We start from the raw sequence: 52,900 nt of genomic DNA, 5'->3' as shown, positions 1-52,900 counted from the left end.
CCCAAGTTCCGGATCGACGCGGCCAACCAGCTCATCGAGAACGTGCCGCCGCCGCGCGACACCCTGGCCCTGAACCGGCTCGCGGTGGCCCGGCTCGGCCAGCAGGTCGTCGACCTCGAGGACGCCGGGGTGAGCTTCGACGGGCGCGAGGTGCTCCGCGATGTGCAGTGGCGGATCGCGCCCGGCGAGCGCACCGCCGTCCTCGGCGCCAACGGTGCCGGCAAGTCCACGCTGCTGGCCCTGATCGCGGGCACCCTGGAGCCGACCGCCGGCCGGGTCAAACGCGGCAAGACCGTGCAGCTCGGGGTGCTCGATCAGCAGTTCAGCCAGCTCGACGAGATCGTCGGCGACCGGGTGCGTGATGTGCTCGCGAACTACCGGACCGGCTACGAGATCGACGGCAAGGAGTTCACCCCGGCCCAGCTGCTCGAGCGGCTCGGTTTTGCCCGGGAGCATCTGTCGGCCCGGGTCGGCGAACTCTCCGGCGGCCAGAAGCGGCGCCTGCAGCTGCTGCTGGTGCTGCTCTCCGAACCGAACGTGCTGATCCTCGACGAGCCGAGCAACGACGTCGACACCGACATGCTCGCCGCCATGGAGGATCTGCTCGACTCCTGGCCCGGTACCCTCATCGTCGTCTCGCACGACCGCTACCTGCTCGAGCGGATCACCGACCAGCAGTACGCGATCGTCGACGGGCGGCTGCGGCATCTGCCCGGGGGAGTGGACGAGTACCTGCGGCTGCGCAGCGAGCAGGAGCCGGCGCGCGAGAGCCGCCGGTCCGCGCCGGCGGCCGCGAGCGACGAGGCCACCGGGATGTCGGGTGCGCAGCGTCGTGCCGTACAGAAGGAAGTGGCGTCGATCGAGCGCCGGATCGAACGGCTCGGCACCGAGGTGTCGTCGCTGCACACGCAGATGGCCGAGCACGAGCAGGACGACTACGCGGGGCTCGAGAAGCTCGCGGCCCGGCTCCGGGCCGCCGAGGGGGAGACAGCCGAACTCGAAGAACGGTGGCTGGAGCTGTCCGAGCAGCTCGGCTGACGCCGCCGCGAGTCCCCGGGACCTATGCGATCGCGGCCTCGCCCCGTCCGCCGACGGCCGGCGATGCGCCCGGAGATGCGGTGTCCGGCTGGACGATCCGCCCGTCGACGATGGTGACCAGATCGTCGAAGAGGTCGCGGTGGATCAGGTCGTGGGTCACCAGCAGGGTGGCGGTGTCCCGTTCGCGTGTGAGACGGGCGATGAGCTGCATGATCTCGGCCCCGCGTTCCTGATCGAGCGCGCTGGTCGGCTCGTCGATCAACAGCACCTGCGGCTCGTGGACCAGTCCGCGGGCGATCGCGACCCGCTGGCGCTGCCCGCCGGAGAGCTGGTGCGGGCGTTTGCCGGCGTGTTCGCTCAGACCCACGGCGTCGAGCAGCTCGTCGGCCCGGGCGTCGATGCGCGCACGCCGGGCCCGGCCGGTGCCGCCGAGCCGGCCCATCACCTGCACCTGCTCACGCGCGGTGAGCGCCGGCAGCAGATTGGACTGTTGGAAGACGATGCCGATCTGCTCGCGGCGCAGCGCGGCGGCCTCGCGCTTGGTGAGCTGCGCGGCGTCGATCGCGGCGCCGCCGTCGCCGATCAGGACCCCGCCGGAGTCCGGGCGGATCAGGGTCGCGGCCACGGCGAGCAGACTCGATTTGCCCGAGCCGGACGGCCCGGTGATGCCGGTGACGGTGCCGTTGTCGCCGCGCAGCGAGACGTCGTCGACGGCGGTGATGCGGTTGTCCCCGTCGGGGAAGGTGAGGGTGACGTTCTGCAGGTGGATCATCGGTTGCTCCCCAGTGCGGTCAGCGGATCGGCTTTGGTGACGGAGCGCAGCGCGAACGCGGCCCCCGCCAGGCCCAGCACCGCCAGGGCGGCGGCCGGGGCGAGGGTGGTGAGCGGACTGACCAGGAAGGGCAGCGCCCGGCCGGCGAGCGTGCCGAAGCCGACGACGGCGACCAGACCCACACCGATCCCCGCCACCAGGACCACCAGCGCCTGCCCGAGCGAGTCCCGCACCAGCGAGGCGGTGCCGGCGCCGAGCGCCTTGAGGGTGGCGATGTCGCCGGCGCGCTGCATGGTCCACACGGTGAAGAAGGCGCCCACGACCAGCGCGGAGATGCCGAACAGCAGCACGATCATCAAACCCAGCGAACCGATCTCGGATGTGAACGCTTCCAGCGCGGTCAGGCTCCACAGCTTGGTCTGCGCCACGGTGCCGGTCCGGTGGCCCACCGCCGACCAGTCGGCGTCCCCGGAGACCGCCAGCACAGTGGCCTCGCCGGTGCCGCCGACGCGTGTGCTGGCCGCACTCCACGCGTCGAGGGTCATGGCCACGACCGGGGTGTGGCTGTACCAGAGGTCGTCGCCGATCGTGGCCACCGTGTAGGTCTGGCCGGTGATCGAGATCTGGTCGCCGACGCCGACGCCGAGGGTCTCGGCGGCACCCGACGACAGACCGACCTGCGTCGCGGTGTGCGGGGTGAGCGCGGGCAGCGGCCCGGAAGCGCCGTCCCGCGGCGGCTGCGCGGGCATTCCGAACAGGGCCACCCCGACCGGATCGCCGGTCCCGCCGGCGGCGGCGCGTGACTGGACGATCCCGATGGGGGTCACCGCATCGACGCCCTCGGCGTGCCGCCATGCCCGAACCGTGTCCTCGTTCAGCTCCGAGGTCGCATAGCTCGGGTCGCCGCCCTCGGGCTGCTGCAGGACCAGCCGGTCGCCGGGCAGCGCCAGCACGCCGGAGACGTTCTGGTTGGCCAGGCCACCGGCCAGACCGGACAGGAAGCCCACGAGCAGGGTGATCAATGCGACGACGGCCGCGATGAGCAGGAACCGGCCGCGGGCGAACCGCAGCTCTCTCCATGCGACGAACACGATGGTGCCTTTCCGTCCGTGCACGCTGCCCGGACTCCTTCGACTATCGCGCCGGCGGGCACCGTCGCACATCGCCAGAACCGTCGGATCGTGAGTCGAACTTTCGGTTGATGACCGCGGCCCGGCCGCTCGCATAGGCTCGGGGAGTCATGCCGCCCACGACCCTGGCCCCGGTGTTCACCGGCCTCCGCTACGGCCTGCACGCCCTGATCCTCGGGCTTGCCGGTTTCGCCGTCGTGCGCGCCTTTCTCGTCTCCTCATCGGTCGCGGTGTGGACGCTGATCGTCGGAATCGCCTTCGTCGCCGTGTATCTGGCCGGTGCCTGGGCGGCCCGGGTCCGCAGCGCGGTGCTCGCCCGGCGCGGCGTGGTCGTCGGCTGGGTGATCGTCCTGACCCTGCTGTGGGCCGTGCTGACCGGGCTCGGGCCCGAGGGCGCCTACCTGGTCTTCCCGCTGTTCTTCCTCTACCTCAACGTGCTGCCCGGCGCCGGCGGATACGCGGCGATCGTGGTGACCACCGTCTATGCGATCGTCGCGCTGGGCCTGCACCTCGGCTTCAGCGTGGGCGGGGTCGTCGGGCCGCTCATCGGCGCCGGCGTGGCCCTGCTTATCGGGCTGGCCTACCGGGCCCTGCTCCGGGAGGCCGACATGCGTGAGCAGTTGCTCGCCGAACTGATCCGCACCCGCCGCCAGCTCGCCGACACCGAACGCGAACAGGGCGCCCTGACCGAGCGCGCCCGGCTGGCCCGGGAGATCCACGACACTGTGGCGCAGGGGCTCTCGTCGATCCAGATGCTGCTGCGCGCCGCCGAACGCGACGTCCCCGAACCCGGTGCGGGCTACCTGCGACTGGCCTGCGAGACCGCGGCCGAAAGCCTCGCCGACACCCGGCAGATCATCGGCGAGCTCACCCCGACCCGCCTCGACGACGGCCTGGCCGCCGCCCTGCGCCGCCTGGGCTGCGAACAGTCTCAGCGCGCCGCAGTTCCGGTCGAGGTGGCCGCCGACGACCTCGACCTGCCCATGGGCACCCAGACGGCGCTGCTGCGCATCGCTCAGGGCGCCCTCTCGAACGCCGTCCGTCACGCGGACGCCACCCGGATCACGGTGGCACTGGGACGCGAGGGTGCAGCGGCCACGCTCAGCGTGCGCGACGACGGGTGCGGCTTCGACGCGGCCGCCGTCGCCGCGCACCCGCACGAGGCGGGCTCCTTCGGGCTGCAGGCCATCGGCGAACGCGTCGAACAGCTCGACGGCACACTCACCATCGACTCGGCGCCGGGGCGTGGCACCGCCGTCACCGCCCGGCTGCCGATCGCCGAGAGCGGCGGCCGCGCATGATCACGATCCTGCTGGCCGACGACCATCCGGTGGTGCGCACCGGACTGCGGGCCATGCTGGCCGGCGACCCCGACCTGACCGTGGTGGGCGAAGCGGCCACCCCGGACGAAGCCGTCGCGCTCGCCACCGCGGCGGCCCCGGACGTCGTGCTGATGGATCTGCAGTTCGGCGTGGAGCAGACCGGCGCCGACGCGACCCGCCGGATCCGCGCCCTCGATGCGCCGCCCGCGGTGCTGGTGCTCACCAACTACGACACCGACGGCGACATCCTCGGCGCCGTCGAAGCCGGAGCCAGCGGCTATCTCCTCAAAGACGCTCCGCCCGAGGAACTGATCGCCGCGATCCGCGCGGCCGCCGCCGGTGAGACGGCGCTCGCCCCGGCCATCGCCGGCCGACTGCTGGCCCGGATGCGGTCACCGCATCCGAGCCTGAGCGCCCGCGAGACTCAGGTGCTGCGTCTGGTGGCCGGCGGCGCCTCCAACAGCCACATCGCGAGCCGGCTGCACATCACCGACGCCACCGTGAAATCGCATCTGGTGCACATCTACACCAAACTCGGTGTCTCCTCGCGCACCGCGGCAGTGGCCGCCGCCCGCGAGGCCGGCATCCTCCGCTGACACCCGGCGCCCCACGGCCCTCGCGGCCCGGCCCGCGCGGCCGTCGGTCGACGCCCCGCTCAGCTGTCCGCCGGAGCCTCGCTGTGGCCGAGCTGCCAGTCGGGCAGGGCGGCATCGCGCAACCGTCGTTTGAGTTCAGCGGCATCGGGAAAACCGCCGTCGCGCTTGCGTTCCCAGATCTGCAGCGGCTCGCTCGCGCCGTCCGTCAGCACGTCGATGCGGAAGACGCCGCCGGTGCCCGGCACCAGCGTGACCGCGGCCAGATCGCTGCCGAAGGTGCTGAGCAGTTCGCCGGCGAGCCAGGAACTGCGGAGCAGCCAGTTGCATTGCGTGCAGTAGGTGATGGTGATCGACGGACCGGTCATGCCTTCGAGCGTGCCACACTCGGTGGGACGGCGAACGAGAGGCGAGTGGCGATGACCGCACCCGAGAGCGCCGGCGCCGCGAAGCGCGTCGACGTGCTGGTGATCGGTGCCGGGCAGGCCGGACTGTCGGCGGCCTATCACCTGCGCCGCCGCGGCTTCGTCCCGGCCGGCCCAGCCGGAGGCTCCGCGCCGGACGCGCCGCCGGAGTTCGTGGTGCTCGACGCCGAGCAGGCCCCCGGCGGCGCCTGGCAGCACCGCTGGGCGACCCTGCAGATGGGCACCGTCAACGGCATCTACGAGCTGCCCGGCGAGCCGGTGCCGACGGCCGATCCGGAGGCGAGCAGCCGGGAGGTGCTGCCCGCGTACTTCGCCGGCTACGAGCAGCGCTTCGGACTGAACGTGCACCGGCCGGTCACCGTCTCGGCGGTCCGCCGCGGCGACGACGACCCGCACTCGCCGCTGATCGTCGAGAGCACCGGCGGCATCTGGGCGGCGTCGTACGTCATCAACGCCACCGGCACCTGGACCCACCCGTACTGGCCCTACTATCCGGGCCGCGACCAGTTCGCCGGGCGTCAGCTGCACGTGCACGACTACGTCTCCGCCGACGAGTTCGCCGGGCAGCGGGTGGTGATCGTCGGCGCCGGAGTCTCCGCGCTGCAACTGCTCGACGAGATCTCGGCGGTCACCGACACCTTCTGGGTGACCCGGCGCGAACCGGTCTGGGAGGACGCGCCGTCGTCCCGGCACCTGGCCGATGCGGTGGCCGGGGTGGCCGAACGCACCGAACAGGGCCTGCCCGGCACCAGCGTCACCCGGGCCACCGGCATGTTCCGGTCGCCGTGGGTGCTGCGCGCGCAGGCCCGCGGCGCACTGGTGCGCCACCCGATGTTCACCCGCGTCGAGCGCGACGGCGTGCGGATGCCCGACGGCTCGCTCGAACCGGCCGACGTGATCCTGTGGGCCACCGGATTCCATCCCGCCGTGAGCCATCTGGCACCGCTGCGGCTGCGCACCCGCCAGGGCGGTATCCGGGTGCGCGACGGCCGGGCGCTCGACGAACCACGCCTGTTCCTGATCGGCTACGGCCCGTCGCAGTCCACCGTCGGCGCCAACCGCGCGGGCCGTGACGCGGCCGTGGCCATCGTGGCCGAGCGCCGCGCACCCGGCCGCCGGCGGTGACCGGGCGGGCCCGGCCGGCCCGCGCCGACGGTGCGATACCGTGACCCCATGTCCAGCATCCGCAGCACGGTGGCCAACGGGGTCGGCGAGATCGTCCTCGACCGGCCCTCAGCCCTCAACGCCCTCGACCAGTCGATGATCGACGACATGTTCCAGGTCCTGCAGGAATGGGGCGACGACGACGCCGTCGAGCTGGTGCTGGTCACCTCCAGCAGCCCGCGGGCCTTCTGCGCCGGCGGCGACATCCGGGCCATCCGCGAGCATGCGCTCGCCGGCGACGCCGAGGCCATCACCCGGTACTTCGCCGGCGAGTACCGGCTCAATCAGCTGATCGCCGAATATCCGAAACCCTATGTGGCGCTGATCGACGGCGCGGCGATGGGCGGCGGTCTGGGGATCAGCGTGCACGGCGAGATCCGGGTGGTCACCGACAAGGCGCTGATCGCCATGCCGGAGACCGCGATCGGCTTCTTCCCGGATGTGGGCGCCACCTACTTCCTGCCCCGCCTGCCCGAGGGTGTGGGGCTGTGGCTGGGGCTGACCGGCGCGCGGATCGGCGGCGCCGACGCGCTGGCCGTCGGCCTGGCCACCCACTATGTGGCCTCCGAGCAGCTCCCGGCGGTGGCCGAGCGCATCCGCTCCGGTGCTCCGCTGATCGAGGTCCTCGGCGACCTGCCGCCGGCACCCGGTTCGGAGCTGCCGCTGGACAAGATCGCCGGCTACTTCGAACTGGACTGCGCGCCGTCGACCATCATCGGCGGCCTGTCGGGCAGCGCGGACGAGTGGGCTCAGGAGATGCTCGACCTGCTCTCGGCGGCCTCGCCGACCAGTCTGGCGGTGACCGGTGAGCTGATCGCCGCCGGTGCGCACTCGTCACTGGCGCAGTGCCTGGAACGGGAACTGCATGCCGCAGAGGTGATCACCGCCGGGCACGACTTCGCCGAAGGCGTGCGCTCGGTGCTGGTGGACAAGGATCGCAACCCGGCCTTCGAGCCGGACCGGCTCGACGACGTCGACGGCGCCCTGGTGCGCCGCATCGTCGGCGACTGAGCGTCACAGCCGATCCCGGTCAGGGACGGATCTCGAACCAGCCGGACAGTGCCGCGGTGGCGGGGTGCGGGGTGTCCTGCCCCTCGTAGTCGACGTCGTCGCTCGGATCGAACGGGTTGGCCGGCGAGGCATAGGCCTGCGGACAGTCGAAGCGGCCCGCCGCCCGTGCCTTGCTCACCGCGGCGAGCGCGAGCGTGCAGTGATCGGTGTGGAAGTAGTTGCCGTGCACCGCGACTCCCACCTGCGCGGGGATCGGTGCCGACACCTGCCGATACCGCCGGACCTGGCCGTCGCCGAGCGGCGGCAGGATCGCGGGGGACAGGTCCACGGCCAGGAACTCGAGCTGGGCGCCCTGTCCGGGGCCGCCGGAGAAGGTGAAGAGCAGACTGTCCGGCGGCACCTGTGGGTCGGCCGGACCGGATTTGGTGAAGCGCAGACAGCTCGCCGCACCGTCCGCCGGCCGCAGCGAGACGGTCAGCGAACCGGTCGTGTAGCGCAGGCCGTAGCCGGTGCGCTCGATGGTGCCCCGATCCGGGGTGCGGTCGCACTCGGACGACGCCGGCGTCTGAACCGTCGCCGAGCCGGCCGAGTCCGCCGGATCCGGCTGCGGCGCAGTGTCATCGGAGCATGCGGTCAGACCCGCCGCGACCGCGATACCGGCGACCGCAGCCGAGGTCCATCGCGCGCCGATCATCAGTCCGCGGCGGCCACGAGCGGCTCCAGCGTCAGCTCGGAGTGCTCCTTCTCGATGAACTGGAGCCGCCACTTGTCGCTGAACAGCGCCAGGATCGCGCCGTCGCTGCGGTGGAAGACCTCCACGCCGCGCTGCCGGGACAGTTCGGGTGCGCTCTCCTCGTCGGTCCGGCGGGCCAGCGAATAGCCGAGCGGCTCGATCACCGTGTCGACGTTGAACTCGGCCTTGAGGCGGGCGGTGACCACCTCGAACTGCATGGGCCCCACGGCGGCCAGCACCGGGGAGGCGTCGCCGCGCAGATCGTTGCGCAGCACCTGCACCACGCCCTCGGCGTCTAGCTGGTCGATGGCCTTGCGGAACTGTTTGTACTTGTCGGCGGTGGTCACCCGCAGCGCCGAGAAGTGTTCCGGCGCAAAGGACGGGATCGGCGGATACTGCACCTTCGGCTCGATGTAGAGGGTGTCGCCGGGTGCCAGCGCCATGGCATTGACCAGACCCACCACATCGCCCGGGTAGGCGGTGTCGACGGTGGACCGGTCCCGCCCGAAGACGGCCTGCGCGTACTTGGTGGCGAAGGGTTTGCCGGTCTGCGCGTGGGTCACCACCATGCCGCGCTCGAACTCGCCGGAGACGATCCGCATGTACGCCAGCCGGTCCCGGTGGCTCGAGTCCATGCCGGCCTGCACCTTGAAGACCACCGCGCTGAACGGATCGGTCACCGCGCGTTCGGTGCCGTCGATCCCGGTGCGGCCGGCCGGCGCCGGTGCGAACTCGACGAGCGCCTCGAGGAGCTGGCGCACACCGAAGTTGAGCATCGCCGAGGTGAAGATCATCGGGGAGGTCTGACCGGCCAGGAACATCTCCTGGTCGTGGTCCTGGCCCAGTTCGGAGAGCAGCTCGCTCTCCTCGGTGGCCGCCGTCCAGGCATCGCCCTCGCGGTCGGCGGCGGCATCGGCGTCGACCAGTTCCTCCGGGGCGATCTTGGCGCCGCCGGCGGTCCGCTCGAAGTGAATGTACTCGCCGGTGCGCCGGTCGAGCAGGCCGCGGAAGTCGCCCGCGATGCCCACCGGCACGTACAGCGGGGTGGGGATGAGCCCGATCCGCTCGGTGATCTCGTCGATCAGCTCCAGCGGGGTCTGGCCGGGCCGGTCCCACTTGTTGACCACCGTGATCACCGGGATCCCGCGATGCCGGCACACCTGGAACAGTTTGAGGGTCTGCGGTTCGAGACCCTTGGCGGCGTCGATCAGCATGACCGCGGCGTCGACGGCGGTGAGCACCCGGTAGGTGTCCTCCGAGAAGTCGGCGTGACCGGGGGTGTCCACCAGATTGATCACACTCGGTTCGCCGCCGCTGTGCACCGCGTCGTAGCTGAACTGCAGGGCGGTGGAGCTGACCGAGATGCCGCGCGCCTTCTCCATCTCCATCCAGTCCGAGACTGTGGATCGGCGCCCGCCCTTGCCGTGCACGGCGCCGGCCTCGCTGATCATCCGCGCATGCAGTGCCAGCGCTTCGGTCATCGTCGACTTACCCGCATCCGGGTGGGAGATGATCGCGAAGGTCCGACGGCGCTTGACCTCCCGCGCGATTGCCTCTGAACTCACCCGTCCACGGTATCGGGTGGGCTCATCCCGGGCTAATCGCCCGCCGTCCGGCCGGGCGGCGCCTCACTCGAAGGGGATGGGCGGCATGGTGACCACCTGGGCGGCGTAGCTCAGGCCTGCGCCGTAGCCGAGCAGCAGGGCGGTGTCGCCGGGCTTGGCCGCACCGGTGGAGAGCATCTGCTCCATCGCCAGCGGAATGGACGCGGCCGAGGTGTTGCCGGTGGTCTCGATGTCGTTGGCCACCAGGGTGGTCTCCGGGAAGTGCAGGCTGCGCGCGAGCAGATCGTTGATCCGGGTGTTGGCCTGGTGGGGGACGAAGACGTCGATGTCGGAGGCGTCCACCTTGGCCACCTCCAGCGTGCGCTGAGCCACCTTGCCCATCTCGAAGGCCGCCCAGCGGAAGACCGCGGTGCCCTCGAGGCGGATGTACGGCCGGTTGCTGTGGTCGTCGCCGTTGAGGTAGCTCAGCCAGTCGATGTCCTGCCGGATGGCGTCGAACTGGGTGCCGTCGCTGCCCCACACCACCGGGCCCATCTCCAGTTCCTTGGTGGGGCCCATCACCACGGCGGCGGCGCCGTCGCCGAAGATGAAGCAGTTGGTGCGGTCGGTCATGTCCAGGGTCACCGACAGCTGCTCGGAGCCGATCACCAGCACGTGGCTGGCGCTGCCGCCGCGGATCATGTCGCTGGCCAGGGCCATCGCGTAGCCGAAGCCGGCGCAGCCGACGGTCACGTCGAACGACGGGACGCCGTTGGCGCCGAGCTCGGTGGCGATCTTGGTGGCGCCGGCCGGGGTCTGCAGCAGGTGGGTGTTGGTCGCCAGGATCACCGCGTCGATGTCGGAGCCGGAGAGCAGCGCATTGGCGATGGCCTTGCGGCCGGCGCTGATACCCATCTCGACGACGTTCTCCTCCGGGGCGGCGAACCGTCGGCTCTTGATCCCGGTGCGGGTGTAGATCCACTCGTCGGAGGAGTCGATCTGCTCGCAGATCTCGTCGTTGGTCACCACGCGTTCGGGACGGTGCGCCCCGATACTGAGGATGCCGAACGTGTCGATGCCGGAGGCCTGCGCCAGTGCGACCATGGATCTACTCCCTTGCGTGTGTCAGTAGTCACCGACAACGCTCTCATGCGAGGCCGGTTACCTGGAAGTAGTGATTGCCGGGCGCGGCGTTACAGCACAGTGCCGCCGGCGGCCGCTTTTCCGGAGCGCCGGACCACGACGACGGATCAGCCGGCCGCCGCCGACAGCTGCGCGGCCAGCGCCGACAGCTCCGCCGGATCGCCGGGGACGTCCGGCCGCCACGGCAGCCGCAACTGATCGCGGCCGGTGTCCCGGTAGCGCGGAATCACGTGCAGATGGAAGTGGAAGACGGTCTGCCAGGCCGGCGCGCCGCAGCAGTTGAGCAGGTTCACCCCGTCGGCGCCGAGTCCGCCGTCGGCGGTCGGCGCGGTGAGCACCCGGGCGATGCGCTGCGCCATCAGCGAGCAGGCCGCCAGATCGTCGGCCGGGATCTCCAGCAGGTCGCGACTGTGCGCCCGCGGGATCACCAGGACGTGCCCGGCATTGGCCGGGTTGATGTCGAGGAACGCCACCGTGGCGGCGTCCTCGGCGACCGGGTACGAGGGCGCCGTCCCGTCGACGATGCCGCAGAAGATGCAGTGGGCGGGCACGGGATCCTCCTGGTGGGGCGGGTGTCGCCTCACCGTACCGGGTCGCCGTCGGACGGCGGCGCGCGCTTACGATCCCGGTGACCGAGACCGGCGACCACCGGCACCGGTTCGCTAAGGTGAGCAGCTATGACTCAGGAATCCGACGGCCGGGACGATCCGCAGAGCCCGCAGGGGCAGGATCAGCCGGGCGCCTTCCAGCAGCCCCATCCGCAGCAGCCGTACTACGGGCAACAGCCGTCCTACGGAGAGCAGCCGTACGGACAACAGCCCTACCCGGGACAGCCGTATGGTGGCCAGCCCTACGGGGGACAGCCGCCGTACGCGGGACAGCCGTACGGTCAGCCCGGATATCCGGCGGGATACGGCTGGCCGGGCGGGCGTCCGGAGGGCACGACCGATCCCGACGATCTGACCCTGCCGCTCTACAACGCCACCATGGGGCAGGCGGTGCAACGGTTCTTCCGCAACTACGTCAACTTCTCCGGCCGGGCGTCCAAGCGGGAGTACTGGTGGGTGGCGCTGTTCAACCTCATCGTCTACATCGTGATGGGCGTGCTCGCCGGCCTCATCGCCGTCGCCGCCGGGACGTCGGACGAGGTGCCGCCGGCGATCATCGTGGTGCTGGCTCTGGTGGGCCTCTACGGGCTGGCGGTGCTCCTCCCGCAACTCGCCCTGGGGGTGCGCCGGTTGCACGATGCCAACCAGTCCGGACTCTGGCTGCTGTTCCTGCTGGTGCCGACCATCGGCAGCATCACCTGGCTGGTGGTGGGCCTGCTCTCACCCAATCCGCTGGGCGTGCAGTACGACCGCCGCTGACCGTCGCTGATCCCCGGACCGTCGCTCACCGTCGGTCCGGGGATCAGTCTCTAGTTCTCGAGGTCCTCGAAGCTGGTGACCTTGGGGGCCGGCGGCATGGTGGCGACCATCGCCGCGTAGCTCAGGCCGGCGCCGAAGCCGAGGATCAGCGAACGCTCGCCGCCCTTGGCCTTGCCGGTGGCCAGCATCTCTTCGATCGCCAGCGGGATGGACGCGGCCGAGGTGTTGCCGGTGAACTCGATGTCGTTGGCCATCGGCAGGTCGTCGCGGAAACCGAGGTTCTTCTTCATCAGCTCGTTGATGCGCGCATTGGCCTGGTGCGGAACAAAGACCTCGATGTCGTCGGCGTGCACGCCGGCCGCGTCGAGGGCGCCGGTGAGCGCCTTGGGCAGGGTGATGGCCGCCCAGCGGAACACCTGCTGGCCCTCCATGCGCAGCAGCAGCCGGCCGACCGGCTCGGTCTCGGGATCCTTGTGCTGGTACTCCTCGGCCCGGTCCATGTAGACCTTGGCGTCCATGTTCTGGCCGATGGCGTTGGCGTGCTCACCGTCCGAGCCCCACACCACCGGGGAGATGCCGTTCTGCTCGGAGGGGCCGATCACCACGGCGCCGGCGCCGTCGCCGAAGAGGAAGGCGGTGCCGCGGTCGGTGGGGTCCAGGCTCAGCGACATGGTCTCGACGCCGAGCAGCAGCACGTTGGTCGCCGCGCCGGACCGGATCAGGCTCGAGGCCACACCCACGCCGTAGCCGAAGCCGCCGCAGCCGGCGACCAGGTCGAAGGCGGGCACGCCGTTGATGCCGAGCTCGTAGGCGATGGTCGGGGCGCCGTGCGGCACGTACACCGGCCAGGTGCTGGTGGCCATGATGACCGTGTCGATCTCGCTGCGGTCGATTCCGCTGTTGACGATGGCGCGCTCCCCGGCCGTGACGGCCAGGCTCTGGGCGCTCTCGTCGCCGCTGATCCAGCGACGGGCGCGGATGCCGGAGCGTTCGACGATCCACTCGTCGGTCGAGTCGAGCGTCTGACAGAGTTCATCGTTGGTGATCAGCCGTTGCGGCCGGCATGCGCCGACGCCCAGCATGGCGATGTTCTTCTGTCCGCCCGAAGCGATTTCGGCCACGTTTCCCACTCCTCCGCACTGTGAGCCGCGACGCATGCGGCCTTCTTTCGGTGATTGTAAGCGGAGGGACTTTGTGCCCGGTGCGGCGAGTCCGTCGAAACCGGCACGGATGATCGATTCCCCGCCTCCGGAGCCGTCGATCGTTTGGGTTACAGTCGATTTACTGTGAAGTAACTTACGAAACGAGGTCGATTGTGAAGAAGACTGCATTCGGCGTGCTCGCCTCGGTGGCACTGCTCGTCGCCGGGGCCGCAGGGGTGCCCTCGGCGCAGGCCGCGCCGGATCTGGGGAAGCGGGGCGCCGCCTATGTCTCGCTCGGCGACTCCTATGTGGCTGCCGGCGACAACGTCAACGGCGTGAATGTGACGCCGGGCTGTCAGCAGGCCCCGGACAACGTGGGCCATCTGGTGGCGGCGCAGCTCAAGGTGAGCTTCGCCGACTGGTCGTGCAGCGGCGCCGACACCGACGACATCACCAAGAACACCGAGATGGGCCCGCAGGTCAACGGCCTCGGCCCGGCGACCAAGTACGTCTCCCTCTCGATCGGCGGCAACGACGAGGGCATCTTCGGCGACTATGTGGCGGCGTGCATCATCGACGCGCGCTGCACCGACGCCATGCGCCGGCAGACGCTGGCCAAGATCGACCGGCTCGGACCGAAGCTCGACTCGACCTATGCCGCGGTCCGCGCTGCCGCGCCGAACGCCGAGGTGGTGGTGATGCGCTACCTGCAGATCGTCCCGCGCGATCCCAGCGGCTGCTTCCTCGGGGTGAGCATGGGCAAGGCCGGGGCGGCGTTCGCCAACCGGGTGCAGGACTCGCTGAACGCGACGATCTCCGCCTCGGCCAAGAAGATCGGCTTCACCGTGGTCAACAGCAACCAGAAGCCGGGCCGCGACATGTGCGCGCCGGACGGGCGACGCTATGTCTCGCTGACCGGTCTGGGACCGCAGGACCACGGGACCCCGGTGCACCCGACGATCGCCGGCCGCAAGTACAGCGCGGCACTGATCGCGGCGGCCTTCCAGGACTGAACGACGACACGTCCGTCCGTATCGGTGGCGGTCCGGCCTGCGCGGCCGGGTCGCCGCCGATCTGCTTCCCGGGAGGGGCTCAGGCCGCGTTCGGCGTGGTGGGGGCCGGGGCGGGGACTCCGGTGTCGCGGGCGATGCGGGTCGCCAGCCCACCGACCAGTGACAGCGCCGACGCGGCGGCGAACAGCAGCCAGAAGTCGCCGACGGCGTACACCAGGCCGCCGCCCAGAACCGGGCCGATCAGCTGACCGAGCGCGGCGGACGTGTTCACCACGCCCAGATCCCGGCCGTGATCGGCCTGCGCGGGCAGCAGATCGGTGGCGAAGGCCAGTCCGACGGTGGAGAAGGCGCCGTAGCCCACCCCCATCACGGCGGCGGCGACCAGCGTCGCGGTGAAGTTCGGTGCGGCCAGGATGATCAGGCCGCTGACCGCCTGCACTGCCGCCGCAGCCACGGTGAGACCGCGCCGGTGCCCGCGCCGGTCGGCGACCAGTCCGGAGACGATCGACGACCCCACCACGAAGACCGTGTACACCACCACCAGCAGCAGCAGATTGTCCTCGGCGGCGGACTCCTCCTGATCCAGGCCGTACATCAGAAAGAACAGCAGCAGTGCGGTGCCCAGTGCGTTGCCGATGTTGGTGACGAGCCGGCCGGTGAGCATCCAGGCGAAGTCGCGGTCGCGCAGGGCGGCGAACGGGTCGTGCTCGGCTCCGGCCGCGCGCACCATGGCCGGCGACGGCGGATCCGGCAGCGCCAGCGCCGCCCCGCCGCCGATCACCGCGATGGCCACCGCCAGCAGGATGTAGCCGGACAGGGTGGACAGCCCCAGCAGGACCACCACGCCGACACCCACCACCACGCCGAGCGCCTGGGAGGAGCCGACGGCGGCCGAGGCCGCCCCGCGCTGATCGGGCGGGAGCTGGTCGGCGATCATCGCGGCGAATGCGGCGGAGGTGACCGCGACGCCCACCGAGACCCCGATCCAGGCGGCGGCCACCAGCAGCGGGCTGTGCGCGAAACCGGTGAGGATCAGGGTGATCGAGGTGGTGGTGACGCCGCCGAGCGCCCACACCCGGCGCCGGCCGCCCAGCCGGCGCGGCATTGCGGTGCCGTCCGTGCGGTCGGAGAGGGTGCCGGCCAGCGGTCCGGCGAGCACGCCGACCAGTCCGCCGACGCCCAGGATCAGTCCGGAGACCACCACCCCGTGCACCCATCGTTCCCCGTCGCCGGAGATCTCCGAATTCAGTTGCAGCGGCAGCAGCAGTTGCAGCGGGGTGAGCTGGACCATCCAGATGGCCAGCCAGGCCAGGGTGAAGAGCGTGAGCCAGCGACGGCCCACTCGGGGCATCAGCGGGCCTGCCCGCCGCGATGCGCCGCGATGACCCGGCGGTACCAGTCGTAGGAGGCCTTCGGCGTGCGGGTGCCGTCGGCGAAGTCCACGTGCACCAGCCCGAAACGCTGACGGTAGCCGTCGGCCCACTCGAAGTTGTCGAGCAGTGACCACACCGTGTACTCGGCCACGTCGGCGCCGCCGTCGATCGCCTCGGCGACGGCCCGCAGATGGCCGTCCAGGTAGCCGATGCGGTCCGCGTCGTCCACCGGCCCGGCCGTGTCGGGCTCGGGGAAGGACGCGCCGTTCTCGCTGATGATCAACGGCGGCAGCACATCCCGGTACCGGGCGGTGAAGTCGAGCAGCAGATCGCGCAGCGCGTCCGGCAGGATCGGCCACTCCGGACCGAAGCCGGTGACCGGCGCCCCCGGGGTGGGCAGCAGATCGAAGGGGATCGGGCTGTCGGCCGGCGGCGCACCGACCGTGGTCGGGTTGTAGAAGTTGATCGCGTAAAAGTCCGGTGCGGTGGAGATGATCTCCAGATCGTCGCCCTGCACCGGCATCTCGAGTGCCCCGAAGGGACTCAGGTCGGGGTAGGTCCCGAGCAGGACCGGGTCGGCGAAGAGCCGGTTGTGCAGCACGTCGTAGGCGTCGGCGGCGGCCCGGTCGGCCTCGGTCTGCAGGGCGGTGAGCACTCGGGTGTGGTTGTTGGCCAGCCCCACCTCGGCGGCGCCGGCGGCGCGCAGCGCCCGGGCGGCCAGGCCGTGCCCGAGGAGCTGATGGTGCACGGTGGGCAGGGCGTCGAAGAGCATCAGCCGTCCGGGCGCCAGATCGCCGATGCCGTATCCCTGCAGGGTGGTCATCGCGGGCTCGTTGACGGTGTACCAGTGGGCCACCCGATCACCCAGGTGTTCGGCGACGACGCCCGCGTACTCGGCGAAGCGGTAGGCCGTGTCCCGGGACAGCCAGCCGCCCTCCGCCTCGAAGCCCACCGGCAGATCCCAGTGGTAGAGGGTGGGGAACGGGGTCACCCCGGCCTCGAGCAGCGCGTCCACCAGCCGCGAATAGTAGTCCAGCCCAACGGGATTGACGGTGCGGCCGTCGGGCATCACGCGCACCCACGACAGGGAGAAGCGGTAGCGGTCCAGTCCCAGTCCGGCGGCCAGGGCCACGTCCTCGGCCCACCGGTGGTAGCTGTCCGGCCCGGGATCGGCGGTCGATCCGTCGATCACCTTGCCCTCGGTGTCGACCCAGTCGTCCCAGATGCAGCGGCCCCGCCCGTCGGCGTGCCGGGCTCCCTCGATCTGGAAGGCGGCGGTGGCGGCGGACCAGCGGATCGGTCTGGTCAGCATCGGCAGATCGGTGCGTTCCATGCGATCGAACGTTACCGCAGCCGGGCGGCCCGGTAGCGGTGACCTTCGACCGTGCGCACCGAGAGATGGAGTCGGCGGGCGATCTCCTGATTGCTCAGTGCCGAATGCAAGAGTGCCGTAGATCGTGACGGGGATAGCGTCACGATCTACGGCACTCTTGGAGCTACGAATCGCTACCAGGCGTGCACGACATTCTGCGCCGCCTCCAGGCCCTGCTTCACCAGCAGCTCGGTGGCGTCGACGCCGTTCGAGATGAGCAGCTCCACCTCGGCGCGGTCGGCCGACGGGAAGGGCTTGAGAACGAAGTCGGCCGGATCCTGGCGGCCGGGGGGACGGCCGATACCCAGCCGAACCCGCAGATAGTCGCGGGAGCCGATGGCCGACGAGATCGAGCGCAGCCCGTTGTGGCCGCCCTCGCCGCCGCCGCGTTTGAGGCGCACCTGACCGAAGTCGATGTCGAGCTCGTCGTGCAGCACGATCAGCTCGTCCGGTGTCACGCCGTAGTACTTGATCAGCGGGCCGATCTGGCGGCCGGTGGTGTTCATGTAGGTCCGTGCCTTGGCGACCAGCACCGGCTCGCCGCCGATCCGCACGGTCGCCACCTCGGCGCCCGAGCGCTTGTGCACGGTGTACTTCTCGCCGTACGAGAAGACCAGGCCGTCGGCGGTCATCGCGCCGATGTTGTGCCTGGTCTTCTCGTAAGCGGGACCGGGATTGCCCAGTCCGACGATCAGCGTGGGAATTACTCCGCAGCTTCCTCGGCGGCCTCGTCCTCGGCAGCCTCCTCGTCCTCGGGCTCGGCGGCGGCCTTGGCCTCGTCGACGGCCACCAGGACGGCGTCCGGGCTGGTCACCAGGGTGGCGCCGGTCGGCAGCTCCACGTCGGCGGCGGTGATGATGGTGCCGACCGGCTTGTCCTCGACCGAGACGACGATGTGCTCCGGGATGTTCAGGGCGTCGGCCTCGATCTCCACGGTGCTGGCTTCCTGGACCACCAGGCCGCCGGGGCCGGGCAGGCCCTCGATCGACAGGGTGACCTCGACGGTGACCTTCTCGCCGCGCTTGACGATCAGCAGGTCGACGTGCTGGATGAAGTCGCGGATCGGGTGCACGTCCACCTGGCGGGTCAGCGCCAGCTGGCTCTTGCCCTCGATGTCCAGGTCGATGACGGCGTTGAGGCCGTTGTAGCGCAGGATGGCGGCCAGCTCGCGGGCCGGCAGCAGCAGGTGCTGGGCGTCGTTGCCGTGGCCGTACAGCACGGCGGGCACCTGGCCCTCGCGGCGGGCGCGACGGGCGGCGCCCTTGCCGCTCTCGGTACGGACGGTGGTGGTGAGCTTGGGGGACTCGGCCATTTTCTCTCCTGATGTCGGGAACCCGGAGGCATCCGGGCTCGGCGGTGACGCATCGCAGCGAGCAGCGGAGAGAACACGAAAGAATGAATCCTCGTCGCGCCGATAACGGTGATCGCTCACCCTCGCCGAGACAACGGTCGGAAGCCTATCATGGCGCCATGACCTCGCAAAAACCCACTGACCTCGTCGAACAGTTCCTCAGCGATCTCGCCTCGGGCCGGGTCGACGCCGCACTGGCCGAGGTCGACGAGCAGATCGTCTACACCAACGTCGGTTTGCCCACCGTGCGCGGCAAGCGGCGGTTCTCCTCGGTGATGCGCGGACTGAACGGCGACTTCATCGGCTTCGACGCCCAGATGCTGGCGATCGCGGCCGACGAGGCCGGGGTGGTGCTCACCGAACGGATCGACGAACTGCGCTTCGGTCCGCTGCGGCTGCGCTTCTGGGTGTGCGGCCGGTTCGAGGTGATCGAGGGGCGGATCGCGGTGTGGCGCGACTACTTCGACGTGTTCGACTGCACCAAGGCCGCCGTGCGCGCACTGGCGGCGCTGGTGATCCCGTCGCTGCAGCGTCCGCTCGACGAGCCGCTGAGCCGCCGCGAACCGTCGCTCAGCTGACGGGGCCGGGGTTGCGGCTCAGAGGATCTCGTCGACGTTCTCGATCGGCCGGGCCAGCCGGGTGCCCTTGTCGGTGACCACGAAGGGCCGTTCGACGAGCACCGGATGCTCGACCATCGCGTCGAGGATCTCGTCGTCGGAGGCCTCCGCCAGATTCAGCTCCTTGTAGAGCGCCTCGCGTTTGCGTGCCGCCTGGCCGGGGGTGAGGCCGGCCGCGGCGAACAGCTCGGTGAGCTGCTCCTTGGTCCAGCCGGTGTCCAGGTATTTCACGACGGTCGGCTCGATCCCGGCCTCGGTGAGTTTGTCGAGCGTCTTGCGCGAGGTCGAGCAGCGGGGGTTGTGGTAGATCGTCGCGTCCATGACCTCACGGTACCGGGGCGCCCCGGCGCCGGGGCTTCACGGCGACAGTCCGGGGCCCTACGCTGGAACACTGTGCGGCCGTGGACAGTGCTGGTGGCCGTCGCCGCGGTGGTGGTGACGGCGAGCGCCTCGGTGCTGTCGGCCGGTCTGCTCACCGCCGGACCGGCCTGCGCCTGCAGCTGCGTCATGCTCGCCCCCGAGTCGCTGGTGCAACAGGCCGACGCGGTGGCCGTCGGGACCGCCACCGCCGTCGACGACGTCGACCAGGGGCGCGAGATCACGTTCCGGGTCGACCGCGGCTACATCCGGGAACTGCCCCGCGAGATCACCGTCAGCACCGGATCGTCGAGCGCCTCGTGCGGCGTGAGCGTCCGGGTGGGCGAGCCGGCGCTGCTGGTGCTGCGCGACGGACCCGACGGCTGGTCGAGCACCTCGTGCAGTTCGCTCGGGGTGACCGAGGACATCGTGGCCCGGGTCGCGGGACCGGCGCTCGAACCGGTGGGCGCGTCCTCCGGCCCCGGGGACGGCCAGGACTCGGCCGGCTCCGCGTCGACGGCCCTGGGCTGGGCGTTCGGATCGCTGGCGGTGGTCGTCGTCGCCGGCGTCGGGGTGCTCTGGTGGGTCAGTCGCCGGCGATCTCGGGATGGGCGCCCAGGAACTCGCGGGCCAGCCGGCTAGGCGCGCGGTCGAGCCAGGCGTCGGTGATCATCTCGGCGAGTTCGTCGTCGCCGATCGCGTCGAGCCGGGCCAGGACCGACGGATAGCCGTCGAAATGCGCGATGGTGAAGTAGATGTCCGGGGCGGCGGCGATCAGCTCGGCCTTGGCGGTCTCGTCGGCCACTCTCAGTCCGATGATCTCCCCGGCCGGCGGCTCCTCGCCGCGGGCCGCGAATTCGGCCAGGTCGGTCTTGCGCAGCGGCCGCTCCCACACGAAACCCTTGCCGTGCACCCGGAACATCTGGTTGCCCCAGGAGGTCTTCTCCGAAGTGTCCGGCAGGGCCAGGGCCAGCCGGCGGACGTCGTCGAGAGTCGCCATCTCTTCACGGTAGACCCGCGCGCCCGGACGGACCGGGCAACGGCGAAGCCTCCGCCTATCGGGGCTGCGGACGGGCACCGACCGGCGGAGGCTTGACTGTGGAGGCTCAGGCGTTGCCGTTGAACAGGCTGGTGACCGAGCCGTTCTCGAAGACCTCACGGATGGTCTGGGCCAGCAGCGGGGCGATCGACAGTACGGTGAGGTTCTCGAAGTGCTTCTCCGGCGGGATCGGCAGCGTATCGGTGGCGATCACCTCGCGGGCGCCGCAGGAGGCGAGCCGCTCGGCGGCCGGATCGGAGAAGACGCCGTGGGTGGTGGCGATGATGACGTCGCCGGCCCCGGCCTCCTTGAGCACGTTCACCGCGCCGGCGATGGTTCCGCCGGTGTCGATCATGTCGTCGATCAGCACGCAGGTCTTGCCGGCCACCTCACCGACCACCCGGTTGGACTTGATCTGGTTGGGCACGTCAGGGTCACGGGTCTTGTGGACGAAGGCCATCGGCGCGCCGTCGAGCGCGTCGGCCCACTTCTCGCCCACCTTCACGCGGCCGGCGTCGGGGGAGACCACGCAGATGTTGTCGGTGCCGTAGTTCTCGCGCACGTACTCGGCGAGCTGGCCCTGGGCGTGCATGTGATCCACCGGGCCGTCGAAGAAGCCCTGGATCTGGTCGGTGTGCAGATCGACGGTGACGATCCGGTCGGCGCCGGCGGTCTTGAGCAGGTCGGCGATCAGGCGGGCCGAGATCGGCTCGCGGCCGCGGTGCTTCTTGTCCTGCCGGGCGTACGGGTAGAAGGGCAGGATCGCGGTGATCCGCTTGGCCGAGCCGCGCTTGAGTGCGTCGATCATGATGAGCGTCTCCATGATCCACTGGTTCATCGGCGCCGGGCAGCTCTGCAGCACGAAGGCATCGCTGCCGCGCACGGACTCCTCGAAACGCACGAAGATCTCACCGTTGGCGAAGTCCCGGGCGGTTTGCGGGGTCACTGGAACACCCAGCTGCTCGGAGACCGCCTGCGCCAGCTCGGGGTGGGCGCGACCAGCGAACAGCATGAGGTTCTTCTGGTTGTCGATGGTCCATGTCATGGGCTGGTCTCCTGGTGCGGATCGGTCGTACGGTCGTGCTCTTGCCGGGCGGCGCGGGCTGCCTGCGCTGCCTTGCTGGTGGGCCGCTTACGCAGCACCCAGTCCTCGAGGTTGCGCTGCTCGCCGGCGGACACGGCCAGCGCGCCCTCCGGGATGTCGTGGCGCACAACAGTTCCGGCGCCGGTGTAGACGCCGTCGGCGATGGTGACCGGGGCGACGAACATGTTGTCCGAGCCGGTCCGGCAGTGGTCGCCGATCACCGTGCGGTGCTTGTTCTCGCCGTCGTAGTTGACGAAGACCGACGACGCCCCGATGTTGGAGTAGTCGCCGATCTCGGCGTCGCCCACATAGGTCAGATGGGGGACCTTGGTGCCGGTGCCGATCTGCGCGTTCTTGGTCTCGACGAAGGTGCCGATCTTGCCGGCCTCGCCGAGCCGGGTGCCCGGCCGCAGGTAGGCGAACGGGCCCACGGTGGCGCCGGCGCCGATCACCGCATCCCGGCCGTGCGTGCGGATCACCTCGGCGCCCTCGCCGACCACCACATCGCGCAGCGTGGTGTCCGGGCCGATCACCGCGTCCGGGCCCACCACGGTGTGGCCCTGCAGCTGGGTGCCGGGCTCGATGTGCGCGTCCTGGCCCAGCTGGACGTCCACGTCGATCCAGGTGGTGGCCGGGTCCACCACGGTGACCCCGGCGCGCTGATGGGCGGCCACGATCCGCCGGTTGAGTTCGGCGCCGAGCTGCGCCAGCTGCACCCGGTCGTTGCAGCCGGCCACCACGGCCGGATCGTCGACGATGTGCGAGCGCACTGTGGCACCGGCGCGCCGGGCGACGGCCACCACGTCGGTGAGCAGGAACTCGCCCTGCACGTTGTCGGTGGACAGTTCGGTCAGCGCCCGCCGCAGCAGCGCCGCGTCGAAGGCGTAGATGCCGGCGTTCACCTCGGTGATGGCGCGCTGATCCTCGTCGGCATCCTTCTGCTCGACGATGCCGCTCACGCCCGTGCCGTCGCGCACGATCCGGCCGTAGCCGGTGGGGTCGTCGGCCTCGAAGCTGGTCAGGGTGACCGCGGCGCCGCCGTCGGCGGTGTGCTCGGCGAGCAGTGCGGCCAGGGTCGGGCCGTCGATCAGGGGAGCGTCGGCGACGGTCACCAGGACGGTGCCGGAGAAGTCGGCGGGCAGTCCGGTGAGCCCGGCCCGGGCGGCATCACCGGTACCGAGCGGCTCGTCCTGCACGGCGATGTGCACCGGGGTCTCGAGCTCCTCGGCGACGGCGGTGATCTCGGCGCTCACGCGTTCGCGTTCATGGCTCACCACGGCCACCAGCGCGTCGGCGCCAATACCGTCGGCGCCGTGCAGGGCGTGGCCGACCAGTGACCGGCCGCCGATCCGGTGCAGGATCTTGGGAGTCTTGGACCGCATCCGGGTACCGGCTCCGGCGGCCAGGATCACAACGGCGAGCTGCCCATTGCCTGGTCCGCTGGGCTGTCCGGTCATCAGCGCTCCTGGGTCGAGTTCGTGCTGGGCGCGCAGGCGCCCGCAAAGGAATCACCCGCAGCCGTCGATCCTACGGCCCACATGTGCCGCGACGGTAGTTAGGGCGCGGGCGAGCCGGTACGGTCAAGCCATGACCACCCAGAAAGTTGCGATCGTCACAGGTGCTGCCCGCGGAATCGGATCGGCCGTGGCGCAGCGGTTGGCGCAGGACGGGATGAGCGTGGCCGTCCTCGACCTGAACGAGGACGCCTGCCGGCACACCGTCGACGCCATCACCGCCGCGGGCGGTCACGCGGTGGCGGTGGGGGCGGACGTCTCCGACGAGGACCAGGTGATCGCCGCCGTGGATCGGATCCTCGAGCGGCTCGGCGCGCCCACGGTGCTGGTGAACAATGCCGGCATCATCCGCGACAACCTGCTGTTCAAGATGACCGTCGACGACTGGGACACGGTGCTCGGCGTCCATCTGCGCGGGGCCTTCCTGATGAGCAAGTTCTGTCAGCGACACATGGTCGAGGCCGGCTGGGGACGGATCGTGAATCTGTCGAGCACCTCGGCGCTGGGCAATCGGGGACAGGCCAACTACTCGGCGGCCAAGGCCGGCATGCAGGGCTTCACCAAGACGCTGGCGCTGGAGCTGGGCCGGTTCGGCATCACCGCCAATGCGATCGCCCCGGGTTTCATCGCCACCGACATGACCCGGGCCACCGCCGAACGCATCGGCGTGTCCTTCGACGACTTCATCGACGCTGCGGCCCAGGAGACGGCGGTGAAGCTGGCCGGCCAGCCCGAGGACATCGCGAACGCGGTCAGCTTCTTCGCCGGCGAGGCCGCCCGCTATGTCAGCGGCCAGGTGCTGTACGTGGCCGGCGGGCCGGTCGACTGACGGTCCGGACCTGAGGGGAGACGGGCGTCGCCTCCACCGGGCACTGTGGCAGAATCGAGGCCGCATTGATCCGCCGTGGTGTAATCGGCAACACTCCTGATTTTGGTTCAGGCATTTCAGGTTCGAGTCCTGGCGGCGGAGCTCGGTAGATGTGCTGGTAACAGCGATATTGATGTCGACCGACGGCCCGGGTAGGGCTTGCGGATTCGCCTCCCGCCCGGACCGGTGGTGCTGCCGTGATGGAACGGTCGGTCGTGAGCGGAATTGAGGGCGCGCTTCCTCCGACGACGCGATCGAGTGAGCCCGACCGCCGCGTCAGACCGCGGGCGTCTCGTTGGCGGCCGCGCTGATTCCTGCTCGGCGCCCGAAGAAGCTGCCGTCGCCCAGGCTGGCGCCACTCGCGTAGCCACCGCTGCAGATTCCCGACGTGCAGCGCCCGGCAGCGAACAAGCCTGCAATCGGCTCACCGCTGACATGGAGAACCTCAGAATCGACGGTGGTCTTGACACCTCCGAGCGGGAAGCCGCTGGTCGAATTTCTCAGGTCGAACACGGCCAGCGGGCCCTCGAGCGGACGAACCCACTCCGGCTTCTTTCCGAATGCAGGGTCGCTGCCGGTGAGCGCGTGCCGGTTGTAGAAGTCGATGGTCGTGGTCAGCGCGTACGGCGGCAGCCCCATGCTGTTCTCCAGCTCTGCATGGGATTCGCTCACCCAGGTCGGTTGCGGGCGGGCCATCACCGAACGTGTGGCGACCGCGGACTCATAGCCGTTCTCGTCCATCACCAGGAATGCCGAGTTGCCCTGGCGGAACAGGACCTCCTGACCGAGAATTCCGCCGTAGGTGTCCTCGGTGGCGAAGCGCTGGCCGCTGGAATTGACCAGAATCCCGCGGGCCACCAGCTGCATATCGACATGTAGAGCTACTTCCGCGGCGTTCATATGCGTGGTTGCCGCCCCGAGCGCCTGGCACATCCGGATCGCACGGCCGTCGTGCGCTTCTATGGCAGATCCCGGCCGGCCGAGGAGATGCGGAACATGCTCTCGAACCATCTCCTCGTCGAAGGCGAAACTCCCCATCGCGAGAACTACGCCACGGCGTGCGCGGACCGCCAGCCGAGAGCCGTAACGCTTGGCAATGATGCCGGTGACTCGACCGTCACCGTCGACGACCAGACTCTCGACCCTGATGTCGTACTCTGCGCGGACGCCCAAGGATTCGGCGGTTTCCACCAGAGGCTTCATCAGCATGTAGCCACCACCGCGTTCGCCGGTCTTCTTGTTCTCCATCTGCGGTAGATGCCCGCGAGGTGCGGGAGCGACCAAATCCTTGAAGGGAGCGGCATTCTCGCCGCCGGAGTACATCAAGCCCTCGTCGCCGCGCGGTTCCCATCCCGGCTCGCCGTAGAACGCCTCGCGGAAGGGTACGCCGGCTTCCACCAGCCAGTCGTAATGCGCGACGCTTCCCTCGCAGTAGGCGTCGATCTTCTCGTCGTCGGTTCCAGGCCCGAACGCAGCCTTCATGAATGTCTTCATGTTGTCGACGGTGTCCTCGAAACCGCATGCCCGCTGAAGTGCCGTGCCGCCGCCGAGATAAATGAAACCGCCCGCCATCGCCGCAGCTCCACCCCATCCGCCGCTGCGCTCGAGGACGAGCACATCGGCTCCGGCGCGGGCCGCCTCGACCGCGGCGGAGGCGCCGGCCACGCCATAACCGGCTATCACGACGTCGGCCTGATAATCCCAAGAGATCACGTCGTCGTGGGCCGTCGGAACAACAGTTGAGTCAGACACGGTGGCTTCCATTCAGAGACTTGTATTGAGCTTCCCGAGATCACTCGATATCGGCGCACCGGCGCTCGACGGTGATCATGTCCATTGACTCACTGCGTGTCCAGATCGCCCACAGGTCTTCCCAGTGATCGGGAGGAGCCCCGGGTGCCCAGGGTGGACCGGCGGACGCCCCACCCCGCTGCTCGACAGCCTGTGGCTAAGTGTAGGCTAAGCTAATTATGATGGTTCTCGTCGGTGCTCGACGTCTCCGGGCACTGCTCCTGGTCGCTGTTCTCGGCATTGCCGCAGCTCTCTCCGCTACACCCTCGTCGACTGGCGCCGCGGGTGCGCAGCCGACCGCCGGGGTGGTGTCCCTCGAACACCTGAGAGAGAACCTGTGGCGAATGGTAGTGCGTTCTCCCGCCATGGGGCAGGACGTTCCGTTCCTGCTGCTCCGTCCCGAGGCGGCGGCGGGTGCGCCCACCCTGTACCTGCTCAACGGTGCCGGCGGCGGTGAGGACGGCGCCAACTGGCTGGCCCAGACCGACGCCATGGAGTTCTTCTCCGACAAGCGGGTAAACGTGGTGATCCCGGAGAAGGGCCGCGGGACCTACTACACCGACTGGCTGCGTTCGGACGCGGCGATCGGCAAGCCCATGTGGGAGACCTTCCTGACCCGTGAGCTCCCGCCTGTGATCGACGCGTCGCTGCAGACCGACGGCACCCAGGCGATCGCCGGACTGTCCATGTCGGGCACCTCGGTGTTCAATCTCGCGATCGCCGCCCCCGGGCTCTACCGAGCGGTGGCCTCCTACAGCGGCTGCGCCCGAACCAGCACCCCGGAGGGGCAGGCGGCCGTGCGCGGCATCGTGCGCACCGCCTCCAACGCCGACGCCTCCAACATGTGGGGACCGGCAGGATCGTCGGCCTGGGTGCGCAACGACCCGTACGTCAACGCCGCCAAACTCCGCGGCACCACCCTGTATCTGTCCAGCGGCAGCGGCCTGCCCGGCAAGTACGACTCCCCGCAGTACCAGGCGCCCGGCGCACCGCCGCTGGCCGATCAGATCCTGGTGGGCGGCGCACTCGAAGCCGCCACCCGGTACTGCACCGAGCAGATGGCCGGCCGGCTCGCGCAGCTCGGCATCCCGGCGCGCGTGCACCTGCCGGGCACCGGTACCCACTCGTGGAACTACTGGCGCGATGAACTGCATCGCTCCTGGCCGACGATCGCCGCCGGCCTGAGCAGGTGACTCCGGAACCCGTCGCGGAGGCCGTCTCACTCGCCGAACCGGCCGCCGCGACGACGCGGGAACTGTGGCTGCAGATCGCCGCCGCGCGCGGCGACGCCCCGGCTCTGATCACCCCGGACGGAAGACTGGGCTTCGCCGACGCCGGCCGCCGCTCCGCCGCCGCCGGCCGGGCGCTGGCCGCCGCCGTCCCGGAGGCCGGCCGTCCGATCGCCGTGGAGACCGAATCCGACATCGAGTCGGCGCTGGCGCTGCTTGCCGTGCTCTGCTCCGGCCATCCGGTCCTCGCCCTCGATCCGCTACTCCCGGAGGAACGGCGCCGCCACATCCTCGAACTCTCCGGCGCCGCACTGTTCACCCCGCAGCAGATCGCCGGACTGCCCACGCAGACCACGCCGGTCCCGCCGGCCGGCCCCGACGATCCGGCCGTGCTGATCTTCACCTCCGGCTCCACCGGCCGGCCCAAGGGCGTCCTGCACGGACAGCGCACCTGGGTCAATCAAGCCCGGGACGCGCGCCGGTTCTGGCAGCTCGGCCCGCACGATCGGGCCGGGGTCCTGCTGCCGCTGAGCTTCGGCGCCGGACTCGACGCCCTGCTCATGCCGCTGCTCAACGGCACCGGAGTACTGCTGTGGGATGTGCGCCGGCGCACCACTTCCGGACTGCGCGACTGGCTGGCCGAGACCGGCGCGACCACCGCGCACTGCACGCCGTCGCTGCTGCGCTCCTGGCTCGCCGACAGCTCCGGCGCCGAGCCGATCGGCAGCCTGCGGCTGCTGAGCACCTGCGGAGAACCCGTGCACGGCAGCGACTTCGTCGCCGCCCGCCGTCTACTCGCACCGCACGGCGTGTGCTGCAGCTGGTCCGGATCCTCCGAAGCCGGCAACCTCGCCTTCAATCGGTACGGTCCCGGCCGCGACCTGCCCGACGGGGTGGTGCCGGTGGGCACCCCGGCCGCCGACAAGACGGTGACCATCGTCGACGACGACGGCGCCCCGGTACCGCGCGGCACCGCCGGGCAGGTGCTCATCGAGTCCGGGCACCTGGCCCTGGGCTACCTCGGCGACCCGGAGGGCACCGCCCGCCGCTTCCGGCCGGCCGGCGACGGCCGCACCGTGCTGCACACCGGCGACCTCGGGCGGATCGACGACGACGGTCAGCTGCACCTGCTTGGCCGGCGCGACGATGCGGTCAAGGTGCGCGGCTACCTGGTCGAACCGGCCGAAGTGGAGAGCGCCCTGCGCGCCCTGCCGTGGACCGTCGACGCCGTCGTCACCGGTGATCCGGTGCAGGGCCGGCTGATCGCGCACGTGGCGGTGGCCGCCGACGGATGGACGCCGTCCCCGGCGGAGATCCGCACCGCGCTGGCAAAGACCCTGGCGCCGTGGATGATCCCGCGGGATGTGGTGGTGCTGACCGAACTGCCGCGCACCGAGCGCGGCAAGGTGGACCGGCGCGCACTCCCGGAGCCGCCCCCACGCGCCCCGGAGCCGGTGCGCGGCCCCACCGAGGCGGCCCTCATGCACACCTGGTGCGCGGTGCTCGGCCTCGAGTCGGTGGGCCGCGACGAGGACTTCCTGGCGCTCGGCGGTGATTCGCTGGCCGCGGCCCGGATGCTCGCCGAGGTTCGGGAACGCTGGCTGGTGGACATCGCCTCCGCGGACTTCGCCGCCGAACCGACCATCGCCCGCCTGGGCGCCGCGATCGATCGGGCACACCGCGAGCGGCGCCGCTCGTCGGCCAGCGGCTCGCTGAGCCGGCTGCGGGCCGGCGACGGCGTGCCGCTGTTCATCGCCGCCGGGGCGGGTTCGCCGGCCGCGAGCCTGCTTCCCCTGGTCCGAGACCTCGGCGGCGACGAACCGGTGTTCGGGCTGCAGGCGCACGGACTGGAACGACGCGGCCGCGCCGACCGCTCGGTGCGTGCCGCCGCCGAACGCGCCGTGGCCGACCTGCGGTCCGTGTCGCCGCACGGGCCCTACCGCCTGATCGGCTACTCCTACGGCGCCTTCGTCATGCTCGAAGCCGCGACCATTCTCGACGATCTGGCCGCGGACGTCGACGAGGTGATCCTGCTCGATCCGATCTTCGAACCCGAGCAGGTCCGCCGGCTCGGCGGCACCGGCCGACGCAGCACCGACCGGACCGCGCTGCCGGACCGCGACGGCACCGGCCAGAACCAGCCGGTCGCACCCACCGGACTCGCCCAGCGGCTCTCGCTCGCCTGGAACACCCTGGCGATGCGCGCACTGGTGGCCACCGCCGGCCTGTGGCGACTGCCGACCACCCTGCAGTGGACGGTCTTCTGGGATCTGGGCCGGGCGCTGCTGCGCCGCCACCGGCCCACCCGGTACGCCGGTCCGGTCACCCTGGTGCTGGCCGCCGACAACCACGACGACCCCGCGCTCTGGCAACGCATCGTCGACGGCGGTGTGCGTGTGCACCGGGTGACCGGCGACCACCATTCGATGATGCGGGCGCCGCAGGTGCGCGCGACCGCGGCCGTGATCCGGGACGATCCGGCCGGCAGCGAACCGGAGGCGCACTGATGAGCGGCACGGCCGGCGCGGCGCCGGTGATCGCGGTGATCACCGCCTTCGAACCCGGCGACCGGCTCACCGAGGTGGTGGAAACCGTACGCCCGCAGGTCGATTCGGTGTTCGTCGTCGACGACGGTTCGCCCTCGCTGCGCACCGATCCGGACGGTCCTGTGCGCCGCCGCCTCGACGAGTGCGCCGCCCTGGGCGCGACGGTGCTGGAGAACGAGCGCAACCGCGGCATCGCTCACGCGCTGAACCGGGGTGTGCGCCAGGCGCTGGACGCGGGTGCCGACGCGGTCCTCACCCTCGACCAGGACACCACGCCGGCGCCGGACTACGTCGACCGCGTCACCGAGCATCTGGCGCTCGCCGCGTCGCTGGGCCTGACCGAGGTGATGGCCTCACCGGCCATGATCAACGACGACGTGGCGCCGTTCTGGTTCGCCGAACGCGGCCTCACACTGGCCTTCGAACCCCTGCAGTCCGGCCTGGTGATCACCCGCAGCCTCTTCGAGAAGGCCGGGATGTTCGAGGAAGAGCTCTTCATCGACTGTGTGGAGACGGAGTTCTACCTGCGGGCTCGCGCGCACGGCGGCCACGCCCTGATCGTTCCCGGCACCCGCATCGACCACCGGCTGGGCAGTCCCGCCCGGTGGGTGCCGCCGCGCCTGCTGCGGCCGCTGCTGCGCGGTCACGGCGACGGCATCGAGTTCTCCGAGGACGCCCCCTTCCGGCACTACTACATCGCCCGCAACCGGCTCGACCTCTACCGCCGCTACGGGCGGCGCGAACCGCTGTGGTGTGCCGTCTCGATCGCCAAGGACACGCTCAGCCGGGGCCGAGCCATGCTCATCGGTTCGCAGCGGCGCCGCCGGATCTACCTGAGCGGCGCCGGTTTCCGGGCCGGACTGCGCGGGGAGACCGGCCGCATCCCGCTGCGCACCCTGCGCCGGGCCGGCCTGGCCGGGGATCCGCCGCCGCGCCCGCCCGAGGACGATCGCGGCCTGCCCGAACTGGTCTCGGTGATCATCCCGGTGCACAACGGCGTCGACGTGATCGACGAGCAGCTGACGGCGCTGGCCGGGCAGGACTACCCGCACCCCTTCGAGGTGCTGGTGGCCGACAACAACTCCACCGACGGACTGGGCGACCATCTCGCGGACCATCCGCTGGCCCCGCGTCTCCGGCTGCGCCGCGTCGACGCCTCCGGGCCGGCCGGTGCGGCCTACGCCCGCAACGCCGGAGCGGCCGCCGCAGCGGGCGACTTCCTGGCCTTCTGCGACGCCGACGACCGCGTGTACCCGCAGTGGCTCAGCGAGCTGACCGCGGCCGCCCGCCGCGCCTCGGCCGTCGGCGGTGCGGTGGAGACCCACTCGCTCAACTCGGCGCAGGTGCAGGGCTGGCGCCAGATGCTCCCGCCGGACGTGCCGTACGAGTTCCCCGGCTTCCTGCGGGTGTGGCCCACCTGTAACGTGGGCGTCTGGAAGGACCGCTTCGACGGGCTCGGCGGCTTCGACGTCGCCTACGACCGCGGCGGTGAGGACGCCGACTTCACCCTGCGTCTGCAACTGGCCGGCGGGGTCCTCGGGCACGCGCCGGACGCGCTCGTGGCCTACCGGCTGCGGGACACGCTCCGCGGGATCTGGGATCAGTCGGTGATGTGCGGGGAGGGCGACGCGCGGCTGTACGCCGAGTACCGCGAATACGGCATGCCCGCCCGGCCCTGGTACGCCACCGTCGACGTGATCGCCTATCTGCTGCTGCGCAATCCGCTGCTGCCCTCCGCGCTCACCCGGGTGCCCACCGGGCGCTGGCTGTTTCAGGCCGGCAACCTGCTCGGCCGGATCAAAGGCAGTGTCCGGCACCGCTGCTGGTACGTCTGAACGAGTGCGGAACCGCGGTCAGCCGCGCTGCGTCGCCCGGCGGTAGCCGGACAGCGTGGGGCCGGTGAACACCGCGATCAGCAGCGCCGACCAGGCCGCGGTGAGCAGCAGCGGCTGGGCCAGTGCGCCGTCGACCGCGAAACCCTTGATCGCCTCGACCGCACAGCTCAGCGGCTGATACCGGACGATCGGCTCGAGCCAGCCGGGGTAGGCCGACGCCGGAACGAAGCCGGTGTTGAAGAACATCGCCAGGTTGGTGCCGATGGCCACCCATTCGACGATGCGGGACTCCCGGCCGCGCAGGGCCAGTGCGGTCACCATGATCGAGAACGACAGCCCGAAGAGCAGTGCGATCAGCACGATCGCCAGATAGCCGGCGAGCCCGCTGTCGATGCGGAAACCGATCGCCGTACCGACCAGCAGGACCGCGCTCACCGTCACGACGATGCGCACGGCCTCGGCGGCGAGCCGGCCGAGCATGGCCGAGGCGCGGTGGACCGGCAGCACCCACATCTTGGCCAGCAGGCCCGAGGTGCGTTCACGACGCAGACCCAGGCCGCTGATCGACGCCCCGGACATCGCGCCGACCAGGGCCACCATGGGCACCATCGAGAAGGCGGTGGAGGTTCCCGAATAGTCGCTCACCGAACGGTCGAGCACCAGCCAGAACAGGAGCACCATCAGCGCCGGGAAGAGCAGCGACTGCAGCAGGGTCGCGGTGTCGGTGCCCCACTTGTAGAGGATGCGTCCGGCCTGCAGCCCGGAGGCGCGCAGCAGGGAGCGGACCGTGTACTCGGGGTGGTGGGCGGTCCGCGCGGGGAAGTCGAGGGTGCCGGTCACGGGTACAACCGCCGATGCGTCTGGGTGTAGTGGGCGAAGGCGATGAACACCGCGGCCAGGGCGCCGAGCCAGATCAGCGCCGGCATGGCCGTGCTCCACTGCGGATCGCCGTCGGCCAGTTCCCGCATGGTCGACGCGAAGTGCGAGACCGGCTGGTTGCGTGCGAAAGGCCGTGCCCAGGCCGGGAAGTCCGATTCCGGGACGAAGCCGGTGGAGAGCATGCCGAGCACCAGCTGGGGGAGGACCAGCAGCTGCGAGGTGGCCTCCGGGCCGCGGGTGACCAGACCGAGCGAGTCGGCGCCGATGGCCAGCACCAGGCCCACCGCGAGCGAGAAGAGTACGAACCCGGCCACGTCCAGAGGTCCGCCGGAGAACGAGAAGCCCAGCAGCGCACCGAAAGCCAGGGCGGTGGCGATGGAGATCAGCGACCGGATCAGGGAGGTGCTCATCCGGGAGGCCAGCGGAACCAGCGGCCGCACCGGCATGGAGGCTAGCCGCCGGCTCATGCCGCGCAACCGGTCCAGGGTGGCCCGCTGGGCGGCGGCGATAGCGGTGAACGCCATCGCCTGCAGCACGATGATCGGCATCAGGAACTGCGCGTAGTCGATGCCGCGATCGGACATCACCAGCCGCAGCGGAAGGTAGAAGCCGAGCGCGAAGACGATCGGCATCACCACGGCGACCAGGAACTCACCCTGCCGCTGCGCGGACCGGACCGCGCGCCCGGTCATCACCGCCCACTGGCGGCCGAAGGCCCACCCGCGGACAGTGATGACCTCCGGGTCACTGCGGTCCGGCCAGGCGATGGTCACGGCTGCGCGTCCGCCGTCGCCGGGGCCTCACCGGTCAGGGCGAAGAAGACGTCGTCGAGGGACGGGCTGCGAAGACCGATGTCGTGCAAGGCGATTCCGGCACTGCGGGCCAGGGCGATCACCTCGGCCATGGTGTCCACCCCGTCCGGAGCGGACAGCGCCACCCCGTCGCCGTCGGTGCCGGTCACCCGGTGATCGCCGGGCAGCCGCAGCCGGAGTAGCTCGGCCAGCGGGCCGGTCTGGGCCGGGTCGGCCGGGATCACCGCACAGTGCGTTCCGCCGACCCGCGCCTTGAGCTCGGCGGCGGTGCCCTCGGCGACGATCCGGCCGCGATCGAGGACGATGATGTTGTCGCTGAGCCGGTCCGCCTCCTCGAGGTACTGGGTGGTCAGCAGGGTGGTGATGTCGTCGGCCTTGAGCATCTCCACCAGCTCCCAGACCTCCTGCCGGCTGCGCGGATCGAGGCCGGTGGTCGGCTCGTCGAGGAAGACCACCTCCGGCCGCACCACCAGGCCGCAGGCGATGTCGAGCCGCCGCCGCATGCCGCCGGAGTAGGCGTAGACGGGCCGCTTGGCCGCGTACGTCAGGTCGAAGCGTGCGAGCAGTTCGTCGGCGCGGGCGATCGCGGCCCGGCGCCGCAGCCCCTGCATGCGGCCGAAGAAGATCAGGTTGTCCCGGCCGCTGAGGGTCTCGTCGAGGGCGGCGTACTGACCGGTCATCGAGATGGCCGCCCGTACCGCGTTGCCCGCCTCGCACACATCGTGGCCGGCCACGGCGGCGCTGCCGGAGTCCGGGGGGAGCAGGGTGCACAGAATGTCCACCAGCGTCGTCTTGCCGGCGCCGTTGGGTCCGAGGATGCCCAGGACCGTCCCGGCAGGCACGGTGAAGCTGATGCCGCGCAGGGCGTGGACCTCGTCGAAGGCCTTGGTGAGGTCGGTCACGTGGACGGCGGGCGGAGGCATCATGGACATTGTGTTTAGGTTAGCCTCCACTGAGTTCTGATGCGGATCCGGCCGCGGCCGTGAGGTAAAGTCTCGTGAGTAATTAGCTTAGCCTAAGCTCATTCCGATCGACTGAACTGGACTGCTCCGTGACGCTGGATCACCTGCACGCGCCCGCCGCATCGCGATCACGCGACGGCAGCGCGACCGGTCCCACGGTGGTGCCGCTGTCTGCCGCGCAGCGCAGTATCTGGTTCGCCCAGCAACTCTCCCCGCAGACTCCGCTGGCCATCGCCCACTACGTGGATCTGCGCGGCCCGCTCGACACCGGCCTGCTCTCGGAGGCCGGGCGCCGCGTCTCCCACGAATTCGGCAGCACCATGGTGCGTTTCGAAGCCGCCGACGACCCCGCCGAGCCGCCGGTGCAGGTGCTCGACGACACCGCCAACGACCGGATGGAACACCACGACTTCCGGGACCGGCGAGACCCGGAGGCCGACGCCCTGGCCTGGATGGACGCCGACTTCCTGCGGCCGCTGGATCTGTTCACCGACCGGCTCATCGAATCGGTCACCCTGCGCATCGCCGACGACCGCTGGTTCTGGTACTCGCGGGTCCACCACATCCTGATGGACGGCTACGGCGCCGCCACCTACACCGACCGGATGGCGCAGGTCTACACCGCCCTGGCCGCCGGTCAACCGGTGCCGCCGGCCCGATCCGGGGGACCGGTGGAACTGCACCGCGACGACGAGGCGTACCGCGCCTCGACCCGCTTCGAACGCGACCGCGCCCACTGGGCCGAGCGGCTGCCGGACCTGCCCGAACCGCTCACACTGACCGACCCCGTCGGCACCATCGGCCGCACCCGCACCGCCGGCGGTCTGCTCGACCGGTGCCTGCAGGACGACGTCGACGCCTTCTGCGCCGCCACCGGGGTCACCGTCGCCGCCGCGGTGAGCGCCGCCGCCGCCCTCTACGTCTCCCGGATGACCGGCACCGACGACGTGGTGCTCAGCCTGCCGGTGACCGCCCGCACCAACGCGCTGCTGCGCCGCTCCGGCGGCATGGTCTCCAATGTGCTGCCGGTCCGGGCCGGCCTGGCCGGGCAGCCGACCGTCGCCGAGCTGGCCGCGCAGATCACCACCGAACTCAGCGGCGCACTGCGGCACCAGCGCTTCCGCTTCGAGGACATGCTGCGCAGCAGCGGCCGCCGGCCCGGGGGACGCGGCTTCTTCGGCCCGGTGGTCAACATGATGCTGTTCCGCCGTCAGACCGTCCTCGGCGACGCCGTCGGCGAGAGCAAGATCCTGAGCACCGGGCCCGTCGACGACCTGGCCTTCACCGTCTACACCGGCAGCGGCCGGCTGCGCATCGACCTCGAGGCCAATTCGGCGGCCTACTCGGCCGAAGTCCTGCACTCCCACCACCGGCGCTTCCTCGGCGTGCTGGCCGCACTGGTGCGCGCCGACCCGCAGACCCGGGTCGCTGACCTGCGGGTGCTGCCCTACGGCGACCGGCTCCGGCGGGTGCCGGCCCGCGGCCCCGAGGCCGCCGAGCCGCTACCGCTGCCCACCCTGCTGGCCTCGGTGGCCGCGGCCCACCCGGAGGCGGTGGCGCTGGTGGCCGACGAGACCGACCTGCGGTACGACGAACTCTGGCACCGGGTCAACCGGCTCGCCCGACTGCTCATCGAGCGGGGAGTGGGTCCCGGCCGGATCGTCGCGGTGGTGCTGCCGCGCGGAACCGCCTGTGCGATCAGCGAACTGGCGGTGCTTGCCGCCGGCGGCGCCTTCGTGCCGATCGACCCCGCCCTGCCCGACGAGCGGATCGAGTACCTGCTCGACGACAGCCGCGCCCTCCTGGGCATCACCGCCGCGACCGGCCGCGACCTGCCGGCCGCCGCCGCAGTGCTGCCCTGGCTGAACCTCGACGAACCCGCCCTGCGCGCCGCATTCGCCGCCGCCGACTCCCGTCCGGTGACCGACGCGGACCGGATCCGGCCGCTGACCGTCGACGATCCGGCCTACCTCATCTACACCTCCGGCTCGACCGGCCGGCCCAAGGGCGTCCTCGTCGGGCACCGCGGCCTGGCCTCCTTCGTCCGCGAACAGAACCGCACCTACGGTGCCGGCCCCGGCTCGCGCACCCTGCACTTCGCCTCGCCGAGCTTCGACGCCTCGATCCTCGAGCTGCTGCTGGCGCTGGGCGCCGGCGCCACCCTGGTGGTGGTGCCGACCACCGTCTACGGCGGCGCCGAACTCGCGCACATCCTGCGCGCCGAGCAGATCACCCACGCCTTCCTCACCCCGGCGGCGCTGGCGTCGATCTCCCCGGACGGACTCGACGGCCTGCACACCGTGATCGTCGGCGGCGAGGCGTGCCCGAGGGAACTGGTCGCCCGGTGGGCCGGCGGGCGGCGCATGTTCAACGCCTACGGCCCCACCGAGGCCACGGTGATGGCCACCCTGGCCGGACCGCTCAGCCCGACCGGGCCGGTCACGATCGGCGCACCCGTCTGCGGTGCCACCGCGGTCATCCTCGACCACCGGCTGCGGCCGATGCCCACCGGCGCCACCGGCGAGCTGTACCTCGGCGGCCCCGGGCTGGCCCTGGCCTACCACCGCCGGTCCGCGCTCACCGCCGACCGCTTCGTCGCCGACCCGTTCGGCCCGCCCGGCGCGCGCCTGTACCGCACCGGAGACCTGGTGCGCTGGGGTATCGACGGCCGGCTGGAGTACCGCGGCCGGGCCGACCACCAGGTCAAGATCCGCGGCTTCCGCATCGAACTCGGTGAGATCGACTCGGCGATGGCCGCCGTCGACGGAGTGGAGTTCGCAGCCGCCGAGCCGCGCCGCACCGCAGGCGGTTCCACCGCCCTGGTCGGCTACTACACCGGCACCGCCGACGCGGAGACCCTGCGTCAGGCGCTGGTGGCGGTGCTGCCCGCGCACGAGGTGCCCACCGCCTTCGTCCGGCTCGAGACGGTGCCGCTGACCTCGTCGGGCAAACTCGACCGGGCCGCGCTTCCGGAACCGGCCGTGCAGACCGCGCCCTACCGCCGGCCCGCCTCCGCCGCCGAAGAGGCGGTGGCCGGGGCCTTCGCCGCAGCCACCGGCGTGCAGCGCGTGGGACGCGACGACGACTTCTTCTCGCTCGGCGGCGATTCGCTGTCGGCGACGGCGATGACCGCGGCCCTCGGGGAGGCCGTCGGCGCCGATGTCCCGGTGCGCTGGATCTTCGAGACTCCCACCGTCTCGGCTCTGGCCGCCAGGCTCGGTGACGCCGGCCGGCGCCGCCTGCCGGTGCTGGCCGCCCGGGACTCCGGCGACCCCGATTCCGGTGCACCGGATACCCCTGTGCCGGTGTCCCCGCAGCAGCGCCGGATGTGGATCATCAATCAGTTCGACGAACGCTCGGCCCTGTTCAACATTCCGCTGGCGCTGCGGCTGCGCGGACCGCTCGACGTCCCCGCCCTCCAGACCGCCCTGCGCGACCTGATCACCCGGCAGGAGACGCTGCGCACCGTCTACCCGGAGGGCCCCGACGGCCCCGTGCAGCAGGTCCTCGACGTCGACGATGCGCTCGCCGCCGTCGACTACCGCGTCGAGGACTGTGCGCCCGGCCGGCTCGAGCAGCGCCTCACCGAGCTGGCCGCCGTCTCCTTCGACGTCGCCTCCGCCGTCCCGCTCGCCGTCACCCTGCTGCGTCTGGCTCCCGACGAGCACGTGCTGGTGTGCGTGGTCCACCACATCGCCGCCGACGGCTCGTCCACCGCGCCGATGGCGAACGACCTGGCGACGGCGTACGCCGCCCGCCGGGCCGGCCGCGCCCCCGACTGGGCGCCGCTACCGGTGAGCTACCGCGACTACACGCTCTGGCACCGCCAGGTCATGGGCGCCGAGACCGACGCCGACTCGGTGCTGTCCGGGCAGCTGGCCTACTGGCGCGAACGCCTCACCGGGCTGCCGGAGCTGCTGGCCCTGCCCACCGACCGGACCCGGCCCGCGGTGGCCGGCTCCCGCGGCGGCGAACTGCACGCGGTGCTGCCCGGCGCCCTCGTGCATCGGATGCGCGCCGCGGCCGCAGAATCCGGTGCCACCCCGTTCATGCTCAGCCACGCGAGTCTGGCCCTGCTGCTGTCGCGGATCACCGGCGCCACCGACATCGCGGTCGGCACCCCGGTGGCCGGCCGCGGGCATCCCGGACTGGCCGCGCTGGTGGGCATGTTCGTCGGCACCGTGGTGCTGCGCACCGACGTCGATCCGGCCCGGCCGTTCGGGGACCTGCTGGCCGCGGTCCGCGAGAACGATCTGCGCGACCTGGAGAACGCCGACGTCCCCTTCGACCGGCTCGTCGACCTGCTCGCCCCGCGCCGCAGCGCCGCCTACCACCCGCTCTTCCAGGTGGGCTTCTCGTACCAGAACCTGCCGCCGTCCCGGCTCGGCCTGGACGGACTCGAGGCCACCGTCCTGCACACCTCGCTCGGAGTGGCCAAGTCCGACCTGCACCTGACCCTCACCGAGGCCGGGGACGAGCTCACCGTGCAGTGGGACTACGACGCCGACCTCTTCGACCACGGCACCGTCGAACGCTGGCACGACCTGTGGACCAGTCTGCTCACCGCCGCGCTGGATCAGCCGGCCTCGCCGGTCGGCGGCCTCGCCGCCGGCACGGACGGTGCGATCCTGTCCGGGACGGCGAGCGATCGTGCCCCGGCCACCCTCACCGGACTGCTCACCGCTGCCGCCGCAGCCCATCCGGACCGTCCGGCGCTGGCCGCCGACCACGGACCCGACCACAGCTACCGGGACCTGTTCGGTAGGGCCCGGCAGCTGGCGCAGCGCCTTCGAGACCGGGGAGTGGGACCGGAAGTGCCGGTCGCTGTGGCCATCCCGCGTTCGGTGGAACTGATCGACGCCGTGCTGGCCGTGCTGCTGGCCGGCGGTGCCTATGTGCCCGTCGACCCGGCCGCCCCTGCCCAGCGCACCGCACTGGTCCTCGAATCGTCGGGTGCCGCACTGGTATTGGTGGCCGGTCCCACCCCGGCTGCGGTCGGCGCCGCCGGCCTGCCGGTCCTCGATGTGACCGCACCCGGCCCGGCCGGGGCGGAGCCGGCGGCATTCGCCGAGACCGCACCGCTGTCCGCAGAGAACACCGCCTACGTGATCTACACCTCCGGATCCACCGGAACCCCCAAGGGTGTGGCCGTCTCGCACCGCGCGATCGCCGCCCAACTGCAGTGGAAGGCCGCCGCCTACCCGCTCGAACCGGGGGAGAGCACCGTCCTGAAGACCCCGCTCACCTTCGACCTGTCGGTGTGGGAACTGTTCTGGCCGTTGATCTCCGGTGCCCGCCTGGTGCTCGCCGAGGCCGACGGCCACCGCGACCCCCGCTACCTGGCCGGACTGCTGCGCCGGGCCGGCGCAGTGGCCGCCCACTTCGTGCCGTCCCTGCTCGACGCCCAGCTCGACGCGGCCGCCGACACCGGGCTCGAGCCGCACCGGCTGCGCTGGGCGCTGTGCATCGGCGAGGCGCTGACCCCGGCCCTGGCCGCGCGCGCCACCGAACAGCTCGCCGCCCGGGTGCACAACCTCTACGGACCCACCGAGGCCGCCGTGGGCATAACCGCCCACGAATGGCGGCCCGACGACGGCGCGGCCGCCGGGGTGCCGATCGGTGTGCCGGTGGACGACTCGCACACCCTGGTGCTCGACGCCCGGCTGCATCCGGTGCCGCTGGGCAGCGTGGGCGAGCTCTACCTGGGCGGTGTCCAGCTGGCCACCGCCTATCACCGGCGGCCCGACCTGACCGCGACACGCTTCGTCGCCGACCCGGCCGGCGGCGGCAGCCGGCTGTATCGCACCGGCGACCTGGCCCGGCTCCGGCCCGACGGCGCCCTGGAGTTCCTCGGCCGCAACGACTTCCAGGTCAAGATCCGCGGCCAGCGCATCGAACTCGGCGAGATCGAGGCGGTGCTGGCCGCTGACCCGCGGGTGGGGGCGGCCGCCGTCACCGCCGCCGACGACAATCTGATCGCCTACCTGGTGCCGGCGTCGTCGTCCGCCGGCGACGGCCCCCTCGACGTGACCGCCGTCCTCGACACCGCCCGGACAGCACTGCCCGGCTACATGGTTCCGGTCGCCGGCCTGGTGCTCACCGAACTGCCGCGCGGCCTCCACGGCAAGGTCGACCGCACCGCGCTGCCGGCGGCACCGCTGCCGTCCCGCCGCTACGTTCCCGCCCGCAGCCGGATCGAACGGGTGCTGGTGGGACTGCTCGGCGACCTGCTCGGCACCGACCACGCCGGCGGGGTGGACCGGATCGGCGTCGACGACGACTTCTTCGCCCTCGGCGGCAACTCGCTGCTCGCCGCCCGGCTGGCCGCCCGGATCGGCGACGAACTCGGCGTCGACGTGCCCGTCCGGGAGATCTTCGAGGCTCCCCGGGTGGCCGACCTGGCCCGCCGCCTGGAAACTGCGAAGAACCTCGGCCGACCGGCGCTGACCGCCGCCGACCGGCCGACGGTGATCCCGCTGAGCCGGGCGCAGCAGCGGATGTGGCTGCTCGAGAGGATCGACCCCGGATCGGCGCTCTACAACCTGCCGTTCGCGCTTGACGTGACCGGCCCCCTCGACCTGGCCGCGCTGCGCGGATCCGTCCGGGCACTGCTCCAACGGCACGAGGTGCTCCGCACCAGCTATCCGGACCGGCTCGGGGTGCCGCAGCAGCACATCCACTCCGTCGACGAGGCGCTCGAGCTGATCGAACTGGACTTCTCCGGGCGCGGCACCGTCGCCGGATTCGCCGGACGCGGCTTCGCGCTCGGCACCGGGCTGCCGCTGCGCGTCGCGGTGATCGAGGACGGGCCGGACCGGCACACCGTCGTCGTGGTGGTGCACCACATCGCCGCCGACGGCTGGTCGGCCCGGCTGCTGCTGCGCGACCTGCTGGCCGGCTACGCCGGGACCGGTCAGGCGCAGCCCCCGCAACTCCAGTACGCCGACTTCGCGCTCTGGCAGCAGCGGCTGCTCCCCGAACTGACCGGCCAGCGGGCGTTCTGGCGGACCACCCTGGCCGGCCTGCCCGGCCCGCTGCCGCTGCCCACCGACCGGCGGCGCGCGCCGGACGCCGGGCACGCCGGCGACACCGTGCACCGCGTGCTCGACGGGGAGGTGGCCGCCGCCCTGCAGGCACTCGGCCGCACCCACGGCGCCTCGCTCTTCCACGTGGTGCACACCGGTCTGGCACTGCTGCTGTCGCGGCTCACCGGCCTCACCGATGTGGTGATCGGCACCCCGGTCTCCGGCCGGGCCTCCCGGTTGCTCGACGACGTGGTCGGCATGTTCGTCGAAACCGCCGTCCTGCGCACCCGCATCGACCCGGACGCGACCGTGGCCGAACTGGTCGACGCCGTCGCCGCCGCCGACCTGGCCGCCCAGGCCAACGCCGAATACCCCTTCGACGCGATCGCCGACGAGTTCGAAGCCGACCGCGCCGGCGGGCACCACCCGATCTTCCAGACCATGCTGGCCTTCGGCGACCCGCCGCCGAGCACCGTCGAACTCGGCCCGCTCACCGCCGCGCCGGTGGAGATCGACCTGCCCGTCGCCCGCTTCGACCTGCACGTGACCGTGGACGTGCCGCTCGACGCGGCCGGCGCCGACGGGCCGATGCGGATCCGCTGGACCTACGCCACCGCACTCTTCGACCGGGCCACCGTCGAGGGCTTCGCCGCCCGCTTCGAGCGCCTGCTCACCGCCATCGCGGCCCGGCCCGAGCAGCGGGTCGACCGGCTCGCCCTGCTCGACCCCGCCGAACTCCACACCCTCACCGGCCGATTCAGCGGCGCCGACGCGATCGGCCCGCCGCCGTCCGCGGACACCCTGCCGGAACTGCTGGCCGCGGCCCCGCGCCGCGACGCGGAGTTCACCGCCCGGGTCGCCCGCACCGCCCGGGCCCTGATCGCCGCCGGCGCCGGACCGGAGACCGCGGTGGCGATCGCCGTCGACCGCTCCACCGACATGCTCGTCGCCGTCCACGCAGCGGTGGCCGCGGGCGCCGCCTACGTGCCGATCGACCGGACGCAGCCGGCCGCCCGCATCGAGGCCATGCTCGAGACCGTCGACCCGGTCGCCGTCATCGCCGACGACGCCGGCCGCGAAGCACTCCCGCCCGGGCGCCGGGCACAGGTCGTGCCCGCCGCGGAGCTCCACCCGGACCGGCCCGGACATCCGGTGACCGACCGGGACCGCCGGACCCCGCTGCGGCCGGACCACCCCGCCTACATCCTGTTCACCTCCGGATCCACCGGTGTGCCCAAAGCGGTCAGCGTCAGCCACCGGGCCATCGTGCAGCGCCTGGAATGGATGTCCGAACGCACCCCGCTCACCGCCACCGACGTGGTGCTGCAGAAGACGCCGATCACCTTCGACGTCTCCGTGTGGGAACTGTTCTGGCCGTTGGCCGTCGGCGCCCGGCTGGTGATCGCCCCGCCCGGCGCCCACCGCGATCCGCTCGAACTCGCCGACCTCATCGACGCCGAACAGGTCAGCGTCATCCACTTCGTGCCCGCCATGCTCGACGCCTTCCTGGCCGCCGGCATCGAGCCGGGGCGGCTGGCCTCCCTGCGTCTGGTCTTCACCAGCGGGGAGGCGCTCAGCGCCGGCACCGCCGCCGCTCTGCTCGCCGGTACCCGTGCGCACCTGCACAACCTGTACGGCCCCACCGAGGCCGCGGTCGACGTCACCGCCGTCCAGGTGACCACCGGCAGTGCGGCCACCGGAACGATCTCCATCGGCCGGCCGGTCCCGTGCAGCACCGTCTACGTCCTCGACCACCGGCTCACACCGGTGCCCCCGGGCGTCACCGGCGAGCTCTATCTCGGTGGCCGGCAGCTGGCCCGCGGCTACCACGGCCGCCCGGATCTGACCGCCGGCCGCTTCATCGCCTCACCCTTCGCCGCCGGTGAACGCCTCTACCGCACCGGCGATCTGGTGCGCTGGCAGCGCGGGAACACCGCCGAGCCGGAGCTGGAATACCTGGGGCGCAGCGACTTCCAGATCAAGATCCGCGGGCAGCGCGTCGAACTCGGTGAGATCGAGGCCGTCCTGGCTCAGCAGCCGCAGGTGCACGCCGCCGCGGTGATCCACCACGACGACCCGCGCACGGGGCCCCGGCTCATCGGCTACGCGGCGGTGGGACCGGACGGCGTCGCCGCCGACCTGCCCGCGGTGCTGCGCGCGGCCCTGGCCCGGCGTCTGCCCGAGCACATGGTGCCCGCCCAGATCGTCCTGACCGACCGGCTGCCGGTCACCGCGAACGGCAAGGTGGACCGCACGGCGCTGACCGCACCGCCGGCACCCGCGGCCGGGGGCACCGGGCGGGCCGCGCGCACCCCGAACGAAGAACTCGTGCTGACCCTGATCCGGGAGATCCTCGGCGACACGGTCGGCGTCGACGACGACTTCTTCGAGGTGGGCGGCAACTCCCTCATCGCCACCCGGCTGGTGGCCGGTATCGCCGCCGCCACCGGAACCCGGGTGCCCGTGCGGGCGGTCTTCGACGGACGCACCGCCGAGGCACTGGCCGCCCGCCTCGACGAGACCGGGGACGACCACACCGGCGAAAGCGTCACCGGCGACGACCAGGCGGGGCCGGCGACGCTGCCGCCCCGGCCCGGCGTCCTGCCGCTCGCGCCGGCCCAACTGCCGCTGTGGCTGGCCAACCGCAAGTCTCCGGACTCGGTCGCACAGTGGATCCTGGCCCCGGTCCGGCTGCCCGGCCGCGTCGACGTCGCCGTCCTGACCGCCGCCGTCGGCGACGTCCTGACCCGGCACGAGGTGCTGCGCACGCGCTACCCGGAAGGCGTCGACGGACCGCGCCAAGACATCCTGCCCGCCGAGCGGACCGACCCGGCCGCACTGGTCTCCGAACACCCCGACGCGGCCGCCGCCGCACTGTCGCTGACGGTGGACCTGACCGCCGAGCTGCCGCTGCGCATCCTGGTCCAGGACGACGGCGACCACACGGTGCTGGTGCTGGCCGTGCACCACATCGCCGCCGACGGCTGGTCGCTGCCCGTGCTGGCCGCCGACGTCCAGCGCGCCTACCGGGCCCGGGCCGCGGAGGAGGAGCCGGACTGGGCGCCGCTCCCGCTGCAGTACGCCGACCACGTGCTGGCCCGCGCCGCCCGGCTCGGCGATCCCGCCGACCCCGATTCGCCCGGAGCCCGCGCCCGGCAGTACTGGCACACGGTGCTCGCCGGTGCGCCGCAGCAGCCCGGATTCCGGTCCGCACCCCGGCCCGACGCCGATCCGGACCGCCCGCAGGCGCGGGTGTACCGGCGCACGCTGACCGCCGCCCAGTCCGCGCCGATCACCGCACTGACCGGCCGCACCCGTTCCACGCTGTTCGCCGTCCTGCACGCCGCGCTCGCGATCACGCTGAGCCGCAACGGCTCCGGCACCGACCTGATCATCGGCACACCGCTGGCCGGCCGCACCGACCCCGCCGTCGCCGACCTCGTCGGCATGTTCGTCACCATGGCCCCGCTGCGCACCCGGGTCCGGCCCGGCCAGAGCTTCGCCGCCGCCGTCGACGAGTCCACGACCTGCATCCTCGACGCCCTCGACCACGGGGACCTCGACGTCGGTGAGCTCGCCGACCATCCGCTGATCCACGTCAGCCTCACCGTCGACGACCAGGCCGCCCACCCCGCAGCCCTGCCGGTGGACGTGCCGGCCGCCCGCTTCGACCTCGAATTCGCCGTCACCGCCACCGCCGACGGCGGCCTGGAGCTGACCGCGGCGCACCGCGGCGAGATCTACCGGCCGCAGACCGCCGCCCGGCTGCTCGACCGCTGGCAGCGGGTACTCGAGCAGGCCGCGGCCGGCCCGGAGCGTGCGGTGGCCGGCCTGGACCTGCTGCTGCCTGCCGAACGCCGGGAACTGTCCGGACTGACCGGACCCGCGGCGCCGCCGGTCCGGCTGCTCGCCGACATCCTCGACACCCCCGGCTGGCGACTGTCCGGACTCGACGAGACCACCTTCGCCGCCCGCTCGGCGCAACTGGCCCGGCTGCTCATCGCCGCCGGAATCGGCCCCGGCTCGGTGGTGGCCCTGTGCCTGCCGCGCTCGAGCTGGTCGGTCATCGCCATGCGGGCCGTCGCCGCCACCGGCGCAGCCTTCGTCCCGATCGATCCGGCCCACCCCGCGCAGCGCCGGACCTTCATGGCCCGCGACTCCGGTGCGGCGCTGATCCTCACCGTCGACGCCGAACGCGGCGGCCTCACCGATCTGCCCGCCGACCTCGCCGGCGGGGCGATCGTGCTCGACGACCCCGCGGTGACCGCGCAGCTCGCCGCCCTGCCCGACGGCGCCGTGCACGACGCCGAACGAACCCTCCCGGCCCGGCCGGATCAGACCGCGTATCTGATCTACACCTCCGGCTCCACCGGTCGGCCCAAGGCGGTCACCGTGACCCACCGCGGCCTGGCCGCGTTCGCCGCAGAACAGCGCCGCTACCGCGTCACCGGCACCAGCCGGGTGCTGCACTTCGCCTCACCCAGCTTCGATGCGGCGCTGCTCGAACTGCTGCTGGCCGCCGACGCCGGCGCCACCACGGTGATCGCCTGCCCGCAGCTCTACGGTGGAACCGAGCTCGCCGAAGTGCTTGCCGCCGAAGCGGTCACGCACGCCTTCCTCACCCCGGCCGTCCTCGGCACCCTCACCGCCGGCGACCCGGACCTGCCGGGCACCGTCATCGTCGGCGGCGACGCCTGCCCACCGGCGGTCGCCGCCGACTGGATCGCCCACGGCGCCCGCTTCTTCAACGCCTACGGACCCACCGAGGCCACCGTGATGGGCACGCTCGCCGGCCCCCTCACCGACGACGGCCCGGCCGCCGCGCTGCCCATCGGCACCGCGATCACCGGGGTCACCGCCCGCGTCCTCGACGAGCACCTGCTCGAATGCCCGCCCGGCGTACCCGGCGAGCTGTACCTGTCGGGTCCGGGCCTGGCCCGCGGCTATCACGGGCGACCGGATCTGACCGCCGGGGCCTTCGTCGCCGACCCGCACGGACCGCCCGGCAGCCGCTGCTACCGCACCGGGGACCTGGTCCGCGCGGTCGCCGCCGCCGACGGGGCTGTGCACCTGGTGCACCTGGGCCGCGTCGATCACCAGATCAAGATCCGCGGACACCGCATCGAGACCGGAGAGGTGGAGGCGGCGCTGCGCGCGTTGCCGGGCATCACCGCCGCCGCCGTCACCGGACGCACAGCAGCGGACGGGACGACGGTCCTGGCAGGCTATGTGACCGCCGACGAGCCGACCACCCCGGCTCAGATCCAGGCCTCGCTGCGTGCCGAACTGCCCGCCTACGCCGTGCCGTCGGCGATCATGGTCGTCGACGCGCTGCCGCTCACCGTCTCCGGCAAGGTGGATCTGCGGGCCCTGCCCGAGCCGCAGGTGCAGCGCGCGGGTTACCGGGCACCGGCCAGCGGATCCGAGACGCTGATCGCCGGAATCTTCGCCGAGATCCTGGGCCTGGACCGGGTCGGCGTGGACGACGACTTCTTCGCCGCCGGCGGACATTCGCTGAGCGCCACCCGCGCCGTCGCCCGGATCCGCGCCGAATCCGGCCGGGAGCTGACTGTCCGGCAGCTGTTCGAGACGCCGACGATCGCCGGACTCGCTGCCGCCCTGGACGATTCGGCCGCATCCGGCGGACCGGTCCTCGGATCGCTGCCGCATCCGGAGCACATTCCGCTGTCGCCGGTGCAGCGGCGCATGTGGTTCCTCAACCGTCTCGACAGTTCGGCCCTCACCGAGAACATCCCGGTGCTGCTCCGGCTGCGCGGGACCCTCGACGTGGACGCCTTCAGCGCCGCGCTGCACGATCTCACCGTCCGGCACGAGGTTTTGCGCACCGTCTACCCGGACACCGCGGACGGGCCGCACCAGCTGGTGCTCACCGCCGAACAGGCCGCACCGGGACTCGCCGTACACGCCGTGCGTGTCGCACCGTCCGATCCGGCCGTGCAGGCCGTGCTGCACCGCGGCTTCGACGTCACCACCGCACCGCCCGTGCGGGCCGCGCTCTGGGTGGACCCGGACGGCCACGATCACCTCTTCGCGCTGGTCCTGCACCACATCTGCGCCGACGGTCTGTCGATGACGATCCTCGCCCGCGACCTGGCGCAGGCCTACGCCGCGCGCACCTCCGGCCGGGCCCCCGAGTTCACCGCGCCCGCCGTCGGCTACACCGACTTCGCGCTCTGGCAGCGCGCCGTGCTCGACCGGGAGGGCGGCGCGCAGCTGCGCCGCCGGCTGAGGGCGCTCGACGGGGCACCGCCGCTGGTCGACCTGCCCACCGACCGGCCACGCCCGCCGCAGCCCAGCGCCATCGGCGACCGGGTGGAGTTCACCGTCGATCCCGGCCTGCACGGCGCCCTGCAGGAGACGGCGGCCCGGCATGGCGGCACCCCGTTCATGCTGGCGCACACCGCGCTCGCGGTGCTGCTCGGACGCATCGGCGACAACCGCGACGTGGTGATCGGCACCCCGATCGCCGGCCGCGACGAGGCCGGTCTGCACGAAGTGGTCGGCATGTTCGTCAACATGCTGGCTCTGCGCACGCGCATCGCACCGTCCGATTCCGGGAGCCGGGCGCTGGCCGTCGCCCGCGAGGCGGCGCTGTCCGCATTCGCCGACGCCGCCGTGCCCTTCGACCGCATCGTCGAAGACCTGGACGTGCCGCGCGGCACCGGCGCGCACCCCGTGTTCCAGGTGGCCTTCTCCTTCCAGAACCTCGGACCGCTCACCGCCGCGCTGCCCGGTCTCGACGCCCGGATCGTCGACGACGAGACGACCGTCGCCGAATTCGACCTGCACCTGACCCTCGCCGAGGGCGAGCCGGGAGCCGGGCTCACCGGACGGCTCGACTACGCCACCGAACTCTTCGACCGGTCCACAGCCGAAGCGTTGAGCGCCCAGTACCTGCGGGTGCTGCGCGCCCTGGTCGAACGGCCCGAGTGTCCCGTCGGCGACCTGCCGCTGCTCGACTCCGACGACTATCGCAGGCTCACCGTCACCGCGCCCTCACCGGCACTGGTCCGCGGCGGTCTGGCCGACGAATTCCACCGGCAGGCCCGGCGCACCCCGGATGCGGTGGCGGTGGTCGACGGCGAGCAGAGCCTGACCTACCGCGAGTTCGCGCAGACCGTGCTGGCGCTGGCCCGCACCCTCGAACGACGCGGATTGGGCCCGGAGGACCGCATCGCGGTCACCACGCCACGCTCGCTGGCCCAGCTGGTGGCGCTCTATGCGATCGCCACCGTCGGCGCCGCCTACGTGCCGGTCGATCTCACCGCCGGCGAGCGGGCCGAGGCGATCCTCGCCTCGGCGCAGCCGGCCGCGACCCTGGCAACGGGTGACATCCCGGTGCGGCCTCCCGCCACCGGCGACGACGCCGCCGACTTCCTCGGCCGGGCCCGGCCCCAGCACCCGGCCTACGTGCTCTTCACCTCCGGATCCACCGGGCTGCCCAAGGGCGTCAGCGTGCCGAACGAGGCGGTCGGCGAACAGCTCCGCTGGATGCAGGAACGCTTCGCGCTCACCGCCGACGACGCCGTGCTGGTGCGCACCTCGGCCGGTTTCGACCTGTCGGTGTGGGAGTACTGGTGGGCGCTGCAGACCGGGGCCCGCGTGGTGCTCGCCGCTCCCGGCCTCGAACGCGACGGCCCCGGGCTGCTGCGCACCCTGTCCGAACAGCACATCACTGTGCTGCCCACCGTGCCGTCGGCGCTGACCATGCTGCTCGACGCCGGCGACCTGCCCGACGGGCTCCGGGCCCTGCTCTGCATCGGCGAGGAACTGCCGGTGAGCCTGGCCCACCGCCTGACGCGCAACGGTGGCCCGGCCCGGCTGCACAACCTGTACGGCCCCACCGAGACCGCCGTCAGCGTCACCGACCATCGCGTCGAAGCCCCGGTGCCGCACCGCATCCCGATCGGCCTGCCACAGACCTCGGTCACCGTCCGCGTGCTCGACGAGCGGCTCCGGCCGGTGCCCGACGGCGTCCCCGGCGAGCTCCACCTCGGGGGCATCCAGCTCGCCCGCGGCTATCACGCCGATCCGGCTCGCACGGCGGCCGCCTTCGTCGCCGATCCCTACCGGCGCGGCGCCCGGCTGTACCGCACAGGGGATCTGGTGCGCCGCAGCCGGGACGGCGTGCTCACCTACCTGGGCCGGACCGACGACCAGCTCAAGGTCCGCGGTTTCCGCGTCGAACCCGGCGAGATCGAGGCGGTGCTGCGCCGGAGCGAGGGCGTCACCGACGCGGCCGTCGCCGCCTTCGGCGACCGGCTGGTGGCCTTCCTCACCGGCCCCGATCCCGACCCGGATACGATCGCGGCCGCGCTGGCCACCCGACTGCCCGGCTACCTGCGGCCCGAACTGCAGATCGTCGACGCCTTGCCGCACAACGCCAACGGCAAGATCGACCGCTCCCGGCTGCCCGAGCCCGCCCGGCGTGAACGCCGCCACATCCCGCCGCGCACCCCGCTCGAGCGCACCGTCACCGGCATCGTCGCCGAGGTGACCGGCGCCGACCGGGCCGGACTGGCCGACGGCTTCTTCGACCTCGGCGGCAACTCGCTCTCGGCCACCCGGCTCAGCGCCCGCCTCGAGGCCGAACTGCACCGCCCGGTCCCAGTCCGGCTGATCTTCGACACCGCCGACCTCGCGGGCCTGGCCGCCGCCATCGAGGCGAGCGACGACGGGCCCAGCTCCGGGCCGCGGCTGGTGCGCCGTGAAAAGGCCGGCCCGGCGCCCCTGGCGCCCGCCCAGCGGCGCATCTGGGCGGCGGTGGAGGCAGGGCGCAGCGCCGACTGGAATGTGCCGGTCGCGCTGCGGCTGCGCGGCGACCTCAACCCGGAGGTGCTGGCCGCCACCCTCGCCGACGTGCTGGCAGCGCACCCCGCACTGCGCACCCGGTACCGGCGCGGCCCGCACGGTCCGCAGCTGCACGTCGACCCGGCCGGGACCGCCGCCGCGCGGATCTCCGGATCGCTGCAGCCACAGCCGGTCGGGGAGGCACGGCTCGGTGAGGTCATCGGTGCAATCGCCTGGCAGGCACTGGACCTGGCCGACGACGGTCCGCTCCGGGTCCGGCTGCTCGCGCTCGATCCGCAGACCACGGTGCTGGTCGTGGTGGTGCACCACCTCAGCGCCGACGGCGCCTCCATGCCGGTGCTGCTGCGAGACCTGCTCGCCGCACTCGCCGCCCGGCTGCACGGACGCGAGCCGGCGCTCGCCGCGCAGCCGATCCGGTTCACCGACTACAGCAGCTGGCGCCACGAGGTACTCGGCCCACCGGAGGCACCCACCGACGAGGGCCGCCGCCAGCTCGACTACTGGCAGCGCACGCTCGGCCGCCCGGAACGCTCGGCACCGGCCGGCCGCCCGGCCTGGGATTCAGCCGGGGCCACAGTCGCTTTCGACCTCGACGCCCAGCTGCACCGACGGCTCGAATCGGTGGCCGGTGGGGCATCGACCGGCCTGTTCCCGGTGCTGCAGGCGGCCTTCGCGGTCGTGCTCGCCGCCCGCAACGGCTCGAGCCGGGTCCGGGTGGGCACGGCCAACGCCAACCGTCCGCACATCCACCTCGACGAGGTGGTCGGCAACTTCGCCGAGGACATTCCCATGCTGCTCGACGTGACCGGCGAGCGGAGCTTCGGGGAGCTGGTGGCGCAGGTCAACGAGCAGCTGCTCGGCGGACTCGCCCACCCGGACGTCTCCGGGCCGGACCTGCTCGCGGCGTTCGGGCTGAGCGCCGATCCGGCCGAACCGGCCGGCGGGCCGTTCTTCCCCGCCACCCTGATCGTCCAGCAGTCCGCCGTCGGGGCAGGCGCCGACGACGAGATCGACCTCGGCGGGCTCACGGTGCGGCGCGAGCCGATCGCCAACACCGTCGCCAAACACGAACTCGAGATCGCGGTGCTCGATCAGCGTCGGGACGGTGAACCCGCAGGCCTGCACGGAACGCTGGTCTATCCGACGGTGGAGCTCTCCCCGGCGCAGGCCGGGCGGGTGGTCGCCGGACTGCAGCAGATCCTGCACTCGGTGGCCGCCGGCACCGGGGTGAGCATCGCCGAACTGCTGGAGGCGCTGCCGTGACCGCCTCCGTGGTGATCGCCTACTACCGGGGGCTGCCCGGACTGGACGTTCAGCTCGAGGCGCTCGCCGCCCAGGACTTCGACGGCCCGTTCGAGGTGGTGGTCAGCGACAACGAGGGCAGCGCCGACCTCGCCGACCACCTGGACCGGCACCCTCACCGCGAACGTCTCGGTCTGCGGCGGGTGGATGCGTCCGGTGTGCCCGGCACCTCTCATGCCCGCAACGTCGGCACCCGGGCCGCCGTCCACGACTTCATCGTCTACTGCGACCAGGACGATGCCGTCCATCCCGGCTGGCTGCGGGCGATGGTGGAGGCCGGTGCCAGGGCCGACATCGTCGGCGGCCCGCTCGAACGCGACAGCCTCAACGAACCGGTGGTCGCGGCCTGGCGCGAGCTGCCGGCGCCCGAGGAGGCGTTCGTCATGGGCCGGTTCCTGCCGATCACCTTCGGTTGCAACCTCGCCGTGCACCGCAGCGTCTTCGACGACGTCGGCGGCTGGGACGAGAGCTATCCGACGGCTGCCGGCGACGTGGAGTTCTGCTGGCGGATCCAGACCGCCGGCTACCGATTCGGCTACGCGCCCGAGGCGATGGTCGCCTACCGATTCCGGACCGGCCTGGCCGAGACCTGGGAGCAGGCGCTGGTCTACGCCCGGGAAGAGGCCCGGGTTGCCAAGCAGTACGGGGCTCCGGGCCGGCAGTGGTGGTGGTTTCCGGTCCACGCCACGGTCAGTGCCGCCACCGCACCGGTCTGGCCCTGGTCGTGGTCGCGCCGCAGGCTGGGAGCATGGCTCTGGATCAGCGGAAACCTGGTCGGCCGCGTCGCCGGCAGTGTCCGGTACCGCACGATTTACTGGTGATCACGCATACCGGTGGACCACCGACAGGTCGGTGACTGCGCCCACATTTAGTCACTGTGTCATTTCTCTGCAGGGGTCGAGGGCGGGGTCGCTGGTGAGTGCCTCAGTTCCCGGCGTCAGGTGCCAGACTGCTGACGCACCATCCCTGAGACGCGTCTTTCCGCAGGTCGAGGTGGTAGCGGCGGGGAGGCTGCTGACTGGGGGAGTAGGTGAGCTCGGCGGTACCCGCATGGCCGTCCACGGTCACGGCACCGAGGGCGACGCTGCCCCGATCCGCGCTGCCGTCGGCCAGCGACGCACGATTGACGTAGCGGCCCACCACATCGGAGCAGAAGCTGCGCTGCACCGCCGCGGTCATCCCGGAATCGTTGTACGACGACGCGAACACACCGGCGACGTCCTCGGCCGACGCGGTGTTCGTCGCCGGGTCGTCCGCGGACCGCGGAGTGTCCCCGCAGCCGGCTACCAGCAGACCCACACAGGCCAGGCCGGCGGCACTACGCGAAACGGACAACCGGACACCGGGCGACGACGCACGCAACATGCTTGACAGAGTACTCCTTTCAGGCCTCTGACCAGCCGATTTGACGTTGCGTTCGCATGTGCGTAACTTAATCGGGGCCCGGCCAGCACGGCCCGGACTTCCACGCCGGAGACGATCGCAAGATCAGCCCCGGGGTTGCAGACCGGAAACAGCGGTGCTAGGCTGGAGCAGTTGCCCGGATTCGGGTGGCGCAACAGATGTTCACTGAAGTTCGCTCCATTTTTTGGTGGGGTGGTGTTGGTGGGTGTGTGTTCTTTGAGAACTCGATAGTGTGTGATGGATTTTCTTGTGCCGCATTTTTTGGCTGGTACAGGGAATGATTTTTTGATTGTTTTTTGCCAGTCAATTCT

General features: G+C 71.7%; 38 protein-coding genes and 1 tRNA gene. 16 read left to right on the top strand and 23 right to left on the bottom strand.

From position 1 onward, the window contains the following. Positions 1-1,038: ATP-binding cassette domain-containing protein (locus tag ACJMNC_RS16610; protein ID WP_408949068.1), on the top strand; the 1,038-nt coding region annotated here is incomplete at its 5' end. A 22-nt stretch (positions 1,039-1,060) separates the two neighbouring features. Here ACJMNC_RS16610 and ACJMNC_RS16605 read toward each other — a convergent pair. Continuing rightward, a complete protein-coding gene (locus tag ACJMNC_RS16605; protein ID WP_408949067.1) occupies positions 1,061-1,810 on the bottom strand; it encodes an ABC transporter ATP-binding protein in 750 nt (249 codons plus the stop codon). Further along, positions 1,807-2,901: an ABC transporter permease gene (locus tag ACJMNC_RS16600; RefSeq protein WP_408949071.1), complete on the bottom strand. Its 1,095-nt coding sequence runs from the start codon at positions 2,899-2,901 to the stop codon at positions 1,807-1,809. Before ACJMNC_RS16600 ends, ACJMNC_RS16605 begins: the two co-directional genes overlap by 4 nt. Positions 2,902-3,050: 149 nt before the next feature. Between ACJMNC_RS16600 and ACJMNC_RS16595 the strand changes: the two genes are divergently transcribed. Both ACJMNC_RS16595 and ACJMNC_RS16590 read left to right on the top strand, forming a co-directional pair. After that, complete coding sequence (locus tag ACJMNC_RS16595; protein WP_408949066.1) at positions 3,051-4,241, top strand: sensor histidine kinase; 1,191 nt, start codon at positions 3,051-3,053, stop codon at positions 4,239-4,241. Then, a complete protein-coding gene (locus ACJMNC_RS16590; protein WP_408949065.1) occupies positions 4,238-4,858 on the top strand; it encodes a response regulator in 621 nt (206 codons plus the stop codon). Before ACJMNC_RS16595 ends, ACJMNC_RS16590 begins: the two co-directional genes overlap by 4 nt. A 59-nt stretch (positions 4,859-4,917) precedes the next feature. Here the strand turns inward: ACJMNC_RS16590 and ACJMNC_RS16585 are convergent, their stop codons facing one another. Continuing rightward, positions 4,918-5,223, bottom strand: a complete 306-nt coding sequence (locus tag ACJMNC_RS16585; RefSeq protein ID WP_408949064.1) for a SelT/SelW/SelH family protein — start codon at positions 5,221-5,223, stop codon at positions 4,918-4,920. A 51-nt stretch (positions 5,224-5,274) separates the two neighbouring features. Between ACJMNC_RS16585 and ACJMNC_RS16580 the strand changes: the two genes are divergently transcribed. Together ACJMNC_RS16580 and ACJMNC_RS16575 are read left to right on the top strand one after the other, a co-directional pair. Further along, positions 5,275-6,405, top strand: a complete 1,131-nt coding sequence (locus ACJMNC_RS16580) for an NAD(P)-binding domain-containing protein (RefSeq protein ID WP_408949063.1) — start codon at positions 5,275-5,277, stop codon at positions 6,403-6,405. A gap of 48 nt (positions 6,406-6,453) precedes the next feature. Then, complete coding sequence (locus ACJMNC_RS16575) at positions 6,454-7,455, top strand: enoyl-CoA hydratase/isomerase family protein (RefSeq protein ID WP_408949062.1); 1,002 nt, start codon at positions 6,454-6,456, stop codon at positions 7,453-7,455. 19 nt (positions 7,456-7,474) lie between these two features. On the opposite strand, the gene ACJMNC_RS16570 is transcribed toward ACJMNC_RS16575, so the two are convergent. From ACJMNC_RS16570 to ACJMNC_RS16555, 4 genes are all read right to left on the bottom strand, one after another. After that, positions 7,475-8,149, bottom strand: a complete 675-nt coding sequence (locus ACJMNC_RS16570; RefSeq protein ID WP_408949061.1) for a hypothetical protein — start codon at positions 8,147-8,149, stop codon at positions 7,475-7,477. Continuing rightward, positions 8,149-9,753: a peptide chain release factor 3 gene (locus ACJMNC_RS16565; RefSeq protein WP_408949060.1), complete on the bottom strand. Its 1,605-nt coding sequence runs from the start codon at positions 9,751-9,753 to the stop codon at positions 8,149-8,151. Before ACJMNC_RS16565 ends, ACJMNC_RS16570 begins: the two co-directional genes overlap by 1 nt. A 63-nt stretch (positions 9,754-9,816) precedes the next feature. After that, a complete protein-coding gene (locus ACJMNC_RS16560) occupies positions 9,817-10,836 on the bottom strand; it encodes a beta-ketoacyl-ACP synthase III (protein WP_408949059.1) in 1,020 nt (339 codons plus the stop codon). A gap of 146 nt (positions 10,837-10,982) precedes the next feature. Then, positions 10,983-11,426, bottom strand: coding sequence for an HIT family protein (locus ACJMNC_RS16555; RefSeq protein ID WP_408949058.1), 444 nt, complete (start codon positions 11,424-11,426; stop codon positions 10,983-10,985). Positions 11,427-11,552: 126 nt separating this feature from the next. Here ACJMNC_RS16555 and ACJMNC_RS16550 point away from each other — a divergent pair, with 126 nt between their 5' ends. Beyond that, positions 11,553-12,242, top strand: coding sequence for a DUF805 domain-containing protein (locus ACJMNC_RS16550; RefSeq protein ID WP_408949057.1), 690 nt, complete (start codon positions 11,553-11,555; stop codon positions 12,240-12,242). A 50-nt stretch (positions 12,243-12,292) separates the two neighbouring features. Here ACJMNC_RS16550 and ACJMNC_RS16545 read toward each other — a convergent pair whose 3' ends face one another. Continuing rightward, on the bottom strand, positions 12,293-13,399 hold the full coding sequence (locus ACJMNC_RS16545) for a beta-ketoacyl-ACP synthase 3 (RefSeq protein ID WP_408949056.1): 1,107 nt from the start codon (positions 13,397-13,399) through the stop codon (positions 12,293-12,295). Between the two features lie 158 nt (positions 13,400-13,557). Between ACJMNC_RS16545 and ACJMNC_RS16540 the strand changes: the two genes are divergently transcribed. Then, the gene (locus tag ACJMNC_RS16540) at positions 13,558-14,397 is read left to right on the top strand and encodes an SGNH/GDSL hydrolase family protein (RefSeq protein WP_408949055.1); all 840 of its coding nucleotides are present in this window, start codon (positions 13,558-13,560) and stop codon (positions 14,395-14,397) included. Positions 14,398-14,476: 79 nt separating this feature from the next. On the opposite strand, the gene ACJMNC_RS16535 is transcribed toward ACJMNC_RS16540, so the two are convergent. From ACJMNC_RS16535 to ACJMNC_RS16515, 5 genes are read right to left on the bottom strand one after another with little or no spacing between them, the layout of a single operon-like run. After that, positions 14,477-15,748, bottom strand: a complete 1,272-nt coding sequence (locus tag ACJMNC_RS16535; RefSeq protein WP_408949054.1) for an MFS transporter — start codon at positions 15,746-15,748, stop codon at positions 14,477-14,479. Next, positions 15,748-17,103, bottom strand: coding sequence for a GH1 family beta-glucosidase (locus ACJMNC_RS16530; protein ID WP_408949053.1), 1,356 nt, complete (start codon positions 17,101-17,103; stop codon positions 15,748-15,750). The genes ACJMNC_RS16535 and ACJMNC_RS16530 overlap by 1 nt, the downstream gene beginning before the upstream one ends. 11 nt (positions 17,104-17,114) lie before the next feature. After that, a complete protein-coding gene (locus ACJMNC_RS16525; RefSeq protein ID WP_408949052.1) occupies positions 17,115-17,246 on the bottom strand; it encodes a sigma factor-like helix-turn-helix DNA-binding protein in 132 nt (43 codons plus the stop codon). Positions 17,247-17,276: 30 nt separating this feature from the next. After that, positions 17,277-17,837, bottom strand: a complete 561-nt coding sequence (gene pth, locus ACJMNC_RS16520) for an aminoacyl-tRNA hydrolase (protein WP_408949070.1) — start codon at positions 17,835-17,837, stop codon at positions 17,277-17,279. Between the two features lie 8 nt (positions 17,838-17,845). Beyond that, positions 17,846-18,454, bottom strand: coding sequence for a 50S ribosomal protein L25/general stress protein Ctc (locus ACJMNC_RS16515; protein ID WP_408949051.1), 609 nt, complete (start codon positions 18,452-18,454; stop codon positions 17,846-17,848). 158 nt (positions 18,455-18,612) lie between these two features. Between ACJMNC_RS16515 and ACJMNC_RS16510 the strand changes: the two genes are divergently transcribed. Beyond that, positions 18,613-19,071, top strand: a complete 459-nt coding sequence (locus tag ACJMNC_RS16510; RefSeq protein ID WP_408949050.1) for a limonene-1,2-epoxide hydrolase family protein — start codon at positions 18,613-18,615, stop codon at positions 19,069-19,071. An 18-nt stretch (positions 19,072-19,089) separates the two neighbouring features. Here the strand turns inward: ACJMNC_RS16510 and arsC are convergent, their stop codons facing one another. Further along, the gene (arsC, locus tag ACJMNC_RS16505) at positions 19,090-19,431 is read right to left on the bottom strand and encodes an arsenate reductase (glutaredoxin) (protein ID WP_408949049.1); all 342 of its coding nucleotides are present in this window, start codon (positions 19,429-19,431) and stop codon (positions 19,090-19,092) included. Between the two features lie 72 nt (positions 19,432-19,503). Between arsC and ACJMNC_RS16500 the strand changes: the two genes are divergently transcribed. Beyond that, on the top strand, positions 19,504-20,109 hold the full coding sequence (locus ACJMNC_RS16500) for a hypothetical protein (RefSeq protein WP_408949048.1): 606 nt from the start codon (positions 19,504-19,506) through the stop codon (positions 20,107-20,109). Here the strand turns inward: ACJMNC_RS16500 and ACJMNC_RS16495 are convergent. The 3 genes from ACJMNC_RS16495 to glmU all read right to left on the bottom strand — a co-directional run bounded on the left by ACJMNC_RS16495 (position 20,054) and on the right by glmU (position 23,047). After that, entirely contained in the window at positions 20,054-20,467 is a 414-nt protein-coding gene (locus tag ACJMNC_RS16495) for an MmcQ/YjbR family DNA-binding protein (protein ID WP_408949047.1), read from the bottom strand. The genes ACJMNC_RS16500 and ACJMNC_RS16495 overlap by 56 nt on opposite strands. A gap of 106 nt (positions 20,468-20,573) precedes the next feature. Continuing rightward, entirely contained in the window at positions 20,574-21,551 is a 978-nt protein-coding gene (locus ACJMNC_RS16490; protein WP_408949046.1) for a ribose-phosphate diphosphokinase, read from the bottom strand. Then, positions 21,548-23,047, bottom strand: a complete 1,500-nt coding sequence (gene glmU, locus ACJMNC_RS16485) for a bifunctional UDP-N-acetylglucosamine diphosphorylase/glucosamine-1-phosphate N-acetyltransferase GlmU (RefSeq protein WP_408949045.1) — start codon at positions 23,045-23,047, stop codon at positions 21,548-21,550. Before glmU ends, ACJMNC_RS16490 begins: the two co-directional genes overlap by 4 nt. 130 nt (positions 23,048-23,177) lie before the next feature. Here glmU and fabG point away from each other — a divergent pair, with 130 nt between their 5' ends. Beyond that, the gene (gene fabG / locus ACJMNC_RS16480) at positions 23,178-23,933 is read left to right on the top strand and encodes a 3-oxoacyl-ACP reductase FabG (protein WP_408949044.1); all 756 of its coding nucleotides are present in this window, start codon (positions 23,178-23,180) and stop codon (positions 23,931-23,933) included. 69 nt (positions 23,934-24,002) lie between these two features. Further along, a tRNA-Gln gene (locus tag ACJMNC_RS16475) sits at positions 24,003-24,074 on the top strand. Between the two features lie 174 nt (positions 24,075-24,248). Here ACJMNC_RS16475 and ACJMNC_RS16470 read toward each other — a convergent pair. Then, positions 24,249-25,736, bottom strand: a complete 1,488-nt coding sequence (locus ACJMNC_RS16470; RefSeq protein ID WP_408949043.1) for an FAD-dependent oxidoreductase — start codon at positions 25,734-25,736, stop codon at positions 24,249-24,251. 371 nt (positions 25,737-26,107) lie between these two features. Here ACJMNC_RS16470 and ACJMNC_RS16465 point away from each other — a divergent pair, with 371 nt between their 5' ends. Genes ACJMNC_RS16465 through ACJMNC_RS16455 form a run of 3 tightly spaced genes read left to right on the top strand, consistent with a single transcriptional unit; the run spans position 26,108 to position 31,373 of the window. Further along, on the top strand, positions 26,108-26,956 hold the full coding sequence (locus ACJMNC_RS16465; RefSeq protein ID WP_408949042.1) for an alpha/beta hydrolase: 849 nt from the start codon (positions 26,108-26,110) through the stop codon (positions 26,954-26,956). Beyond that, complete coding sequence (locus tag ACJMNC_RS16460) at positions 26,953-29,499, top strand: AMP-binding protein (RefSeq protein ID WP_408949041.1); 2,547 nt, start codon at positions 26,953-26,955, stop codon at positions 29,497-29,499. Before ACJMNC_RS16465 ends, ACJMNC_RS16460 begins: the two co-directional genes overlap by 4 nt. Next, positions 29,499-31,373 carry a glycosyltransferase family 2 protein gene (locus ACJMNC_RS16455; protein WP_408949040.1) on the top strand — a complete coding sequence of 625 codons (1,875 nt, stop codon included), beginning with the start codon at positions 29,499-29,501 and terminating at the stop codon, positions 31,371-31,373. Before ACJMNC_RS16460 ends, ACJMNC_RS16455 begins: the two co-directional genes overlap by 1 nt. A gap of 18 nt (positions 31,374-31,391) precedes the next feature. Here ACJMNC_RS16455 and ACJMNC_RS16450 read toward each other — a convergent pair whose 3' ends face one another. From ACJMNC_RS16450 to ACJMNC_RS16440, 3 genes are read right to left on the bottom strand one after another with little or no spacing between them, the layout of a single operon-like run. Continuing rightward, the gene (locus ACJMNC_RS16450) at positions 31,392-32,213 is read right to left on the bottom strand and encodes an ABC transporter permease (RefSeq protein WP_408949039.1); all 822 of its coding nucleotides are present in this window, start codon (positions 32,211-32,213) and stop codon (positions 31,392-31,394) included. Further along, positions 32,210-33,025, bottom strand: coding sequence for an ABC transporter permease (locus ACJMNC_RS16445; RefSeq protein ID WP_408949038.1), 816 nt, complete (start codon positions 33,023-33,025; stop codon positions 32,210-32,212). The genes ACJMNC_RS16450 and ACJMNC_RS16445 overlap by 4 nt, the downstream gene beginning before the upstream one ends. Continuing rightward, the gene (locus tag ACJMNC_RS16440) at positions 33,022-33,987 is read right to left on the bottom strand and encodes an ATP-binding cassette domain-containing protein (RefSeq protein WP_408949069.1); all 966 of its coding nucleotides are present in this window, start codon (positions 33,985-33,987) and stop codon (positions 33,022-33,024) included. The genes ACJMNC_RS16445 and ACJMNC_RS16440 overlap by 4 nt, the downstream gene beginning before the upstream one ends. Positions 33,988-34,115: 128 nt before the next feature. Here ACJMNC_RS16440 and ACJMNC_RS16435 point away from each other — a divergent pair, with 128 nt between their 5' ends. Both ACJMNC_RS16435 and ACJMNC_RS16430 read left to right on the top strand, forming a co-directional pair. Next, positions 34,116-51,146 (top strand): amino acid adenylation domain-containing protein, encoded by a 17,031-nt coding sequence (locus tag ACJMNC_RS16435; protein ID WP_408949037.1) that lies wholly within the window; start codon positions 34,116-34,118, stop codon positions 51,144-51,146. After that, complete coding sequence (locus ACJMNC_RS16430) at positions 51,143-52,006, top strand: glycosyltransferase family 2 protein (RefSeq protein ID WP_408949036.1); 864 nt, start codon at positions 51,143-51,145, stop codon at positions 52,004-52,006. Before ACJMNC_RS16435 ends, ACJMNC_RS16430 begins: the two co-directional genes overlap by 4 nt. 103 nt (positions 52,007-52,109) lie before the next feature. Here the strand turns inward: ACJMNC_RS16430 and ACJMNC_RS16425 are convergent, their stop codons facing one another. Together ACJMNC_RS16425 and ACJMNC_RS16420 are read right to left on the bottom strand one after the other, a co-directional pair. Further along, positions 52,110-52,550, bottom strand: a complete 441-nt coding sequence (locus ACJMNC_RS16425) for a hypothetical protein (protein ID WP_408949035.1) — start codon at positions 52,548-52,550, stop codon at positions 52,110-52,112. Positions 52,551-52,707: 157 nt separating this feature from the next. Further along, a partial coding sequence (locus ACJMNC_RS16420) for a hypothetical protein (protein WP_408949034.1) occupies positions 52,708-52,900 on the bottom strand: 193 nt, incomplete at its 5' end.

It is taken from the genome of Gordonia sp. VNK21 (assembly GCF_046098115.1).
Classification (GTDB): Bacteria; Actinomycetota; Actinomycetes; order Mycobacteriales; family Mycobacteriaceae; genus Gordonia.
Note: the sequence above shows the minus strand (reverse complement) of the source record. Positions and strands in the feature narration are given on the sequence as shown.

What these genes read in the sequence shown, in the direction of transcription:
- ACJMNC_RS16490 (WP_408949046.1), bottom strand. Translation starts at nt 21,551, where the DNA reads ATGACATGGACCATCGACAACCAGAAGAACCTCATGCTGTTCGCTGGT.
- fabG (WP_408949044.1), top strand. Translation starts at nt 23,178, where the DNA reads ATGACCACCCAGAAAGTTGCGATCGTCACAGGTGCTGCCCGCGGAATC.
- ACJMNC_RS16575 (WP_408949062.1), top strand. Translation starts at nt 6,454, where the DNA reads ATGTCCAGCATCCGCAGCACGGTGGCCAACGGGGTCGGCGAGATCGTC.
- ACJMNC_RS16585 (WP_408949064.1), bottom strand. Translation starts at nt 5,223, where the DNA reads ATGACCGGTCCGTCGATCACCATCACCTACTGCACGCAATGCAACTGG.
- ACJMNC_RS16455 (WP_408949040.1), top strand. Translation starts at nt 29,499, where the DNA reads ATGAGCGGCACGGCCGGCGCGGCGCCGGTGATCGCGGTGATCACCGCC.
- ACJMNC_RS16580 (WP_408949063.1), top strand. Translation starts at nt 5,275, where the DNA reads ATGACCGCACCCGAGAGCGCCGGCGCCGCGAAGCGCGTCGACGTGCTG.
- ACJMNC_RS16560 (WP_408949059.1), bottom strand. Translation starts at nt 10,836, where the DNA reads ATGGTCGCACTGGCGCAGGCCTCCGGCATCGACACGTTCGGCATCCTC.
- ACJMNC_RS16550 (WP_408949057.1), top strand. Translation starts at nt 11,553, where the DNA reads ATGACTCAGGAATCCGACGGCCGGGACGATCCGCAGAGCCCGCAGGGG.
- ACJMNC_RS16510 (WP_408949050.1), top strand. Translation starts at nt 18,613, where the DNA reads ATGACCTCGCAAAAACCCACTGACCTCGTCGAACAGTTCCTCAGCGAT.
- ACJMNC_RS16470 (WP_408949043.1), bottom strand. Translation starts at nt 25,736, where the DNA reads ATGGAAGCCACCGTGTCTGACTCAACTGTTGTTCCGACGGCCCACGAC.
- ACJMNC_RS16530 (WP_408949053.1), bottom strand. Translation starts at nt 17,103, where the DNA reads ATGGAACGCACCGATCTGCCGATGCTGACCAGACCGATCCGCTGGTCC.
- ACJMNC_RS16425 (WP_408949035.1), bottom strand. Translation starts at nt 52,550, where the DNA reads ATGTTGCGTGCGTCGTCGCCCGGTGTCCGGTTGTCCGTTTCGCGTAGT.
- ACJMNC_RS16465 (WP_408949042.1), top strand. Translation starts at nt 26,108, where the DNA reads ATGGTAGTGCGTTCTCCCGCCATGGGGCAGGACGTTCCGTTCCTGCTG.
- ACJMNC_RS16605 (WP_408949067.1), bottom strand. Translation starts at nt 1,810, where the DNA reads ATGATCCACCTGCAGAACGTCACCCTCACCTTCCCCGACGGGGACAAC.
- ACJMNC_RS16515 (WP_408949051.1), bottom strand. Translation starts at nt 18,454, where the DNA reads ATGGCCGAGTCCCCCAAGCTCACCACCACCGTCCGTACCGAGAGCGGC.
- glmU (WP_408949045.1), bottom strand. Translation starts at nt 23,047, where the DNA reads ATGACCGGACAGCCCAGCGGACCAGGCAATGGGCAGCTCGCCGTTGTG.
- ACJMNC_RS16495 (WP_408949047.1), bottom strand. Translation starts at nt 20,467, where the DNA reads ATGGCGACTCTCGACGACGTCCGCCGGCTGGCCCTGGCCCTGCCGGAC.
- ACJMNC_RS16545 (WP_408949056.1), bottom strand. Translation starts at nt 13,399, where the DNA reads ATGCGTCGCGGCTCACAGTGCGGAGGAGTGGGAAACGTGGCCGAAATC.
- arsC (WP_408949049.1), bottom strand. Translation starts at nt 19,431, where the DNA reads ATGGACGCGACGATCTACCACAACCCCCGCTGCTCGACCTCGCGCAAG.
- ACJMNC_RS16535 (WP_408949054.1), bottom strand. Translation starts at nt 15,748, where the DNA reads ATGCCCCGAGTGGGCCGTCGCTGGCTCACGCTCTTCACCCTGGCCTGG.
- ACJMNC_RS16570 (WP_408949061.1), bottom strand. Translation starts at nt 8,149, where the DNA reads ATGATCGGCGCGCGATGGACCTCGGCTGCGGTCGCCGGTATCGCGGTC.
- ACJMNC_RS16440 (WP_408949069.1), bottom strand. Translation starts at nt 33,987, where the DNA reads ATGCCTCCGCCCGCCGTCCACGTGACCGACCTCACCAAGGCCTTCGAC.
- ACJMNC_RS16595 (WP_408949066.1), top strand. Translation starts at nt 3,051, where the DNA reads ATGCCGCCCACGACCCTGGCCCCGGTGTTCACCGGCCTCCGCTACGGC.
- ACJMNC_RS16590 (WP_408949065.1), top strand. Translation starts at nt 4,238, where the DNA reads ATGATCACGATCCTGCTGGCCGACGACCATCCGGTGGTGCGCACCGGA.